Raw genomic sequence first — 45,377 nt, 5'->3', positions numbered from 1 at the left:
CGACAATAGCCGCAAGGCAAAGATAGGAAGTTGCCGAACATGAAGAATCCCCCGAGAGATAAAGGAGAAATCCGATATCTTTCGGGGGATTTTCTTTTTATTGTCTCGTCGGTTTCAACCTTCGAGCGGGTCGGATACTCGATTACGGCAACTGGAAGTCAGTCTGGGCAAGCTGACGAATACGGGTCTCGTCTTGCCCAGTCATGCCGTATCTGTGCCGCAATGGGCACTTCCTGCTCATAAAAACGGTCTCTCTTGGATACCGGATTGCTGCATGGGGCGTTTGCAGAGCGTATACAACGTGTACAGCTTGTACAGTTCGATCTGCTGCAAAGCTGTGTCCAGATAAGGCCTTAGCTAATCCGGAATGGGCGCTCCACAAAGCAAACGTTTTCTCTTCGCTAAACATCAAACGGGCGGTCCCGTTCTGTATCTGCCGTTTTACATGATCCTGTTTTATGGTAGTTTCCAGGTATAGCCGCTGGGCTTCGGCATCTTCATTTTCTTCCCGTTCGCAAAGAAAACCCCTGCGGTCCGGTTATGTCCGGTCAGCAGGGGTTTGGCGTTTCTTATGGAAAATCAGGCTTCAGGGGTTACGTGTTTCTCGTTCCATGAGTTGAGAAGATCTTTCAGAGATGGAATGGTGGAGAAGGTATCGATCGAGTAAACGAAGGCACAGTCGGTGTACAGATCCGAGCCGAGAACCAGATCCAGATCGTCGTAGTAGTAACGGGGGTCGATGATGGTAATCGATGAGAAATACGGAAGGAGATACTGGATCATGCTGTTGGCATAGGAATCCTTGAACAGCAGCAAAGTCCGATCGGTCTGGGCATCGGTATCGATCCGTATGCGGGACTGGTTGGCGCCCAGGAAAACCTGATACTGATCCTTGGTTTTCAGCGCATCCTTGTTATAGATCGAAGACGACTGCGTACCGTCCGCCCAGGTCACAATGTAGCCCGGGTTGTTTTTGGATACTGCGATTTCGATACGGTCTTCCAGACCGACGGATCCGGTTTTGGACGCGAGCGTTCCTTCGAACGTATCGGAAACCGGCATGCGATCGAAATCTTCGGGATTGGGCGCGATGCCCATGGAATTCAAAAGCTGAATCGACGCAATCGCCGCACCGAGAGAAGTCCAGTGATGGTCAGTTCGATAGTAGATGTATTCGTTTTTCTGATCGCTTAAGCCGGAGCGGACATCTACGCCGGCCGGTCCGTTCAGCGACGAATAGATCAGATCGAACGATGGATTCACATCGCGCGCCTGCGCATCGAGCGGCAGTTTCTGCGGCTGAATGGTGGCGGCAGATGGTGCTGTCAGCACGTAGCAGGGAATGCCCTGCAGGGAAGAAAACTGATTGATCGCATCCACGCTGGAGCGGATAAGATCTTCATTCGCCTCTTCCGGATTCGCGAGCAGCGCTCCTTTTCCGAGAAAAACAGAATTCAGCTCACGCTGACCGGACAGCTTTCGAATCAGATAGTTCGCGTGAAAAAACGTATTTCGGCCGGGAATCTGGTCCGTGAACCAGGTGTTCATTTCCTCGCCGGTTTTTCCGGTTTGCAGCGCATTCAGCGACCAGTCTGCACCCCGGGCCAGCGAACGGTTTTCAACATCGGAAAACGAGCGGTCGGGCTCAATGAGGGAAAGGACAAGCATTCCCGCCAGAAGAACGCTCATCGAGGGAACCAGATAGGGATTGGTTCTTTTCTTTTTCTTCATTGGGAAGTCTCCTTTCTAAAACGCCGCATAGAGGAAGGTCTGCGCCGTAGCGCTCACCAGGAACGATACGCAGATCAAAAAGACAAGGCACCAGCTGACGGTAACCAGAACCGAGCTGGCTTTCGGGAACAGGCGATGAACCAGACGGCCCAGATAGACGCTCAGACCCGAAGAAAGCACAATCGCAAGGATCAGCAGGAAAATGGACTGACAGAGCACAAACAGCGCGTCTGCGTCCGCAAAAGACGATACGCCGATAAAGAAGTAACGGCCGATGACGGAAAGTCCGCCAAGCAGCGTCGGCGAGAAGAAGAAGGTCCAGCCGATCAGCTGCGTCAGCACGAGATAAATATGACGAACCCAGTGCGGCATCTTCTCCATGAACTTGTTGATCCACTGGTTTTCCGCCAGAATCAGAGCGCCCTGATACAGTCCCCACACCAGGAACGGAAGGGTTGCTCCATGATACAGGCCGGTCAGTACCCACACCGTCAGGACGTTCAGAATCCAGCGCGTATGACTGACGCGGTTGCCGCCCATCGGAATGTAGACGTACTGCCGGAACCAGCTGGTCAGTGAAATGTGCCAGCGTCTCCAGAATTCCTGAACGGAAAGCGCCATGTACGGCAGGGAGAAGTTGGGATCGATCGTAAAGCCAAAAAGCGAACCGATGCCGCGAGCCATGCGGGAATAGCCGGAAAAATCGAAATAAAGCTGGAAAAAGTAGGCAAATCCATACAGCAGGGAACCGACCCAGCTCGTATTGCCGGCCAGGGCCGCAAAGATCAGAGCAAAGTTATCCGCAAGGATGACTTTACGAAAGAGCCCCTGTAAAAACAGCGTCATGCCGTCGAACGTCTTCTGTCTGGATGTCGGATGATCTTCAAGCTGTTCCTTCATTTTGGCATAATGGGCAATCGGTCCCATGTTAATGCGGCCAAAGAACGCGGCGAAGACACCGAATTCCACAAAGGAAGCCGGTGCTTCGGCTCTTCCGTAATAGACGTCAAACAGGCAGGACATGCAGGAGAACATGTAAAACGAAAGTCCCATCGGCATCAGAGACGGCAGGCGCGAAAGCGTTGGGCTTAAAAAGCCAAACCAGACGCCGATATAGCGATAGAACAGCACGATGAACAAATCCACGCCAATGGCTGTCCAGAGCATGATTTTGCTCGTGTGTTCGTCTTCGCTGGCGCCGATCGTATGGGCAGCTCCATAGTTCCAGAGCAGAATGATCAGAAGCGTAAGCAGAGACGTCAGACCGCCCCACGCGTAGAAGAGCAGGGAAACGATCAGAATGTAGAGATTGGCCAGGTGCGTACGGCTGACATAGCGATAGAGCAGCCAGACGACGGGCAGAAAGCCAAACAGAAAGGTCAGATCCGTAAATACCATAAATCCATCATCCTTCCTTTAAGGCCAGTTCAAACGTCGACTGGATCTGTTCCGGATGGTCGCCGGTATAGTAAAGTGCGTAGTTGTCCTGGACATCGACCAGGGCGTTTTCCATCAGGCCGGCCTGTTCAGGGGCATAGCCCGAATAAATGTCATGCTGGGTGGAGATGCGGGACTCGACCGCCTCTTCAAATTTCTGCGCCTGTTCCGGAGTGGAAAAACGTACGAGCACCAGTTCGCTGGCGGACATGGCGTCGTCCACACGGTACATGGCCGCATTCTCGAATTCATCCGGATTGAGATTGATGTAGCGGCGAATTTTTGACGCCGATACTTCCGGATAGACGGCGGAATCAAGCGTTTCGGTGAGTTTCGCCTGAACGGTTTCAAAAGGGACTTCGGAATGAATCTTTCCGCCAAAGAGCTGAAAACCGAACAGCGCAAGCAGCAGAACCAGAGCCGCGCCCTGTAAAAACAGATAGCGTCTGGATTTAGAGGAAGACTGAAAATGCATGGGCAGGCTCCTTTCGCTAAAACAAAAACAGGGAAAACAGTCCGTAAGGACTGAAAAAGGTCAGAATCCGCATCCAGTCCAAAGGGAAAAGGAAAGCGGAATTTCAGAAAGATCCAGAAGGTTAATTCATGCCGGCCATGATCATGTTCTGGGCCCATTCGGGGTAGAAGCTGGTCAGAAAGTGAATGCCGTCGCGTTCATAAATGTTCGCGTGCCCGCCTTCGCTGAGGGAATCGTTATCCACATACGTCCAGCCGCGGCGTTCGCACATTTCCCTGATCTGCCGGTTGTAATCATCGATCTTCGTCCAGCGCGGATTCTGTTCTGTCTGTTCTGGAGAAGCGGAAATGATCGAGTTGATAATGATCTGCGTATTGGGAGAAACCGCGAGAATCTTATCGATGTTTTCTTCATAAATTTCGGCATAGCCGTTGTCGCCGCGATCCGCGCCGACATTGAGTTCCATATCGTTTACGCCATAGGAAAAGTAAATTTTCTGCGGCTGAACCTGAGCAATCTGATCCACAAAATCGGGAATGTTCAAAATCGTATCGCCGGCATGGGCGTCGACCTGTTCGGCGGGCAGGAAGCTGTACGCTTCAAAACCGTACATGCGGGAATCCCCAAGAAGCAGAGAATTGCCAAAAAGGGAGAAGATCGAGCTCTTCCCGGACTGAACGGCTGCCAGCATCCGCTCTCTTCGCCGTTCGGAAAGCGAAGAGGAGAGGTCCTTAGTATCTTTTGTCGCCTGCGCTTCGAGATAGTCGCGGCCGGCTTTCAGATCGCTGTTGGGACGCGATAAAAAGAAGACGGCAGTCCCGATCAGAATGCAGGCAGCCAGAAAGACGGGCAGACCAATTCTGGAAAAGCGGGAGCGGCTGGATTTTTTATCGGCAGCCGGTTTCTTTTTTTTCGTGCGCGCAGAAGGCGATGCCGCATTCTTATTCTGTCTCATACACACCTCATCAAAATCTATATCGACTGGAGTTTCTTTTAAATTCCAGATTTATACAAAACCAAAAAAATGGGAAACAAAAAGATGGCTGTTCGCCATAAATTTGCCGATTCCTGAACGGAAAGAACGGAAGGCGACGGGATAAGTTTGAAAAAGGCGCGCTTCCGTTTTCGCCAGAAACTTCTGTCGAAAAAAGAAACAGTCGCCAAAAAATTCGTATTCGCGTTCCTTGCTCATTATCGCATATTTCCAGGGACTTAGCCGTCCCGATACGGCAAAAAAGAGGGAAGCGCCTTCGGTTATCAAACGAAGGAACACATTCGCCAGACCAGTGGAAACTTCGTGCGCTTCCAGGCCGGTTCCGTTTGAGTGATCGGCTTTGAAATTGCCCGGAACTGTTGATTTCCTTATCGGATCTGGACAGCATGTACGCTCATTATAGGGGATCCGTACGGGAAAAGAAGGTCAATCTCCGGTTTTCTCCAATTCCCTTTCGAAAACGGGTAAAGCGCAGAACACCGTTCTCAGTACGGTTCCTGCGCGCTCGTCTGTACGGTCAGCTTGTAGTACGTGCGGGCGGTCAGCTTATAAATCAGATAGTAGACCAGCGAGAACACGGCGAAGCAGAGAATGGAGATCGTATAAAACAGACGATCCGGAATTCTTGTCATGCCCGTAAGAATCAGCCGCAAAATCGGCAGAGCGAACAGCGTATGGATCAAGGCCACATTTAAAGGCAGAAAGAACAGAATGCGCGTCTGCCGGGTAATCAGCCTGCGCAGTTCCTTTCGCTCAAAGCCGAGGTTTTGCAGGATCGTAAAGCGTCTTCGGTCTTCACTGCCTTCGGAAAGCTGCTTGTAGTACATGATCAGAATCACCGCAAGCATGAAGAAGGCACACATGTAAATGCCGAGCAGAAACAGCGCGTTAAAAAGCTCCATGACGTCACTTCGATAGGACGTCCGAAACTGACAGTTAACACGGAAGGCATCCGAGTAAACCGCTGGATCCAGCCGTTTCGCAAATTCTTCTTCCAGGTGCTGCTGGAGGACGGGAGCGTCCGCGCCGGGAAAATCGATCAGAACCTGCCAGCGCTGATTTTGCGAATCCATCGTTTCCGGAATATGTCCGGCGTAAAGATAGCGGGACATCAGATAGGCAGGGATAGTTCCTTCCAGCGTTTCGATCAGGCTGTCGTCTTCCACAATTTCATACATTGCCGCCATCGAATCGGATCCGGAAGCTTCTGTCGCGGCGCTGCTCAGCGGAATATACAGCTTCAGCGGGTCCGGCTGGACGGCTGTTTCGGTCAGCGCCAGCAGCTGACCGTCCTTAAGGGAAAGATGCGTTCCATTCATGCGATTCAGATCGTCAAGGTCGAGTATGGCCACATACTGGTCGGAAACATCGGCACAGAGCATCCATGCAGTGTGCAGGACGTGCACGGAAGACGCATCGATCGAAAGGTCCTGAAGAATGTCTTTGGAGTCCTGTTCAAGCTGCGTGCTGTCAAAAGCCAGCGGTTCTTCACTGAGCAGATCGATATCCACTTCGACAGGCGCAGGCATGACGGCCTGCACATTCATTTCCATGCCCGTCACCAGCGACAGTGTGGAGGACATGGTCACAATGAGCATGGTCGACAAAATAGCGATATTGGCCAGCGCCCATGCGTTTTTGCGCAGACGAAATTTCTGTATGGACAGCGAGACAAAATGGTCCGGCGTGTAATAAAACCGTTTCCACTTCTGAAGCAGGCTCAGAAACGCCTGAGCGCCATACAGAAAGGTGAGCCAGGTGCCGATAATGACGAGAAAGACCGCCGCAAAAAACAGGAAAAGCGCCGCACTTGGAGACTCGGTCAAAAGCGCAATGAGATAGCCGCTCACCAGACAGGCGAGCCCCGCCAGAGCGGCGATCCAGTGGGTCCGGCGGCCGCTTTGCGAGACGTGAGAGGCCTGCATGGATGCCAGCGGATCGCTGCTCCACAGCTGCAGAAACGACCACAGAAAAAGCGCCCCGTAACAGAAGGCGGTCCAGCAGCACAGACCGCGCAGGCCGAGCGGGGAAATGTGCAAAGACGTCAGAGGCAGCACTTCAATCATGCGGCAGATGAACAAATACAGAATCTGATCAAAGCTGACGCCAACGAGCAGAGAAGCCGGTACGGTCACCAGAGCAAACAGACCCAGCTGATAAAACAGAATGCGGTAGAGGTGGCGCTTCTCCATGCCAAGCACCATCATCAGGCCGTTCTGTTTCTGGTTGGCCGAAATCCAGGCGGAATTGAGATAGAAGAAAAGAATCAGAGTAAAAAAGATCAGAAGCGGCAGTTCGAGGAGGAGCATTTCCCGATACCAGGAAATGCCGTAAATCGGTGAGGCTGAAAACATCGGGTTTTCGATCATCGACAGGACGGAATACACCATGGCGCCCATAAGAATGCCGCCGCCCGCAAACGGGACGGAAAGCCTGTAGTTTTTCTGAATGAAGTGCAGGGCGAGATGGAGATAGAGACGTTTTTTCATAAACCGTGCTCCTGACGGTTCATTAAAAGCAGTGCGTCCGTAATTTTCTGGGCAAACTCGCTCTGGCTTTGCCCCCCGCGGTAAATCTGATGGAAAATGCGGCCGTCGCGAATGAACAGCACCCGGTTCGCAAAACTGGCGGCCATGGCGGAATGCGTCACCATGACGATCGTCTGGCCGCGCGCATGAAGCCGCTCAAACAGCTCAAGCAGCTGATGCGAGCTCGAAGAGTCGAGCGCGCCGGTCGGCTCATCCGCTAAAAGCAGATCGGGATTACAGATGAGGGCTCTGGCCGCTGCGGCCCGCTGTTTCTGTCCCCCGGAAATTTCAAAGGGGTATTTATTGAGGATGGACTGAATGCCAAGTTCATTGGCGATGGAGCGCATTTTTTCTTCCATTTGCGCCGGAGCTGTGCGGTTTAAAACAAGCGGAAGCAAAATGTTGTCGCGAAGGGTAAAGGTATCGAGCAGCGCGTAGTCCTGAAAGACAAAGCCGAGATGATTGCGGCGAAACGCGCTGCGCTTTTTGCGGAAAGGGAATAGAGATCTTCGCCATCGATCAAAACGCTTCCGCTCGTCGGAGCGTCGAGCCCGGCGAGAATATGGAGCAGCGTAGATTTTCCAGATCCGCTTTCGCCCATGATGGCGGTAAATTCGCCGCGCTCAATGGAAAAGCTGACATCCTGCAGCGCCAGCGTACTCAAAGAGGAAAAAGACGAACGATAAATTTTCTGAACATTGCGTACATCCAGTAAAGCCATGTCTTTCTCCTTTCTCTTCTGGACACCGGGCTGCCGCTTTCAGGCAGCTTTGGCTTTTTCCAGAGTCTTTCCTGCATGCAGACAGGCAAATAAGCAAATGCAATTATGCAAAAATGATTTTTCATTTAGGGGATCAGTCGCTGATCCAGGAGCTGACCGGGAAAGTCAGCCGCACATCCAGACCGCAGGGCCCCGGCAAAGGCGGTGCTGGTGAGCAAGCCGGTGCATTCGGATCCTGCCGACGGACAGTGCTGTCCACCCCTTCATCCAGATCTTCTTCCCCTTCGACATCGCTGTCGTCTTCGGGTGCATCGAGATAGACCAGCGGACAGCTGCGGTTTTCGAGTTCAATGGAAATGGAGAGCTGATCGCAGACTCCTTTGACCAGAAACAGGCCCAGACCGCTCGAAGCGGACATGTGCGTTCGGCCGTTTTCGCCGGTAAAGCCTTTTTCAAAGACGCGGGGCAGATCCGATTCTGGAATGCCCGGTCCTTCATCCCGGAGGATGCACGTTGCCCCCTCGGAAACGATCTGAATGACGGAAAAGTCCGGGGCGTATTTCAGGGCGTTGGACAGAAGCTGCTCAAAAATAAAGGTCGCCCACTTCTGATCGGTACACACTTTTTCGCCGCGCAGATCGGTTTCCAGACGGATGTGCCGCCGAATGAACATTACGGCGTTTTCCCGCAGAACGGGACGGATGATGGATTCGAGAGAATACCAGCCGATCTGAAAATCGCTGCCTTCCATGCGTACGTACGCCATGGCCAGCGAAATACAGGAATCGATGCGCTGGCATTCGTGGTCGAGCGCGTCCGCATGCAGCTCGGGCAGTTCGAGCTGCAGATGCAGAGCGGAAAGCGGCAGCTTGATCTGATGCGCCCACAAAGAAAAGTAGTCCTGCATTTCGGTACGCATCTTCTTTTCCTGCGTCGACTGCTTCTGCATTTTTTCTTTCTGGTCCGCCATCTTTTTCACGCAGGCGTCCACTTCGACTGGATAGAGCGAAGGGTCAAAATCTTCGGCCTGAAGCAGATGCCGGATGCGGTGCAGACGGCCTAAATAAAACCCGCACCAGATGATCAGAGCGATCGCACTGAGCATGAGATACAGAATGGCGGGTTCAACCGGCAGCTGATACAGCCACAGTAAAGCGGCCATTAAAAGGCCGCTGACCAGCCACGCGGCAAAGAGCAGACGGTTTTCGCGCAGCATGATTTTTAAGTAGTCCCAGTACTTGTGTTCCATAAATGCGCCTTTCTTCCTTTCTGCTCCATTTCCGTTTTGGCTTTTACTTTACGGCTTCCAGAACCCAGAAGCCTTTTTCGCGCAGCGGGCGTTCGACTTCAAAGCCGAGCGACTCCAGATAGTCCACAGCGCTCTGGGCGCCATGCTGCTTGCGGATGACAATATACAGCGTGCCGCCTTCCTTTAAGTGGTCATACGCCTGCGCAAACAGGGAATAGATGACGGTTTTGCCCGTACGAATCGGCGGATTGAGCACGATCGAGTCATACAGCGCGTCGTTGATGTGATCGGCTTCCATGATTGTTCCGTCAACGTGATTGGCTGCATAGTTTTCTCTGGCCAGATGGCAGGCCTGCGCGTTCGGATCGATCCCGGTAATTTTGCACGGGTGAAAGCGGGAAAGAATCACGCCGATCACGCCGATGCCGCAGCCCAGATCGAGGACGTTTTCCCCCAGATCGGCCGCACGGTGCTCAACAATGTACTCGCAGAGAATGCGCGTTCCGGTATCGAGCCTGTCCTTGGAAAAGACGCCGTCGGAAGAGAGAACGCGAAAGGACTGTCCATTCAGCTCAAAGGTAAACGGTGTTTCGGTGCGATCCAGATTCGGATCGTTTTCATAATAGTGAGACATAAAAATCTCCTTTCCATACGCCCTGTTCCTGGAAGAAGAGGGCTGAATTCAGCCGACTGAGAAGAAGATCGGACTTTGTTTTCAGTTTGGCGTCTTTTCGGGTAATTCTCAAAAATATCTGCCTGAGCAATACGGACTTTCCGCACGCCATGAGAAATGGAGAGGATCTTTTCGCATCCCGTACGTCCAGTATGACCAGAGAAACGAAAGAAAAGCGCCATTCTCTCAAAAAAGAAAGGATAGCCCGCAAAGCGCGGACTATCCTTGAAATTTCTTAACGACAGATGAACTAGTCCTGCGGACGGGTTACCTTGAAAATCTGGGCGCCCAGAGCCGGAAGCTGGACGTTGATGCGCCAGGGCTGGCCTTCGAGCGGGAGATGGAACGCGCGCAGAACCTGCGGCTGTTCGTTTTCAATGCGTCCGCCAAAGCGGGACCACTGCGTATTGATGACTTCCTGATACATGCCCTGGAACGGAACGCCGAACTGGAGCGTGTACGGGTTGGTGGAGAAGTTGATGATGAAGACGAAGACATCCTTCGAACCCTTGCGCATGAAGGAGAAGGTGTTGTGATCGGAATCATCGGCGTTGATCCACTGGAAGTTGGTCGGATCGTAGCCGTAGAAGAAGGCGTCGTTTTCGGTGCATACGCCGGTCATTTCCGCGAAGAAGCGTTCGAACGAAGAATGCATCGGGTACTTGCGCAGGAACCAGTCGCAACCTTTCTGCTCATCCCATTCGCGCAGCATGCCGAGCTCGTTGCCCATGAAGTTCAGCTTCTTGCCAGGATGTCCGAACATGTACGTGTACAGCGCGCGGGCCTGTGCGAACTTGTCTTCGTAGCTGCCCCACATCTTGTCGACGATGGTCGCTTTTCCGTGAACGACTTCATCGTGGCTGAGCGGCAGAATGAAGTGTTCGGAATAGAAGTATGCCATCGAGAAGGTGATGTCGTTGTGGTGCCATTTGCGGTAGATCGGGTCGAGCTTGAGATACTTGAGGGTATCGTTCATCCAGCCCAGGTCCCACTTGTAGTCAAAGCCAAGACCGCCGTCGAGAGTGGACTTACAGACGTTGGGGAAGTCGGTGGAGTCTTCCGCAATCAGCATGATCTTGCCCTGGTATTCGGAGTTCAGCATGTAGTTCATGCGCTTGATGAAGTCGGTCGCGCCTTTGTTTTCCCCCATCATCTTGTTGCCTTTCCAGAAAATGGCATTGGAGATGGCGTCCATGCGCAGACCGTCAAAATGGTATTCCTTCAGCCAGTAGTTGGCTGCGGACATGAGGAAGGAACGTACGGTTTCTTTCCAGAGGTCGAAGTTGGCGGTGCCCCATTCGGAGTTGGCGTCTTCGGGCTTGGAGTATTCATACAGCGGCGTGCCGTCAAAGCTGGCAAGCGCGTAGGCGTCTTTTACAAAGTGAACCGGTACGAAGTCCATGATGACGCCGATGCCGGCTTCGTGCAGACGGTTGACGAACTCTTTCAGTTCGATCGGGGTGCCGTAGCGGCTCGTTACCGCAAAGAACGCGGAAACCTGATAGCCCCAGGAACCGTCAAAGGGGAATTCGGAAAGCGGCATGACTTCCACATGAGAGAAATGGTACTTCTTGCAGTGCAGAATCAGCTCATCGACGATGTCGCCGTAATGAACGAAGAGCCCTTCTTCGTTCTGGCCCGGATCGTTTTCGAGTTCTTCGACACGAATGTTCTTGTCGCGCCAGCTGCCGACGTTCATTTCATAAATGGAGACGGGAGAATTAAACCCTTTGTTCCGGTTTTTCATCCATTCCTGGTCCGTCCAGCCGTCAAAGGCAAGGTCGGTGATAATCGAATCATGATCGGGACGCAGCTTGGCCTGGAAGGCAAACGGATCGATCTTGTTATTGATCTGACCGTTCTTGGACGTGATCTGATAGAGATAGGCTTCTCCCGGCTTCGCGTTTTTTACGGTAGCCGTCCAGACGCCGTTCTCATCCTTTTTCATTACATCTTCTGTTTCGTCCCAGCTGTTGAAGTCGCCGATGACCGAAACGGCTTTGGCATTGGGGGCATATACGCGAAAAGCGATCCCGTCGTCCGCGGCATGCGCACCGAAATATTCGTAGGCGTTCAGTTCCCGCCCCTGAAAAAAAGCGGTGAGATCCATGGTTTTCATAAATGTCCTTTCTCAATCGGCTATCGGACAGCCAAGGGCAGGCTGCCCGACCGATTTTGTATCTTTTCCTGATCATATTAATGAACGAAAAAGCCAAAATTCGGGAATTTGGCTTTTTATTAAGCGTTCTCTTTTTTGAATATTCTCTTGTTTATTGTAGCGGAAAATGAAGGAATGTGAAAAGAGACAACAAAAGGGATCTGCCGGTCTCAATGCGCCATAAAACATTTTTTAAGGGCTTTCAGACGGTTCGGGCCAGAGAGGTCAGGGGTTATCGGGCGTTCGAATTGACAGGATCTTTCTTCAGAGCATCCGCACTGGATTCCTGGCTGGAAAAACCGTTTTCTGCAGGGGATTCCAGAGACGGTCCCGGCATATTGTGGAGGCGCAAATCGGGATGATCGCTGGCGGCATCTTCGCGCAGAACCTGCTCGTATTCCGTAAGAATTTCATCGAGTTGGGCATACGTCGTGATTTTGGAAAGGCGATCCTTGTAGGCGTGGCTGCGCGGCAGCCCCTTGAGATACCAGCTGGCCAGACCGCGCATCTGCGACAGCGCCACCCTCTCGGGCAGATCTTCGCAAAGGTAGTGGGCATGACGCCGGCAGGCATCCATGCGCATGGACAGCGTGAACGGATGGGATGTCCCGTTAAAGTAGTCGGCGCATTCCTGAATCAGATACGGATTGCCGACCACGCCGCGGCCGATCATGACGCCGTCGCATCCGGTTTCTTCCATCATGCGGACGGCATCATCCACGCTCAGTACGTCACCGTTGCCGATGACCGGAATGGACACCGCGTCCTTGACCTTCTTAATCCAGGACCAGTCGGCTTTTCCTTCGTACATCTGGGCGCGTGTCCGGGCGTGCAGCGTAATTGCGCTGGCCCCGGCGGCTTCCATGGCTTTCGCCATTTCGACGCAGTTGATCGAGGACGAGTCAAAACCCAGACGCATTTTGACGGTGACCGGCTTCTGGACCGCATCCACGATAGCGCGCACGATCTGGCTGGCGTAATCGATGTCCTTCATTAGATAGCTGCCGGCTTTTGCCTTGATGACTTTGTTGACCGGGCACCCCATGTTGAAATCGATGATGTCGCAGTCGGTTTCCTGATCGAGAATTTTTGCCGCGTGAACGATCGTGTCGATATCGTGGCCGAAAATCTGAAAGGAAACCGGATGATCATCCGCTTCGCACGCCAACATGCGGCGGGTTCTGGCGGAATCGTAGTACAGAGCCTTGTCGGAAACCATTTCGTTGCAGACAAGCCCGGCTCCGAATTCACGCGCAATGCGCCGGAAGGCCCGCGTCGAAACGCCGGCCATCGGGGCGATGACGATTGGAGAGGGCAGCTCAATTTCCCGAATCTTCAGCGACATGGGACTCCAGTTCTTCGGTTTCTTCGAGATGCTTCTCGGTATCGTTGAGAATTTCACGCAGTTCGTGTTCGTTGAAGTGATACGTGCTGCTGCAGAAATTGCAGGTGACTTCGGCACCGTGGTCTTCTTCGATCATGGCTTTGATCTGATCGGGCGCTACAGTATGCAGCAGACCGGCGGTCTTTTCCTTCGAGCAGGTGCACTTGAAGGAAATCGGGATCGTTTCGAGCACTTCGGTATCGTCAAACAGGTCTTCGGCCAGAAGCGCCAGAGAGGCGTCATCGTAATCCTGAATGATGGCCGTCATCGGTTTAAGGCCGCTTAAAACGTGCTCGCAAATGCGGATATTGGTATCGTCCGCATCCGGCATCATCTGCAAAACGAGCGCGCCGGCAGCGAGCACTTTGCCTTCTTCGTTCATGCGAACGCCGACGCTGACCGCAGTCGGGGTCTGTTCACTCAGAGTGAAGTAGTAGGCGAAGTCCTGACCGATTTCTCCGTTCTGGAGTTCTACGGTGCCGGACCAGTTTTCCGACATCGAAAGGTCCTTGGTTACGGTCAGCGTACCTGGCAGACCGATCAGGCTGCCGGCGGTTACGTTGGGATCGCCGTCCAGGCCGGCTTCCGGGTTGTCGACAAAGCCGCGGACGGTACCGTCGGCCTGCGCATCAACGACGATGCTGCCCAGTTCGCCCTGGCCCTGGATGTTGATCGTTAACATTTCTTTTTCGCTTTTCAGCATGCTTCCCATGATGGAAGCGACAGAGAGCACACGACCAAGAACATCTGCGCTTGGCGTGCTCATGCGGAAGCGGTCCATCGCTTCCTGAACCAGATCGGTCGTCCGGTTAATATACAGGCGGACATGGCCGTCGAGAGCCATGGCTTTGACAAGAGAATCTTTCATGTCTGTACCTCTTTTCTATGCATTTTGTATCCGATTTTAAAACTTCGACTAAACGCGCCGGGCACGACGCGTTTTCGATTTCATGAAGCCTGTACGCATAAAATCGTATGTAAACCATACGGATTCAGACAGGCTTTTATATTTCTTTATTATAGTCAGTTTCTGCTAACACTCCGTTTGGAAAGCCTGATCGAGCCGCTAGGCGATACAGGGCATTTTTCAAACTGCAGGAAAGAAAAAGCACTCGCTTTCTCAGTCGAAAGGGAGTGCGATTTTTATAAAGAATGGAAAGCCCGAAGCTGCGGAACTAGTGCTTTTTGGTCAGCTCGTTGAGCGCTTCGTCCATGTCTTCCTGCGAAAGACCGCGATGCGCTTCCGGTTCGGAAGACGTCTGACCGCCGTCTTCTTTTGGAAGAGCGGGCAGCGCAGCATCAGAAGACGAATCGGAATGGCTTTCGTTCGCATCCGAAGAAGCCGCCGGTGCTGTTTCGGCCGGTGCCGGCTTTTCCGGCGCGTTTGGATCGGTAAGCGTTCCGTAGTTCATCAGGTTGTTGATTTCTTCGCTGGTGAGCGTTTCGTGATCGTACAGGTTGTGAGCGATCAGATCGAGCAGTTCCCGGTTTTCTGTCAGGATCGCCTTGCACTTTTCATGGCACGAATCGACAATCGAACGGACTTCGCGGTCGATTTCGGTCGCAACACCGGCGGAGTAGTCGGAGCCTTTCGTGTAGTCGCGGCCCAGAAAGACGTTGCCTTCCGGATCGGCGTACTGAATCGGGCCGAGCGAGGACATGCCGTAAACGCGGACCATGTTTTTCGCGATGGACGTCAGACGTTCGATATCGTTGACCGCTCCGGCGGAAATTTCGCCAAAGACGATTTCTTCCGCCGTACGGCCGCCAAGCAGACCGGTAATTGTCGCTAACATTTCCGATTTGCGGTGGAAGTATTTTTCCTCACGCGGCGTCATCAGGTTGTAGCCGCCGGCTTCACCGCGCGGAATGATGGTGACTTTCTGCACGATGTCGGCATCTTCGAGCTTCAGACCGATAACCGCGTGACCGGCTTCATGATAGGAAACCAGCCATTTGTCTTTTTCGGTGTATTTCTTCGATTTTTTCGCCGGGCCCATCATGACGCGGTCAATCGCCTCGTCCAGATCGGTCTGGGTAATTTTCGCTTCGTGGTTGCGCACCGCGAGGATGGCACTTTCGTTAAGCACGTTGGCCAGATCCGCACCGGAGAAGCCCGGGGTACGCTGAGCGAGATTTTTCAGGGAAACGCCAGGTTCGAGTTTCTTGTCCCGGGCGTGTACTTCCAGAATGGCTTCACGGCCGCGCACATCCGGCAGAGAGACCGTGATGTTGCGGTCGAAACGTCCCGAACGGCGCAGGGCCGGGTCGAGAACGTCCGGACGGTTGGTCGCCGCGATGACGACGATGCCGTTGTTGTTGGACATGCCGTCCATTTCGACGAGCAGCTGGTTGAGCGTCTGTTCGCGTTCATCGTTGCCGCCGCCCATGCCGGCGCCGCGCTGGCGGCCGACCGCATCAATTTCATCGATGAACAGGATGCACGGAGCGTTTTTCTGCGCGTTCTTGAACATGTCGCGGACGCGGCTTGCACCGGTTCCGACGAACATTTCCACGAAGTCCGAACCGGAAATCGAGAAGAACGGAACGTTGGCTTCGCCGGCAACGGCTTTGGCCAGGAGCGTTTTACCGGTTCCCGGAGGACCGACCATCAGGATGCCCTTTGGAATGTGGGCGCCCATGTCGGTAAACTTTTTCGGCGAGCGCAGGTAGTCGATGATTTCCTTGACTTCCTCTTTTTCCTCATCGCAGCCGGCGACATCCTTGAAGCGGACTTTGACGTCGTTTTCAATGCGGGCGCGGGATTTGGAAAATTCAAACGCCTTGTTGGCGCTCCCTCCACCGCTCATTTTCGAAAGCATGAAGTAAAACAGGACGCCGATCAGCAGCAGCGGAATGATCTGCGCAAGCAGGCTGACCCAGAGGCTGTTGGCGGAAGGATCGCTGACGGTAATCGTACCGCCGTTTTTTTCGAGAGTGGTCGTGAGCCATTCCATGTTTTCTTCCGTGTTCGGAACGATGGTGGAAAAGGCTCGCTTGTTGGCGCCGCTGGTGTAGACGCCTTCGACTTTGATAATGGAGCTTGAGATGTTGAGGGTGGATTCGTCAAAATGCGCGGTATCCGCGATTTTCTGAAAATCCGTATAGTTCATTCGGTTGACGGATCCCCGCGTGGAGAACCCGATAATCGAAATGAGGATGATAATCACAAAAAGCGTGGGCAGATAATTCAGCCATTTTTTCATGGAAGCTCCCCTTTCTTTTTTCTATTTCCTGGTTTGCGTAGTTACGTGCCGTTCGCTTTTTTCAAAGCGTCGCTTTGCCCGTTCAGACGCGCATAAGCATGCCGTCTTAGCGGTAGGCTTCTTCTTTCAGTACGCCGATGTAGGGCAGGTTGCGATAGCACTGGTTGAAGTCGAGTCCGTAGCCGACAACGAATTCGTTGGGCACTGTAAAACCGACATAATCCGCTTCAATATCGACAACGCGGCGGTCCGGCTTGTCGAGCAGAGACACGATGCGCACATCGTTTGCGCCCTTGTTTTCGAGCAGACGGCGCACTTCACGAATGGTGCGGCCGGTATCGACGATATCTTCCACGATCAGAACGTTTTTTCCTTTGACAGACAGGTCGGTGTCCTTGTTGATTTTGACATCGCCGATCGATTCGGATCCGGAATAGCTGGAAACGGACATGAAGTCGATTTCAATAGGGTGACGGAAATACTTGATGAGTTCCGCCATGAAAGGAACGCTGCCTTTGAGCAGACCGATCACGATCGGGACGATCCGCTTTTCCTCATAGTCGGCTTCAATCTGGCCGGCGAGTTCCTTGCAGCGAGCTTCGATTTCGTCTTCGCTGATCAGAACGCGTTCAATATCTTCACTGATCACTTTTGACATGATGAAATGTACCTATCCTTTTCTGTTGTATATTTGAAGTTTCTTCTTGTTCTGGAAGTTTCTTCAATGCAAAAACGGCCCGTCTGATCCAGAGAGCTTCTGTTCAAAGCTCTTCTCTTTGCACCTGGTCAGGCAGGCGAAAAAGCGTAAGAGATCGGGTCAACGCAATGCGAAATCCTCGGAATCTGGATGAAACACGCGCCCGCATTTTCTTTATTTTCAGCCTGCAGGGCACACGAAGAGGATTTTATTCAAACGCAATGCTTAGGGGAAATTTTACCATAAAAAATAAGGGCTTTTCCACATAATGATAAACATCACAGCCCGTATCCATCGCAAAGAGAACACCTTGATCCGAAGCGATCACCCGATAGAGATCGCGCTCGATAGCCGGGATTTTTCTGGAGATCATGCGCCGGCGAAGATGAAGTCTTCCACCGCGCATTTCAATGGTATCCCCGTTTTCCCACGGACGGATGAGCAGGGGGAAATCGTCATCCGAAACCGAGAAAGTTTCCATACGGGTGCCGTGCGTGCTCAGCTTCATGCCGTACCAGACGTAGTCCATCTCGCAAAGCTGCTGCAGCTGGGCAAGCGAGCCGACATAAAAGGGAAGCGGAGGCGCTTCCTTTTTGCGCAGACAGATTTTGCCGTCCACGTTCTGAATCCAGAAATTTTCGATTTCCTTTCGCCTGCCGCTTTGAAGCTGTTCGATCAGCTCTTCCATATGGCGTCTGGAAAAATGATGCTTCACATGCGCAAAGAGCAGCTGATCGAGAAGCAGCCAGCCATCCTCCCTGTTCAGATCGTCCATCGTTACGCCCTGTCCGCTTCGCGTTCGGGCGTTTTCCTTTCGCCTTTCCAGTTTTCGATTATCGGCTTCCATTTCGCTCAGCCACGCCTGTTTCTGGCTGGCGCTGGCGGGTTCGATTGTTGCGTGGCGGATCTGATTGCGCCGGTAGTCGTTTTGAAGATTGCTTTCGTCAATTCCGTACGGCAGACGGCGCCGGTCCATTTCCTGCTGAATTTCGGCTTTGGAATACGCCAGCAGCGGCCGATACAGCCGAAGGCCTTCGTAGTCAGTCCATTCCTGCAGACCGTAATGGCTGACGATGGCGTTTCGCTCCTTTTGCATCATCCACGTTTCGATCGAGTCGTCCATATGATGGCCGAGCGCAATCGTGTCCGCTCCCGTCATTCGACAGAGCCGGACAAAAAAGCCGTACCGGTCGGCTCTGGCCTGCGCCTGAAAATTGCCGGCTTCATGGACGGCCGGATGCAAAATCCACAGGGTTTTCTGGTGCTCGGCCGCAAACTGACGAACGATCGCCTCATCGCGCGAAGCACTGGGGCGATGGTGATAGTTCACGTGGGCAATAAAGTAGGGGACATGGCGGGATTCGAGAAACCAGAGCAGGGCCATGGAATCCGGACCGCCGCTGACGGCTGCACAGATCATGGCTTTATTGTAGCGAGTGCCCAAAACAATTCACGCAAAAACGGACCTTCGCTCCGACCAAAAAGCCGGTGCCAAAGACACAAAGGTCCGAAAGGGAAAACTGCTTAAAAATAAGTCCCGTACATTAAGGAGAAAACGGCCTGTGTACTCAGCCACGCCAGGCCAAGCGAGCAGAGAAAGAGCAGAACGATCGGTCGAGAGCCGCTGTTCTTTCGGGCATCCCTGGAAAAATCCAGACTTTGCAGGCCGTAAAAGGCGAGGCAGAAAAACGCCGCAAAGACGATCATGTACAAAATGCGGCTGCTGTTCATCGAATCGGTCCTATGTACGCGGGATAGACAAAGGGATAAATTTCCGCGAGATTTTCGCAGGCTTCTTCCATGACGTCGTCATCGACGCAAAAGCCCATCAGACACGAACCGGAGCCGGTCATCAGAACGCGGACCAGGCCGTTGTCCTGCATCTGTTCCTTCTGTTCGACCAGTTCGTCGAGCGCTTCAAACGCCTGCGGCTCAAACGCGTTGACCATCGTCTGATACAGCAGACCGATGTCCTTTTTGCGGACCGCATCCGAAACGATATCGATATCTAAAGCCGAAGACGGGGCGCTTTCAAAGCGTGCGAACGCCTCGGGCGTCGAGATGCCCTTTACGCCCTGTACGAGCAGAACCGGAATGTGCCAGTCGCTCGCAATTTCCTTTACCTGTTCGCCGGCACCGCCTATGCGAGTAAAGGCGTTGTGCAGGCAGCAGGGAACGTCGGCTCCGACCAGAAAGCCGAGCCGGTCCATGTCTTCCATGGATAGACCAAGCTGTTCCATGTCGTTGAGCGCCTGAATCAGCGCGGCGGCATCGGCGGAGCCGCCGCCCAGACCGGCTTTGTCGGGAATGGACTTGGTCAGGGTAATGACATAGTGATTTTTCAGACCGGCATGCTCGCGAAGAACGGCCAGCGCTTTATGCAGGGTGCTGCTGCCTGGCAGCTTGAAGCCGACGGCAGAAATGATATCTTCTTCCGTATTGGACGGTTCGATATCGAGTTCATCGTAAAGAGAGACCGGCGCGTTGACCATATCCATGATGTGGTAGCCGTCCGTGTCCCGTACGCCGAGAATATCGAGAGCCAGATTGACTTTGGCATAGGCTTTAACTTTCATAATTCACCTTAAACAGGCGGATGAAATCATCCACGCTCAGCTGCTGGGCCCTGGTCTGCAGGGGAATGCCGGCTTTTTCCAGCATGGCCTGCGCTTTGGCTTTGTCTTCGGTCCAGCCTTGAAGATTGTTATAGATGGTTTTGCGGCGCTGCGTAAAGCAGGCTTTGACCATCGAAAAGAAGCACGCTTCATCTTCTACGGGATGTTCGTTTCGAAACCGAAACTGCAGCACCGTACTGCCGACATTGGGGGACGGCCAGAAGACGTTGCGGTTGACGTCCATGACTTTGCGGATCGTGCAGCGATACTGCGTGATGACGGAAAGCGCGTTGTAGGACGCCGATCCGGCGGTAGCCGCAAAGCGGTCGGCGACTTCCTTTTGCATCATGACGGTAATGGCGGCGATCGGCTCGGTCGCTTCAAACAGCTTGAAGAGAATCGGTGTTGTTACGTAGTACGGAAGATTGGAAGCAAAGCGGACGGGCAGTCCTTCTTTGGCAAACGGCGCCAGAAGCACATTGACATCCACATTCAGAAAATCTTCCTGAATGATTTCGAGATGATCGCTGCCGATTTCTTCTTTTAAAATGGGCGGAAAGCGCGGATCGATTTCAAACGCGATGACTTTTTCGTTGTCTTCGCAAAGATACTGGGTCAGGGCGCCAATGCCCGGACCGATTTCGATCATGACGCCTTTTCCGTCGCCCGAAGCTTCCCGGGCGATTTTTTCAACGACGCCAGGTTCGACGATGAAGTTCTGGCCAAAGCTCTTTTTCGTCTGCGCGTTCCACTTTTCCTGGATTTCGCGCGTCCGGCTTTTGGTAGCAATTGGACGATCGATCATAAAACCTCCTCAATCTGCGTACGGGTGACGCCCATCGCGTTCAGCCGCTTGAAGCACGTTTTCGCGTTGCAGGGGCCGATGCGGAAACGATCGCAGACTTGTTTTCGAAAGGCGGCGTCGCCTGTCAGGCCCAGATCGAGAAAATCGTTCCAGGAAAGGGTGGACAGACGCTCGTCGTACGAAATGAGATGCGAAAGGCTTTCGGCGAGATCTTCGTATTCGGCATGCTCGACGCCGACTTTCTTGTCGGTTTTGGCTTTGTCGCGATCGATATAGGCGTGTTTCACGCCGGGAATTTTGCGGGAAATGATGCTGCGGATGTGTTCGCCCGAGCGGTCGGGGTCGGTAAAGACGATGACGCCGCGGCTTTTCTGCGCCGCCGCGATCCGATCGAGAATCTGACCGGTGACATGACTGCCGCACGTTTCGATCGTGTCGCAGTCAAAGAAGGTTTTCAGCCTTCGCGTATCACTGCGTCCTTCCACGACAATGACTTCATGAATGTGCATGGACACACTCCTTTCCAGGAAAGAAAAAGATTCGAAAAAGAAATACGTAAAAGCGATTCGTTCCAATGAACCGAAAAGCGATTCCGAACGAAACGTCCTCCCGTATAAAAAGCATAAAAGATAAAAACGCGTAAAAGAATCAGGAGGCAGGAAGAGACAAAAAGCCAGGGAGAGATCCCCTGGAATTGTCTTCTGGAGTACAGACTCAGGCTTTTGGCTTGGCGGAACTGGCCTTGGCGAGTTCAGCGGCCGTTCCGGACTGCGTTGTACCTTCCGGCTTTTTCTGATGATGGAGCAGTCCGGGATTTTTCTGGGGATTGTCGCTCCACGTAAAGCCTTCGCCGCGGACTTCGTGAACGGAGTTGGCGATCACAAAGGCGTGCGGATCGATGTCCGCGATTTCCCGCAGCAGCTGGCCGTATTCACGGTTGCGTACGCAGCACATCAGAACCGGGCGCTCCTGTTCGGACCAAGCCCCCTTGGCGGAAAGAATGGTTACGCCGCGGCTGAGGGTATTGAGCAGGAACGTCTGGATTTCTTTATGCTTATCGGAAATGATCATGACATTCTGCGCGTTTTCACCGCCGAACGTCGAAATCCAGTTGATCGCAAAGGAAGACGCAAAGACAGCGGCCAGACCAATGAGGATGGAATTCAGACCGAAAATCCAGAGACCGGAAAGAATGGTCAGCGTATCAACGATCATGACGCACTGGCCGGTCGGCAGACCGGCGTACTTGTGGATTAAAAGCGCGGGAATGTCCATGCCGCCCGTACTGGCATTGACACGAAAGACCAGACCGAGGCCGGCACCGGTCAGCAGACCGGCATAGACGGCGGAAAGGACGGGGTCCACTTTTTCAAAGGGCGTCACATCCAGCATGGAAAAAAGCGAGACGAGCGTCGGGTAAAGAAATGTGGAAATGAGCGAACTTGCCGCGAATTTTCTGCCCAGACAAAGATAGCCCAGAACGAACAGGGAAATGTTCAGAATGGCAATCATGGGCACGCGTCCAATCGGCAGAAAAGAAGAGAGAACCATGGACGCGGTCGTTACGCCGCCGCACAAAATGTTCTGCGGCAGAATAAAAAAGACCGAAGCAAAGGCCACCAGCAGGTTGCCGGCGATGATCAGAAGCAGGCGGCGCATATTGGAAGCATTAAAATTAAAAAAATAGGAACGAAACGTTTTCATAGATCACACCTTCTGTTTAGTATATCATGCACGCCTGCGCCACAATCTGTGCGCGCGACGCGCACAGAAAATAAAATCCGGCTTTGCATGGCGAAAAGAAATCCCGTGCGCGTCCGGTACCATAAGACTGTATTCCAAGGAAAAACGGTGACAGGAAGCCGCAGAGTCTTCAGAATAAATGCGCAAAATGGGCGCATGAATAAATTTGTATTGCGTAAAAATAGATTTTAGTATAAAAGAAAAACAGCCGACCCATTCGGTTCGGCAGAAAGCGAGGGTCATAAGATGAACTTTGAACCCAGCACGACATGGATTGCCCCTTCGGCGCTCCATCTCAGCCTCTATCGAAAAATCATTGAAGAAAACGGAAGCTGCCTCAATCAGAACGTCATGACGCTCGACACCTGGCTTGCCCAGTCGCTGTCCCGTCCCCGCACGCCTCTGATCCGGCTTCTTTACGAATACAGCGCAAGGCTGGACGATCTGTCGCCCGACAACCTGTTTTATGCCTCCCGCAGAGATTATGACTTTCTTCGCGAATGCGAAAACTTCATGCTTCTCTGTCAGCTTTACGATCTCAAGGACTTTCCCGTCCGAACGCGCCGCGAAAAGGATCTGAAGGAAATTATCGACCGGCTCATGCCCGTAAAACTGTGGGTAGACCAGGCGAAAACCCAGGCGTTTGAAGGCGCTTCAAGTCTGCGCATTCTCCTTACGGAAAGCACGCTCATTGACCGGTACTGGATCCGGCTTCTGGTTTCCAAAGGCGCGCACGTTGAAAAAATGCGTCATCATAAGCGGTTTTACTACTGGTCGTGTTCGAATGCGCGCAAGGAAATGGAAGTGTGTGCGGATGCGATCGTCCGCAATAAACTGGATGCTTCGACGTGCATGATCGCACTGGCCGATCCCGAACAGCGCTGGGTGCTGGCCAGAGCACTCGAATCGCGCGGCATTCCGTTTACCTTTATTCAAAATGACGGTTCGCGAAAAATTGTCGATCAGTGGAAAAGCGCGCTGACCTGGGTCATGAAAAAGGATGACGAATCCCTCATGGCGCTTCTGGAGACGCTCTATCCGATGGCCGCCTGCGATCTGCGCCGCTATTTGCGCCTCTTTGGAAACGAGGGGACGACGCTGCAGAGTCTTACATGGCGTCCCAACGCGCTGATCAGCGAAGAAACGTTTCTTTCTCTGCAGGCGCTTGAAGTCAGCGCCTCCCAGTGGAAGCCAGTTCTCGAATCGCTGCAGGCGCTCGATCTGAACTCCATCGACACCATCGGCCGTCTGATCATGGACCAGTCCCCGGATCCCAGTCCGGACGATCTCAACGCCTTTGAAGGCGTCATGAATCTGATTACCGCAGTACGCAGCGAACTGCATAAGCCCGAAGATCTCGCCCTTCTCATTCGCGAACTCGATAATCTGCAGCCTTCGCAGGCCATGAGCGAACTCAACGGGGTTCTGATCGGTTCGCGCGCGCAGATTTGCGGACTGTACGAAAACGTATTTTATATCGGAGCCGACGCAGCGCATTTCCCAGGCTCGCAGGTGCGCGGCGGCATCTTTGATGAAGCGTACATGGACCAGCTGAATTTCCCTTCGCTCGAGACACGCACGCAGGAGCATTTTGAAATGCTTACGCAGGTTCTCGAAGAGCCGGAAAGCCTGTTTCTGATGACGGCGCAGTCCGATTATATGGGAAAAAGCATCGATACGAGCCATGAGCTCAATACGTGGCTCGGTCTGCTGCCCAAGTTCATGGCGCCGGCGGAGCCGATTTCCGATCCCCGGCCGTCCTTTACGTTAAAGGGCATGCACGCGTCTTCGCTGTTTGCTTCCCAGGACGGCATTTTGCAGACTAGACCGCGCTCGCTGGCCGCCTTTGAAGACTGCGCTCTCAAAAACATGCTCCAGTACGGACTCCGTCTGAAAAAACCGCCGACGGAGCGGGATCTGTTTAAGGTCAGCTCGGATCTGCTCGTACGCATGGTCGAAGAGGCCGGAAGCCGCTTTGGCGTTTCGTGCGATCAGCTGAGCCGCGAGCAGATTGAAACGCTGCTTACCGACGAATTTTCCTTTGCGCGCGAACTGTTTGCCGAGCGCCGCAAGAGTGAACTCGACGCGCTGTATGCGCAGAGTCTTCTTCGCATGGAGCGGATTTTCCATTCGCTCAAGCCGCTGAGCGCCATGAAACTGACGATGGTGCCCGGCAGTCCGGATGTGCAGATGAAGGAAGAGTATGACGGTCTGGCGATGAATATCGAAGGCCCGATTGCCTCTTCGTCCAGAAACCGGGCGGTGTTCAATCTGGTCGATACCGAGCCGTCGCCCTTTGTTTCCGATTCGCTGCCGCAGGCGACGATCAATCTGTCCATGCAGCCTTCGGCCATGCCGCAAAAAGCGTTCGCTCTGCGCTACGGCCGCGGCGCTTCGCCGGTTCTTGCCGAATCCATCGCAACGCAGGAAGCCCTGATAGACGGCCAGCGCGATCATCTGCGGCATGCGCTCGTCGCTCAGAATTTTGGCGAGGACGCTCAGGGCATGCGCGCCGAACTGGCAGGCCGCGTACCGACGTATGTGAGCACGCAGGAAAAACTGAGTTCGCAGGCCGAACAGCTGGCCGACAGCCTGCAGAAAAACGACATTCAGCCGTATCATCGTCCGGCAGCCTGTCAGCACTGCCCGTACAAAACGATCTGCCGCAACGCGGCTCAGGAAAAGGAGTAACGCCATGGAGGATTCCACAAAAAACGAAGCCGTCCAGCAGGCCCTGGAAAACGATGCGCAGCTGGATCGGTCCCAGGACAGCCAGATGCAGGAACTCCCGAAAAAGCCGCTCGTCTTTTCGCCGGCCCAGCAGAAAGTCATCGACTCGCGCAATAAGAATCTGCTGGTCAGTGCCAGCGCGGGCGCCGGTAAAACCGCCGTTCTGGTGGAACGGCTCTGCCGTCTGGTCGTGGACGATCATGTCCCCGTCTCGTCCATTCTGGCGGTGACCTTTACCGAAGACGCGGCTGCCGAAATGAAAGTCCGTCTGAAAAACCGTCTGATGGAAGCAGCGAAAACCGACCCGTCTCTGAATAAGGAAATCGGGGCGCTGGAAACTGCCATGATCTGTACGATCCATTCCTTCTGCCTGTCCATCGTGCAGCAGTATTACTTCGTCGCTGGCCTTCCGTATTCGATGGTCAATCGCATCGATAACGATCTCGCGGACAGTCAGGCGCTTGAGGAAGCGGTGGAGCAGAGCATGCAGGCACTCGATCCCGCCAGAAGCGCCGAACTGCTTCTGTACATGGAAGCGTGCGGTCAGAAGGAAGAACATCTGCGCAGCCGCCTGCTGCGCTATTTGTCGCTGGCCGAAAGCAAGGCCGATCCGGACGGGTGGATGAACGCCTGCCGCCATGAGGCGGAAGACATGTCCGCCTGGTTTTTGAAATACTTTGACGTGCGCTGTGAGGCGCTGATCGATATTTTTGAGGAAATGATCGAAGAAGTGCAGGTCATGGACTTTGCCAAAGCCGCCAAGCAAAGCGAATACATCGAGCGCTTCTCCCGGAAAGTCGAAGCGCTCGAGCGCTGTCGCGAAGCGCTGGCCAAAGGGGATTATGAAGCCTTTGGCGCGCAGTTTATCGAATATGCGGAAACAACGGACAAATTCACGCCCACCATTAACAAGATTTCCTTTAAGGACATTCAGACCGACTCCCGTAAGTTTGAAAAGGAAATCGCCGATGTCCTCTTTACCAGAAAGCAGTATGAGGAGTCCGCAAAACAGATCGAGCGCGTGCGCAATACGTTTATCGATCTGGCCATCGATGTGCGCCGCCGCTTTCAGGAAATCAAAAAGAAAGCCGGCTTTATCGACTTTTCCGATATGGAACTGTACGCATGGAAAATTTTGCAGGATCCCGAAACCGCCAAAGCGCTGCGCGATCGCTTTGAAGTCATTCTGATCGACGAATACCAGGATACGAACGACTTGCAGGAGACGATCATTCAGGCCATCGCCCGCAAAAACAATGTGTTCCGCGTCGGCGATATCAAGCAGTCCATTTACGGCTTCCGTCAGGCCAGACCCCAGCTGATGAAAAATCACCTGGAGCATCCAGGCGAATACGACGAGATTGTAGCGATGCAGGAAAACTATCGTTCCAGCGACAGTCTGATCCGCTTCAACAACGACTTCTTCCGCCATCTGATGAACGTCGACGGTCTTCCTTCCCAGTTTTCGGCCATCGATACGGCGGTAACCGGCAGTGCGCGCCAGAAGGAACAGGCGCAGAAGCCGGTGCGCTTTCTGTATACCGAGTTTGGAAAGGATGCGCGCCTTGGCGAAAGCCTTAGTGCCGCGGGAGCCCAGAAGGAACACCGGGAAAACCGGTTCGATCTGATCGCGCAGGATATCGAAAACCACGTGAAAAAAGAAGGCATCGCCCTGCGCGACATCGCAATTCTTACCCGCTCGTCCACGTCCCACGACAAGATCAAGAAGGCGCTGGAAGCCTGGGGCATCCGTTCCGTGCATCATGTGCGCCATGGCTTTTATACGAACAAGGCGGTGCAGGTCGTTCTTTCCGCCATGCGCGTCATTGAAGACGAACGAAACGACATCGCGCTGATGTCCGTGCTCGCTTCGCCGCTGACCGGCTTTACGCAGCAGGATATTTTGCCGATGCTGAGCGGCAGCGAAGACGGTCAGTCGCTGTACACCCGGCTTCGTCAGAGCGAAAAAGGCTACGAACTGTTAAAAATCGTGCGCGACCTCAAAACGCTGAAGGATCTGAGTCTGCCCGAAATGATTGTCGGCATTTATCAGATCCGCGGCTTTTACGACTATTCCACTTCGGCGCAGGACAAGACGAACCTCGATCTGCTTCTGGAAAAGGCGGTTTCGGCTCAGGGCCTGCTCGATCTGGAAGGCTTTCTGTCTTCAGCCGCGCTCGAAGAAGATCTCGATAAGACCAGTGAAGCGATGCCTTTTGGCAAGGAAGAAGACGCGGTGCATATTTCCACCATTCACGCCTCCAAAGGCCTGCAGTACAAGCTCGTCTATATTCTTTGCGAACAGCGGCAGAGCGACATCGAAGGCATGAGTCCGATTCTGCTCGATGCGGATCTGGGCGTCGCCTTCAAGGCGCTCGATCCGAATACGATGCTCAGTCACAAAAGCGCCGCAACGATCGCCTTCGATACGAAGCGCTTCTTTGAAGAGCAGCAGGAAAAGATGCGTCTGCTTTATGTGGCGTGCACCCGTGCGGAAGAAGAATTAGTCTTTGTCGATACGCTCAAAAACGAAAATCTGTACGACGGCACGCTGAACCTGTATCGAATTCTGGCCAACAACGGCTTTACAAGCTGGTTTTTCTCCCTGTATCATCGAAACCCGATTGATCTGGTGGACTTTGAAGACGTGCCGGAGCTGCTTCAGCGTCCCGATCGCGGCGTCAGCCATCATAAGAAAATTTCCATTCGCCGCTATCAGGGACCCAGACAGATCGTCTATTCGCAGACCGCCTCCAAAACCAAGGCCCACGCCTCCTGGCCCAAAGGCGGCTATGGCAAAGGCGTCGAAAGCGGACTGGCCAAAGAGCGCGGCACCCTCTTTCATGAAATGGCCGCCACATTGCCCTGGCCGTATACGCGCGAGGACGTAGAAGAGCGCCTTCGCCAGTCCGGACTCGGTCTGTCGTCTGGCGATGCGGACTTGCTGCTGCGGCTGAACGACAACGCGACGTACGCGAAGTGGATGGAACTGCCCCATGAATTTGAATGCCCCTACTGTGTCATGGAAAAGGGTACGATCATTCACGGCTACATGGACCTGGTGGTTTTTGACGGCGACACGATCGACATTCTCGACTTCAAGACGGACGCGGCCTTTGATGAACAGTCGCTTGCGGACCGCTACCGCGGCCAGCTCGAAACGTATCGAAAAGCCATGCAGAGCATTCATCCCGACCGGAAAGTGCGCGCCTGGATTTACTCCTTTGAACTGGCGTCTCTGTTCGAAATCTGATCAAAACCGGCCAAAATCCGGATAAAATGTGGGAAAGAAATCCAGATCAGGAAACGATGAATAAATCCTGTACAATGCCCTAATCTTTATTGGATTGCTTTACAGACCGCTTACAGGATGCGAAAAATCATACAGTTTTAAGCAGAACGTAAGACTTGTTTTGAAAGCCTTTCGTTCTGTTATTTTACTTTTCAGGATTGGAAACGAGGACAATGACCGGTAAAAACTAGCGGTTTCTGTAGATATTATTTTCCAATCGTCCTTTACTTTTCACTCGAATCCGTCCTTTTTTCAAACGGTGAACCGCAAAAGAATCCCTTTTCCGTACACCCTTACATCCATCATTGACCCATCAAATGTCAGAAATTGAAAAAATATTCTGCTCCATTATACTGTGTGTGTCCGGAAGACAAAGACCGGGATCTTTGTACAAGCGGACAAATGATAAAGGAGGATTCTTCAACCTTATGGAAAAGCTTTTCCATCTTAAAGAAAAAGGAACGAACGTAAAAACCGAGATCATTGCCGGTATTACCACGTTCCTGGCCATGGCGTACATTCTGGCTGTAAACCCGATGATTCTTGGGGATGCTGGCATGAAACCAGAAGCTGTATTCATGGCAACTGCACTTTCTTCCGCTGCTGCCTGTCTTCTGATGGGTCTGCTGGCTAACTATCCGGTTGCTCTTTCCGCCGGTATGGGTGTCAACGCCCTCTTCTCCTATACGGTCGTTCTGACCATGGGCTATTCCTGGCAGGCTGCACTTGCCGCTGTTTTTATTTCCGGTCTTGTATTTGTTCTGATTTCCGTTACCGGAATCCGTAAGAAGATCATCGATTCCATCCCTGTTCAGCTCAAGCTGGCCATCGGTGCCGGTATTGGTTTCTTCATCGCGTTTGTCGGCCTGAAAAACGCCGGCATCATCGTGGCGAACGAATCGACGTTCGTAGGTCTTGGCTCCTTCGTAGATCCGCAGGTTCTGCTGGCTCTGCTGGGCATCATCATCACAATCGTCTGCGTTGTCCGCAAAATTCCAGCCGGCGTATTTGTCGGCCTGATCATCACCGCGGTGATCGGCGTTATCCTCGGCCTTTGCGGCGTAGACGGCATGCCGGCCATCAACGGTGTTCTCACCACAAACTTTGACATGAGCGCTGCCGGTGCGTTCGCAAGCGGATTTGGCGAACTCTTCTCCCATCCGATGAATGCGCTGGTAGTTATCTTCTCCTTCCTGTTCGTAGACTTCTTCGATACCGCCGGAACTCTGGTTGCGATCGGAAACGAAATCGGTCTCGTTAAGGAAAACGGCGAACTCGAAAATGCTGAACAGGCTCTGCTGGCTGACTCCATCGGTACCTGCATCGGTGCTGCTCTGGGTACTTCCACAGTAACCAGCTTTGTTGAATCGTCTTCTGGTGTAGGCGTAGGCGGACGTACTGGTCTGACTGCCGTAACTACAGGCGTTCTCTTCATTCTGTCCATCTTCATCAGCCCGCTGATTCTCGGCATGATTACCAACGCGGTAACTGCTCCGGCTCTGGTTGTTGTCGGCGTCATGATGGCGCAGCAGCTCAAGGGCATCCAGTGGGATGATCTGACGATCGCAATTCCGGCGTTCATCACCATCATTTCCATGATCCTGATGTACTCCATTTCCAACGGTATTGCGTTTGGCTTCATCGCCTACGCAGTGTGCATGGTCGCTGCCGGCAAGATCCGTGAAATCCATCCGACCGTATGGATCCTGATGGTAATCTTCGTGATCTACTTCGCTTCGCCTTACCTGATGGCTTAGTCCATACTAAAAAAAACAATCGATCGAATATCCGCCTCAGACGGAATCCATACAAAAAAGAAGCAGGGAAATCCCTGCTTCTTTTATATCTGTATCGTAGTGTTTTTTTTAATGGATCGCAGGTCGTATGCCGGCCTGCTTTCTGTTTTTCCCGTTCTGGAAAAGGGTTTAGACGGACTGGCTTTTCGACTGGCCATTCTGTGTTGCGCCGGACTGCGCGTCCCAGTCGCCGTACGTGTCTGTATCCGGTCGTCTGGACGGACGGTTTGGACGGCCGCCGTTCTGGCCATTGGAATTTCCGCTTTCTCCATCCGGACGTTCTGGGGGCATCATGCCTTCAAAATCGTCGGGCATGTCTTCCGGATCAAAGTCATCCGGCATGTTTTCGGGGTCAAAATCGTCCGGCAGATCTTCCGGATCAAACTCCTCCCGCATCTGGCCGCGGCCTGGACCGCCTTGCATGCCGCCCGGGCCCATAACGGAAATGTTTCCGACTGTGGTCAGGCCTTCTTCCACAGTAAAGAATTCGCTCTTTGTGCCGTCCAGCCAGAGTTCGGCGTCCTTTCCAGCTGTGAGGTCCTTGCAGGAAAGAGTCAGCGTGATCGAAGCGGCATTGCCTGTCTGGGTATTGTTCCAGGTGATCAGCGTTTTTCCGTTCTGCTTCAGTTCGAGTTTCTTGAAGGAAGAGGCTGCAATCATGACGGTGTTCTGGGCGGCATCAGTCGGTTTGGTCGCCGTCGCGGAAAGACCGACTACCGTTCCGCCGCTGATTTTAAAGGTGCCGCGATCCGTATCGAAGGCGCCTTCCGGATTCTGAAGAGCGGCCGCGTAAATTTCGGCGCCCGAGATGAGCAGATCGCCGTTCGAATCGACGCCGTCATTCGTTTTGGAAACGAGGGTGAGCTTGCCGCCCTGAATGCTCAGGCTGTTGGCGGCATTGAGGCAGTCATCGGTACTGTTGATGGTATACGTTCCTTTTTCGATGGTCAGCGTGTCCTTGGATTCGATGCCTTCGCTTTCGGACTGGATCGTGTATGTGCCGTCTTTCAAGGTAACGGCGCCTTCGGCGCGCAGACTGTCGCCCTGGCTGGTGATCGTAAAGGTGCCTTTTTCGATGGTCAGCGTATCGTTGACATCTATGCCTTCATCTTCGGACTGAATGGTCAGATCGCCGTTTTGAATGGTCAGCGCGTCGCTGGCGTGAATGCCGTCTTCTTCAGCACTCAGCGCATACGTTCCGTTTTGGACAACGAGATCTTCTTTGGCTTTGACGGCGGAGCCGGCGGCATCGGAAATCGTCAGTTTCGCGCTGCCCGAAAGGGTCAGCGGCGCACGGGAATAAATCGCCGCGTCAAGAACGGCAATTGTACTGTCTTTGGCATGCGAGTTCGAAGAAACGGTGCTGGCTGCACTCGCTTCGATCGCCACGTCTTTCGCGTTGCGAACAAAGATTGCCGGGCCGTCGGTTACCGAAAGGTTGGCGCCGTCCAGCTTTAAAGTCACGCTCTGGTCTTTGGCGTCCACGACAACCGGATACTTGCCGGTTCTGGTCAGCGTGTACGTGCCACCGTTTACGATTTTCAGACCGGAAGACGCGGAAGACAGATCGATAGTACTGGAAGATACGCTTTGAAGGTCGGCGATTTCAATATCGTCGTCAACTTTTTCGGACGTGTCTTCCGTTTTCTCTTCGTTCTGTTTTTTATTGAACCGATCCTTTTCGTTCTGGATCGCGGAAGAATCGGTTTCCGGCGTGTTTTTTGAAGGTACACATCCCGCCAGCATGGATGCGGCCAGCGCCGCGCCAAGCAGGGCGCGAACGCCATATTTTCGATGGGTTTTAGGCATGGTCTAATGTATCCTGTGTTGGATAGATTTCGAAGAAAAATCCGGATCCGTCCGGATTTTTCTGATTTCAGGCAGAGGGAAATCCGCCTTACCCTTCGGGTTTTTGATCCAAAGTTCAAAAAGCAGATGAAAGGATAAAAATGGAATTGTGGGAAAACAACAAGCAAATAAGGTTTTAATATTGTCTTTTATGGACAATATGGATTGGCTTTGCCTGCAGGAAGATTTTCCTGCCTGACTTTTTAGAGCTGTTCGCCGCCGTCGTGCAGATCGAGCAGGGTGACGGAAAGGTTTCCGTTTTCCGCGCGGATTTCGTTGAGCAGGCGCGTACTCTCAAAATGGCTGTTGGGAAGGAACGTATAGGAAAGTTCGTACAGCGTGCCCATGCCGGCGGTTTTCATCTTTTCAAGGTGCACCTTTTTTCCAAAGCGCGAAAGAATGTCCGTATAGACTGCTTCGTTTGGCATGGATTCGGGCACAACGATCTGAATCTGCATGAGGCTGCGGCGCGAAAAAATCCAGGCGGCCAGAAGCATGCAAAGGTCCATGCCAATGCAGAGAGCAAGCGCCGCAAGGCACGCCCCGCAGGCACAGAGCAGACCGGTGACCATCGAGTAAATGATGCAGATCATGTCCGTTCCTTTGGCCGGCAGAGAGCGGAAGCGGACCAGGCCAAAGACGCCGAGGACCGCGATGGACGTGCCGACTGAGCCGTTGACGGCAAGCAGGCACGAACAGACGAGCGGCGGCAAAAAGGCGCAGGTCAGAAGCATGGAGCGGGTCGGCCGAAACGCGGCCAGACAAAGCAGAGCGCCGACAATGCCGATTCCAAACGCGGCAAGAGTCGGAAGAAACAGATTGGTAAAAACGAGTTCAGTCATCGTATGGGTTCCTTTCTAGTGAATTTTTTCTGAAAAAGTCTTTTGAAAGCGGACTGTCTGGGGGAGGACAGTCCGAGACGAATCGGCTGGATCGGGAAAATCGTTTTCTTTCGATTCAAACCGCCGGAAGGCGGCCGGTTTTCTGAATCTGGCGGGCATACGCCGCCCCGGCTTTGGAAAAGGAGCCGGGCACAATGCCGGGACGCGCAAGCAGGCGGCAAAGTTCTAAGGGCAGCGGACGGGAACACTTGATCTCAAAAATGTTCCATCCTTTTTCGAGCAGCGGGACATCGTCAGGATCGCGATACAGACCCGGGCGAACATCGCGATAAAACAGCTGGTCATCAAACGTCAGCCGCAGCGTGGGATCTTCCTTCCACACGTAGCAGAAGCGATGGGCGTACAGCGTGAAGCGCGGCCGTACCGGCCAGGTGTTTAAAAACGAAGCGATTTCTCTAGTGACGGAATTTTCGCCGGCATGTTCTGGATGGTCATAAAAGTTCTGAAGCGAAGCTTTCGTAAACGGGTGCCTTCGCTTAAACGAGCAGCCGCGAATTTTCTTTTTCAGCTCGAAAAAGAAAGCATCCTCCTCGCTATATACGGGCTTGTAGGCGCGCAGTCTGGCTTTGCACTTGTAGTCGGGCTTGCCTTCGCAAAGGCGCATGAGATCGAAGTGTTCGGTATCGAGGTAAATCGTGTAAATATCGCATTCAAAGTAAGTGTCCGGAATGAGGTGCTCTCCGGCTTCTTTTAAAAACGCCGCCTTGGCGTCTTCCTCGATTCGGTATTTCAGTTCTTTTCGAATAAACGTTTCCATGGCCTCATCTTGCCGGGAGCGTTTCAAAGGATTGTTACAATTCTTAAGAAAATCCAAAGAAGCGAAAAAAAGCCCGTCCTTTTCAAAAAAAGGCAGGCAGACAAATCGATATACTGCAAAAGAGGAACAAAACCGGCAAAACGGCATACAAATGCGAATAAAAAAAGCGCCTGTCGTTCAGGCGCATTAAATCTGGTGAAGAGCGGCTAGTCGGCCTGGGCTTCTTCCCACGTCCGTCTTTCCGGAGAAAGATTATCGACGTAGTAGCGTACCGTCAGCTTGCCGGCAATTCTGGATTTGACTTTGGGTTCTACCACAAAGCAGTCGCCTTCCAGCATCTGCGCCAGCATGGCCTTGCAGGCGCAGGAAAGGTTTTTCGATCCCGGCTCGCATTCGTCCTGCATCTCTTTTGCATTCACTTCAATGTACAAATTCAATGCGTCATGAGCATTCTGTTTTCTGGTTTTCAGATACTGCTCATACTGCTCCTGAGTCCATTTTTCCATCGTTTTGCATCTCCTTTCGCTTCGGCAGCTCTTCGCTAGGAAGAAATGCCTTAGCTATCATAGATTGTTTGAAAGTGATGTCAAATATTGCATGGAAAGGACACAAAATGAAAGCGGCTACGAAAATTCAGGATGGCTGGACATGCGTCCAAACGAGAACGAAAGACGAGGAAAAAGAGTGCTTTTTTGGCGTTAGGGCTTAATGACGGCGTCGGCTTCCATCATGCATTCCGTCATGTCCTTTAAGGATGTCGGCTCGCCGCATTCGAGATTTGCGGCCAGAGAATAGAAGACCAGACTTTCCTCGTTGACCAGAACTTTGCAGCCAAGATCCGCCAGCGCCTTGAGAGGCTTGAGAAGTTTCGAATCCTTGCAGGCGAGAACGACCGCCGAGTTATAGAGCAGGATGGCCTGCGGGACATTTACGCTTTTGGCGAGCGTATCGAGAAAGTCTTCCATCAGCGATTCGCCCAGACGCGGATTGCCCTGACCAAAACGGCTGGAGTTAAGAACGACAATGCGTGCGTTTGATTCTGACATGTAAATCCTCCTTGGATCCGAATCCCGGCGACAGGCCGTATTCGAATTTCTGTTTCCTTGAGTATTATACGTAAAACGAAAGAACCCATTCCAAAACTTCTGCTTTTTGGGCGGTCCGCCTTTTTTGCCCACACGGATCCGGAGAGATTTTTGAATGTCTGTTTTTACAGGCATTCGTTTTTTTATGCACATTGATTTTTACAGGGGCTCTCCGTACAATTTTGAAAGATTTAAAGAAAAGAGTGTTTTCAGGCGCCACAACGCCTGAAAGGAAAAGGGAAAAAGCGGGTATGAAGAGAGTGTGCGGAAAGATCGCTTTGTGTTTGATGGCGGCTGTTCTGGCTGTCGGGCTGTCCGGTACAGGATGCAGTGAACGGCTGATGGCGCAGGAAAACAGGACGGAAATCGATGGAAATGCATCGGTTAAAGCTCTGACATCTTCGCAGGCTTTGCGGGAAATGATGAGCCGCATTCAGGATGGCGTCGATCTGCGGCTGGCCAACGCCATTTCGCCCGGCAGACCGTCCGCAAAAGGCAATGCACAGGCGCTGCAGGAAGCGCTGAATGAGGAGATGGACAAAATTATGGAAGAATACGCCATCGATGAAGATTCAACGGGCATCGCCATCCATTCGCTGGACGGTTCCATTTCCTGGACGCTCAATGAAGATGAGCTGTATACCGGAGCGAGTCTGTACAAGCTGCCGCTGGCGATGATCTGGTATGACCGCCTGGAGAAAGATCCGTCCCTGCTCAAAAAGCCCCTGCTGTACCGGGCCGACATGTACGAAGATGTCTCTGTTATTGCCTCACGTTATGCGGCCGGTTCGTATATCGATCTTGAAGAACTTCTCGAACAGGTTATTCTGACTTCGGACAATACCGCCAGCCACATTTTGTTTGAACATCTTGGCGGCTGGGAAAAGTTCAAATCGATCATGAAAGAACGCTGGCCGAACCATACAGAAGACAAAGACTTTGTTTCCATGGACAATCTGATGAGTCCGGGCGTTATGGTGGATGTTCTTCTGGAAATCGCAGCTTCGCCTGAGCGGTATGAAGAGCTGATTGAAGATATGGAAAACGCACAGCCGGCCAACTATCTCAACCGTTTCCTCGATCGGCCGATTGCCCAGAAATACGGAGCCTATGGCTCACAGGTCAACGGGGCCGGGCTCGATCTCGAAGCATCCTGTCCGTATGTCCTCTGTGTAATGACCGACGATATTCAGGCGGAAAAATTTGTCGGCGATCTGGCGCTGCGCGTGCAGAGTCTTCTGGATACCGAAGAGAAGCAGGGGGAGTAGTTGAGGAGCGTTTCGGTGTTCCTGTTTCCATTCCCGTTTAAAAAGAATACGATAGGACTAATGGCCTGCGGATGGATCATCGGCAGGCTTTCTTTGACGGTACTCGCACGCGTTCCGGCAGGAAAGCCGCTAAGACACCGAAAATACAAATACGTAAAAAGCAAAAAAACGGAAAAGCAGAACGCGCAAAACGAGGCACATTGGATCGGCGCGCAGAGGGAAAACCAAAGCAGATCCCGAAGCACATGCCAAAGCGAATGCCGAAGCCCAGCGGAAAATAAAAAAAGCTGAAGGCGTGCCGCATGGCTTCCTTCAGCGTTAAGTTCTCGTGGCGGAGACGGTGGGATTCGAACCCACGAGCCCTTTCAGACTACCTGATTTCGAGTCAGGCCCGTTATGACCACTTCGATACGTCTCCGTGTTGCGTTCAATATTCTACCATATATTTTCAGAAAAGAAAGAAGGCAAAATTATGGTTACCTGGCTGGTCAACCGAATTCTCCGTAAGGAAAAAACAGACGATATGACGAAACTGCGTTATATCATCAGCCGGCTCTTAGGCTGGGTGGGCATTGCCCTCAACTTTACACTGTTCCTTTCGAAATACATTATCGGCGTTCTCGTCGGCAGCGTTTCGATCTGCGGCGACGCCATCAACAACTTAACGGACTCGCTGAGCAATGTGGTTTCGATCATTTCGTTCAAGATTGCTGAAAAGCCGGCGGATAAGGAACATCCGTACGGGCATGAGCGGACGGAAACGATCGCCGCGATGTTCATGGGCATGGTCATTGTCTATCTGGGCATCGACATGGTGACGCAGTCTTTCCAGAAAATTATTCATCCGACGCCGGTTCATTTTGAGTGGGCCGCCGTCATCATTCTGGTGCTTTCCATTTCGGTCAAGCTGTACATGTACGCTTATAACCATAAGTACGCGAAGCTGTATAAAAGCGAACTGCTGGAAGCCAACGCCATCGATTCGCGAAACGATGTGATCGGTACGGCGATGGTTCTTCTTTCTACGCTCATTTCCCGCTTTACCGGATTCGATCTGGACGGTTACATGGGTGTCGTTGTATCGGGCATTATTTTCTATTCGGCCTGGGGTCTGCTGCGCGAAGACAGCAACATCCTTTTAGGTGAAGCGCCGACGCCGCAGGAAATGAATCAGATGATCGATCTGATCATGATCAATCCGATGGTCATCGACGTCCACGATATCGCCATCCATAAATACGGTCCCCGCTACAAATACGCGACCGCCCACGTAGAAGTGGACGGCACCCTCAATCTGATGGACGTCCATCAGGAAGTGGACCGAATTGAACGCGAAGTCATGAAAGTCATGGGCATCGAGCTCGTCACACACGTCGATCCGGTTCTTCTGCACGATGAACAGACGACCCGCGCGGAAGAAAAGCTTACGGAAGCCGTGCGCAAAACGAATCCGAACTGGATGATTCAGGACTTCCGCATTGAAGAGACGCCGGAAAATCAGATGGTTCTCTATTTCGATCTGATCGTCCCCTATGACGAAAAGCGTTCCAAAAAGGAAATCGAAGACGTACTGAAATCCCGTCTGAACGACGACAAAATCGCCTGGATGGAAATGCGCATCGTCCATCCGTACTCCTGATTGAATTCTCAGCCCCCATGGCTGGCTTATCGTTTACATTTATTCACACGAAAAGCGCCGGCTCGTTCTTGCAGCGAGCCGGCGCTTTGATATGTCTGGGAAATGGAAATCCTGAAATCGCAAATGAAATTCGGAACAGAGAAAGCGGATTTCTGTCTATTCCGAGAGCCATCCGGCCGCGAACCATCCGGCGGCAGCGGCGACAAGACCGATCAGAAGCTGTCCGATGGAGAAGGACGCCCAGCTGGTCTTGAGCAGAATGGCGATCGGGCTGGCGCAGATCAGGCCGATGATGGCCCACATTGTCTGCAGATGCCATTTGTTCATAATCCACTCGATCAGCTTGGCGATCGCAAAGATGCCAAGAACGACGCCGATCGCAAAGGGGACGCCAAGAATGACGCAGTGACCGATCATGCCCCAGTCGAGCTTGAGCAGAGCGGTGATGCCGTCGGACACCAGGTTGATGACGGGCTGATAGTATCCCATCAGCATGAGCATCATCGAACCGGAAACGCCTGGGATAACCATAGTCGCCGCCGCGATGACGCCGACGATGAATAACATGAACAGGCCGAAAAAGTTCGTATGCAGAACGACATCATTTCCTGAGCTTTCGTTAACGACGGCCAGCACGACGATCAGCACGAAGAAAGCCGCAAAGCAAAGGCCGTAGGAAAGCTTGAATCCCTTATGCTTCACGTGCTTGAAAATCGAAGGCAGAGAGCCGAGGATCAGACCGCAGAAGCCCAGGTTGGTCGCGATCGGCCAGCGCGCCAGCAGAAACGAAAACAGCTTGGCTAAAAGTGCGAGCGCCAGAACGATACCGATCAGAATAGGAAGCAGGAAACGGAAGGACTTTTTGAAGTCCGAAAACAGATGCGTTACCGAATGAATCAGTTTGTCATAGATGCCCATGGAGACCATCATGGTGCCGCCGGAAACGCCGGGGATGATATTGGCTACGCCAATGACCATGCCGCGCAGGACATCCATCCAGAAACTGGAAATTTTCATAATTACCTCTCTTTAAAGCCGGTTCGCAAACCGGCGCTGAAACCCAAGTATTATATAACATCCGCTTAACACCCGCCGGGCCGACCTGCCACGGGTCTTCCTTACAGTTTTGTCTGACAGCGTCTGCAAAACGCATCCTCAAAAGAAAACTGTTGTCCAATAATCAGAAAAAAGCCGGCAAAAACAAAGCCGCAGGCGATGCCCATCGGCATAAAAAGAACGCTTTCAGACCCTCATCGCAGAAGGCGGTTTTTCCTCGATTTACGAAAACGGGGTGCGAATGTAAAAAAATTCGATTATTTGACGTTAGAAATTGCAATGAAACGCATCGCGCATATAATGGGCTTTGCGTTTATATAAGTTATATTCTTTGTTTAGTATTGCTAAACAGCGACTGAGCCCGCAAGGGCTTGGCGGTATGGACGCCCCGGAAAGGAGAGGACAATGGATTTGAAAATCGGAGCGCGGATTCGCAGCCTCAGGCAGGCGAATTCCCTGACGCTTGAAGAGCTCGCCAGCCGATGCGAGCTGACCAAGGGATTCCTCTCCCAGCTCGAGAGGGATCTGACTTCGCCTTCCATTTCTACGCTGGCCGATATTCTGGAAGCCCTGGGCACCAGCCTTCCGGAATTTTTCAGCGAAGAGCCGGAAAGCCAGATCGTGTTTCGACAGGATGATTTCTTTGTCGATGAAAGAGACGATCATACGATTACCTGGATCGTTCCCAACGCGCAGAAAAACGAAATGGAACCGATCCTGGTCCGCATTGAACCGTTTAAATCCTCGATGACGACAGCCAATCATCAGGGGGAAGAATTCGGCTATATCCTTCGCGGAACCGTCTGTCTGACGTTTGAAGACGGACGGCGCATGACGGTACGCACCGGCGAAACGTTTTATACCGACGGCAGCGTCCGCCACTGGCTGGAGAACCCCTATAAAACGCCCGCACTCGTTCTGTGGGTTTCGACACCTCCGGTGTTCTAGAAAGGAAAGAGATGGAAAAAGACAATACCCTGATTCAGTTCAGGAACATCCAGAAGAGTTTTGATGACCAGATTATTCTCAAGGGCATCAATCTCGACATTAACAAAAACGAGTTTGTCACTCTGCTTGGCCCTTCGGGATGCGGCAAGACGACCCTTCTGCGAATTCTTGGAGGCTTCCTTTCTCAGGATGAAGGAGAAGTCTACATCGAGGGAAAAGAAATTTCTTCGCTGCCCCCGTACAAGCGGGAGCTGAATACGGTCTTCCAGAAATACGCGCTCTTTCCGAATATGAATGTTTACGAAAACATCGCGTTCGGTCTGCGCATCAAAAAAGTATCGGACGACATTATCGAACAGAAAGTCATGCGTATGCTTCGTCTGATCGGACTGGAAGGCTATGAAAAACGGGAAATTACCCAGCTTTCCGGCGGCCAGCAGCAGCGTGTGGCCATCGCCAGAGCGCTGGTCAATGAACCGAACGTGCTTCTGCTCGACGAACCGCTCGGCGCGCTGGACTTAAAGCTGCGCAAGGAAATGCAGTACGAGCTCAAGCGCATTCAGCAGGAAGTCGGCATTACCTTTATTTTTGTTACCCACGACCAGGAAGAAGCCCTGACGATGTCCGACAAGATCGTCATCATGAAGGAGGGCGAAATCCAGCAGGTCGGCTCGCCGGTTGAAATTTACAACGAACCGGTCAACGGCTATGTCGCCAACTTTATCGGCGAAAGCAACATTTTGCCCGGCACGATGGTCCAGGACGAACTCGTCCGCTTTGACGAACAGGATTTTGAATGCGTCGACAAGGGCTTCAAGCCCGGCGAAGCGGTCGATGTCGTCATCCGTCCCGAAGACATTGATATCGTTCCCGTCGGTCAGGGAAAACTGACCGGTACCGTGGAATCGGTTCTGTTCAAGGGCATGCTTTACGAAATGATGGTCGAAACCGTACCAGGCACCCACGTAACTGTGAACATGCACATCACGACCGAAGATGCCAACCAGAAAGACGACGGCCACATCCACATTTCCGGAAACAGCTTCTATCTGGACGTGGAAGATATGGAAGGCATCGAAGAAAAGGATCTGATCGCCCGTGCCGACGCGCAGGCCTGGAATGACGAAACCGATGAACAGCTGTCCATCGAACACGTCGAAACCGACCTGGAAAACAAGATCGGTACGTATTCGATTACCTTCACGACGCAGGGCGGCCTGTCGATTACCAAGACCATTCAGGTCATCGACCAGCAGATCGTCCGCGATGAAAAACGAAACGAGGGCGTTTCCGCCTTTAACTTCTTTAAATCCAAGGATGAAATCAAGGAATCCGTGGCGCTTGATACCGACCTGAAAACGTGGGCGAACGCGCAGGGCTGGCGTCTGAACAACGAAGACCAGTCCATTCCGCTCGATGTCACCTACGATTTCGATCCGGAAAAAATTGAACCGGGCGTTTACCCGGTAACGTTCTGGACCAAAGGCCGCGAGTTCAAGATTCATACGACGGACTTTTATAAGGAAGGTTCCCGTGTCGGTCTGACGTTTGGTCCGGAAGACATTCACGTCATGGAGAAGGAAGGCTATACCTCATGAAGACCTGGCGCAGACTCGCAATCCCGTATCTGATCTGGGGAACCGGGATGCTGCTGCTCCCGATGCTCCTGATCGTGTTTTATTCCATTGTCCAGCCGGGAAACGAAGTCACGACTTTCCGCTTTTCTCTGGACAGCTACATCCGTTTCTTTACGGATCCCAACTTTCTGATCATTCTCGGCCGCTCGCTGAGCGTTGCGATCAAGACGACCGTTCTCTGCCTGCTGATCGGCTATCCGGTGGCGTACTGGATCAGCCGCTGCAAGCAGAAGACGCAAAATCTGATCGTTCTGTTCATTACGCTGCCGATGTGGATCAACATGCTGGTAAGAACGTATGCCTGGATCGGCATCCTTTCCAAAGGCGGACCGGTTTCGATTGTCCTGAGCTGGTTTGGCATTAAGGACGCGGAAATTCTGTATACCGAAACCGCCGTTCTGATCGGCATGGTCTACAACTATCTGCCGTACATGGTGCTGCAGATTCACGCGTCGCTGACCAAAATGGATCCCTCGCTGGTCGAGGCGGCCAGCGATCTGGGCGCTTCGCCGTTCCAGACGTTCTGGCGGGTTATTTTCCCGCTGTCGATTCCGGGTGTCATTTCCGGAATTACCCTCGTCTTTCTGCCGGCGATTTCCGCCTTCTTCATTCCGAAACTGCTCGGCGGAGGCGGCTGGTTCCTGATTGGAAACGTCATTGAAAACCAGTTCATCACCGTCGGCGAATGGAACTTCGGTTCGGCGATTTCCGTCATTATGGCGATGATGATGATGATTCTGATGTCCCTTGTCCGCAAGGCGGACCGTAAGGCGGCCAAGGAGGGCAAAGCATGAAAAAAAGACGCCCCGTCGGCGCGCTGCTGACGACGCTTATGATGATCTTCTTTTATGTGCCGATCCTCTTCATGATCATCTTCTCGTTCAACAGCTCCAAATCGCTGACAAGCTTTACCGGCTTCTCGCTGCGGTGGTATGAGCAGATGTTTGCCTCGCATGACATGATGAATTCGCTTTATGTCACCATCGTCATTGCGGTTCTGGCCACCGTCATTTCGACGATCGTCGGAACGATCACCGCGATCGGCCTGCGCTATTCGAAAAAGCTGGTGCGCTCCTACGTCACGCAGATCAACGATCTGCCGATGATGAACCCGGATATCGTGACCGCGATCGGTCTGATGCTGCTGTTCATCACCTTCCATATCGAACGCGGCTTTGTCACTTTGCTTCTGGCGCACATCGCGTTCTGTACGCCGTATGTCATTCTTTCGGTTACCCCGAAACTGCGGCAGCTTGACCCGAACCTGGCGGATGCGGCCATGGACCTTGGCGCCACGCCGTTTCAGACGCTGACTAAAGTCATCGTTCCGGAAATCATGCCGGGCATTGTCTCGGGCGCACTGATCGCCTTCACGATGAGTTTTGACGACTTCATCATTTCCTACTTTGCGACGGGAAAAGGCGTCAAGAACCTGTCGATCATGGTGTACACGATGGCCAAGCGCGTCAATCCGTCCATCAACGCGATTTCCACGCTGCTTGTCGCTCTGATCACGATCATCTTGCTGGCGGTCAACATCATCCCGGTCGTTCGCAAGCGCATGGAAGAAAAGCGCATGAAAGACCCCAATTACGTGCCTTCGGCACACAAGCACACCGCGCGCAATTCGCTGATCGGTGCGGTCATTGTCGCGCTGGCGTGCTGCCTGTTCTTCTTCCGCCCGGATCGCGGTACGCAGGCGTTTGCGGGCCAGACGCTGCATCTGTATTTGCCTGGCGAATACATTTCGGATGAAATGCTTTCGAACTTTGAGCAGCAGACCGGCGCTCAGGTTGTCGTGGACAACTTTGACTCCAACGAACAGATGTACATCAAGGTGGCGAACGGCGAATCCTTCGATGTGCTGATTCCTTCAGACTATATGATTCAGCGTCTGATCGACGAAGACCTGCTGATGAAGCTCGATCCGGAAAAAGTCGATGAAGCGATCGTTCAGCTCGACGATCAGGTATGCGATCTCGCCTACGATCCCGGAAACCAGTATTCCGTTCCGTATTTCTGGGGTACGGTCGGCATTGTGTACGACAAGGAAAAAGTGTCCCAGGAAGATCTCGAAAAAGACGGCTGGAACATTTTCCGCAATCCGAAGTACAAAGGCGATGTATACCTGTACGATTCGGAGCGCGACCAGTTCATGTCCGCTCTGAAAAATCTGGGCTATTCGATGAACACGTCGGATTCCCAGGAGCTCAAGGACGCCTTTGACTGGCTGAGCGATGTGGTCCGCACGATGGAACCGGAAATCGTAACGGATGAAATCATCGACAACATGGCCAACGGCCGCAAGGCGCTGGGCATGGTCTATTCCGGCGATGCGACGTACATCCTTCAGGAAAACGACCAGATGGGCTACTATCTGCCCAAAGAAGGCACCAACCTCTGGGTCGATGCCATGTGTATCCCGAAGAGCGCGGCCAATCCGGAACTCGCCTACGCCTTCATCAACTACGCAGCGTCCTACGAAGCGCAGATGATCAACTCGTCCTACGTCGGCTATACCGCGACCAACAAGGAAGCGGAAGACGAACTGGCAGCCACGGAGTTTGACGGCACCAACGCCTACATTCCGCGTACCGGCTATGCGAAGGACGAAGTCTTTGAATACAATCCGGACAGCCGCAAGACGATTGCGCAGTACTGGAGTCAGGTCAAGATCATCGCATCCAACAGCCGCTAGCCAGCGTGTCCTGAAGCGGAAAAACCGATGGATCGAAAATCGATTTGATCCGGAACATCCATTTGCAAAACGAATAAAGTCCCGAATGCGAAGCGGCAGAAACCGGTTCGATTCGGGACTTTTTACATGTGCAGTGCAGAGTGCAGAAACCGGATGGATCTTTGAAAAAGAAAGCCGGATTCAGATCGCGTAAATCGAAATGAGAATCAGTGAAGAGAAAAACGCGCAGGCAAAAGGAATCCAGAGAACAGCCGCAGGCGGCTGTTTCGGTTCGCTTTGCGACGTGTCGATCAGAACGCGGATGCGCGATTCAAGAGCACGGGTCGACGTGCTGCGGGAAAAGGCGGAGAGCCGCACAAAGTTGGTATGCGGAAACGTGCGGGAAGACGGAGCCGCAAAGCGAAGCACCGTCCGGGAGTAATTGAGACGATTTAGCGGCGTGCGCTGTTCGGTGATCTGTCGATCGACGCGGATTTCGCTGAACAGTTCCAGCACGGGACGAATCCGCGTGAGGCCCGGCAGCCACCAGTAGACAATCGTCAGCGTCAGATACAGCTTTTTCAAGAGCGCGTCCTCGTTGCACAGATGACACACCTCATGCAAAATGATGAACTCATATTCGTCTGGATGCATCGGCACGTCCGGCAGGATGATAGCCGGATGATGATCGAGGCGTACAAAGGAAAACGGAACGGACGGAGAAATATAAAGATCAAAGTCCGGACCGCAGTAGTCCGGGATGAAATCGGTAATCGCGTACTGTTTTGCGGTATCGAGAACCATATCCATCAGAACCTGTTCTTTCTCATATCGTCGCCGGTATCGCACAAACGCAATAGCCGCGCCGGCCAGCCAGATCCAGCTCAGCCAGCCAAAGCCGTTCGTACCAAGAAACGACACGGTTTCCAGGTGGTGATCGATCAGAGGAAAGAGGCCATTCCAGGGCAGCTCGACCCCGAGCTGAAAGCTGCAGGGAAGAAACATGCGAAAGAAATAGGTGCACAATACCGCCATAAAAAGGCAGGGATGAATGCGGCTGGCCAGAGAAGAATTATGAAGAAGTACAGCCAGCACAGCCATCAGACATATACAAAACAGAAGCGCCATGAATACCGAATAGACAGACAGCAGCATAATGTACCTTCTTTCCATATTCGGAGTTGCAATTCAGAGGCTTAAAAAATGGAAGGGACGGATCGCATGCAGCATTGTGCGGGGAAAACCGCATGCAAATCCAAGTGGTTCTATTTTAGCAATGCTGTTCACTTAAGCTTCACAAGCTCACTTACAAATCAGGTTAGTTCC

34 protein-coding genes, 1 tRNA gene and 1 pseudogene are annotated in these 45,377 nt (G+C 52.7%); 9 read left to right on the top strand and 27 right to left on the bottom strand.

The genetic code is table 11. The features are described 5' to 3' along the window. Nucleotides 1–579: 579 nt before the first annotated feature. The 19 genes and pseudogenes from Q2J39_RS02730 to Q2J39_RS02640 all read right to left on the bottom strand — a co-directional run bounded on the left by Q2J39_RS02730 (nucleotide 580) and on the right by Q2J39_RS02640 (nucleotide 22,377). Nucleotides 580–1,731 carry a DHHW family protein gene (locus Q2J39_RS02730; RefSeq protein ID WP_230267284.1) on the bottom strand — a complete coding sequence of 384 codons (1,152 nt, stop codon included), beginning with the start codon at nucleotides 1,729–1,731 and terminating at the stop codon, nucleotides 580–582. Nucleotides 1,732–1,746: 15 nt separating this feature from the next. Continuing rightward, complete coding sequence (locus tag Q2J39_RS02725) at nucleotides 1,747–3,129, bottom strand: MBOAT family protein (RefSeq protein ID WP_288339066.1); 1,383 nt, start codon at nucleotides 3,127–3,129, stop codon at nucleotides 1,747–1,749. A 7-nt stretch (nucleotides 3,130–3,136) separates the two neighbouring features. Next, nucleotides 3,137–3,643, bottom strand: a complete 507-nt coding sequence (locus Q2J39_RS02720; protein ID WP_230267286.1) for a DUF4358 domain-containing protein — start codon at nucleotides 3,641–3,643, stop codon at nucleotides 3,137–3,139. Nucleotides 3,644–3,764: 121 nt separating this feature from the next. Further along, the gene (locus Q2J39_RS02715; protein ID WP_230267287.1) at nucleotides 3,765–4,598 is read right to left on the bottom strand and encodes a GDSL-type esterase/lipase family protein; all 834 of its coding nucleotides are present in this window, start codon (nucleotides 4,596–4,598) and stop codon (nucleotides 3,765–3,767) included. Nucleotides 4,599–5,122: 524 nt separating this feature from the next. Continuing rightward, on the bottom strand, nucleotides 5,123–7,126 hold the full coding sequence (locus Q2J39_RS02710; RefSeq protein ID WP_288339067.1) for an FtsX-like permease family protein: 2,004 nt from the start codon (nucleotides 7,124–7,126) through the stop codon (nucleotides 5,123–5,125). Beyond that, nucleotides 7,123–7,886, bottom strand: a pseudogene (locus Q2J39_RS02705) (ABC transporter ATP-binding protein). The gene Q2J39_RS02710 and the pseudogene Q2J39_RS02705 overlap by 4 nt, the downstream one beginning before the upstream one ends. A gap of 133 nt (nucleotides 7,887–8,019) precedes the next feature. Next, complete coding sequence (locus Q2J39_RS02700) at nucleotides 8,020–9,135, bottom strand: HAMP domain-containing sensor histidine kinase (protein WP_230267290.1); 1,116 nt, start codon at nucleotides 9,133–9,135, stop codon at nucleotides 8,020–8,022. 43 nt (nucleotides 9,136–9,178) lie between these two features. Further along, nucleotides 9,179–9,769: a class I SAM-dependent methyltransferase gene (locus Q2J39_RS02695; RefSeq protein ID WP_230267291.1), complete on the bottom strand. Its 591-nt coding sequence runs from the start codon at nucleotides 9,767–9,769 to the stop codon at nucleotides 9,179–9,181. A gap of 289 nt (nucleotides 9,770–10,058) precedes the next feature. Beyond that, nucleotides 10,059–11,927 carry a 1,4-alpha-glucan branching protein GlgB gene (gene glgB, locus Q2J39_RS02690; protein WP_288339068.1) on the bottom strand — a complete coding sequence of 623 codons (1,869 nt, stop codon included), beginning with the start codon at nucleotides 11,925–11,927 and terminating at the stop codon, nucleotides 10,059–10,061. A gap of 271 nt (nucleotides 11,928–12,198) precedes the next feature. Then, nucleotides 12,199–13,311, bottom strand: a complete 1,113-nt coding sequence (gene dusB, locus Q2J39_RS02685; RefSeq protein ID WP_230267293.1) for a tRNA dihydrouridine synthase DusB — start codon at nucleotides 13,309–13,311, stop codon at nucleotides 12,199–12,201. Next, on the bottom strand, nucleotides 13,286–14,218 hold the full coding sequence (gene hslO / locus Q2J39_RS02680) for an Hsp33 family molecular chaperone HslO (RefSeq protein WP_230267294.1): 933 nt from the start codon (nucleotides 14,216–14,218) through the stop codon (nucleotides 13,286–13,288). Before hslO ends, dusB begins: the two co-directional genes overlap by 26 nt. 307 nt (nucleotides 14,219–14,525) lie before the next feature. After that, nucleotides 14,526–16,556, bottom strand: coding sequence for an ATP-dependent zinc metalloprotease FtsH (ftsH, locus tag Q2J39_RS02675; protein WP_230267295.1), 2,031 nt, complete (start codon nucleotides 16,554–16,556; stop codon nucleotides 14,526–14,528). A 106-nt stretch (nucleotides 16,557–16,662) separates the two neighbouring features. Continuing rightward, nucleotides 16,663–17,202, bottom strand: coding sequence for a hypoxanthine phosphoribosyltransferase (hpt, locus tag Q2J39_RS02670; RefSeq protein ID WP_230267323.1), 540 nt, complete (start codon nucleotides 17,200–17,202; stop codon nucleotides 16,663–16,665). A gap of 259 nt (nucleotides 17,203–17,461) precedes the next feature. After that, complete coding sequence (tilS, locus tag Q2J39_RS02665) at nucleotides 17,462–18,673, bottom strand: tRNA lysidine(34) synthetase TilS (protein ID WP_288339069.1); 1,212 nt, start codon at nucleotides 18,671–18,673, stop codon at nucleotides 17,462–17,464. A gap of 104 nt (nucleotides 18,674–18,777) precedes the next feature. Continuing rightward, complete coding sequence (locus Q2J39_RS02660; protein WP_230267297.1) at nucleotides 18,778–18,984, bottom strand: DUF1146 domain-containing protein; 207 nt, start codon at nucleotides 18,982–18,984, stop codon at nucleotides 18,778–18,780. After that, nucleotides 18,981–19,829: a 4-(cytidine 5'-diphospho)-2-C-methyl-D-erythritol kinase gene (gene ispE, locus Q2J39_RS02655; RefSeq protein WP_230267298.1), complete on the bottom strand. Its 849-nt coding sequence runs from the start codon at nucleotides 19,827–19,829 to the stop codon at nucleotides 18,981–18,983. Before ispE ends, Q2J39_RS02660 begins: the two co-directional genes overlap by 4 nt. Continuing rightward, complete coding sequence (gene rsmA / locus Q2J39_RS02650; protein WP_230267324.1) at nucleotides 19,819–20,670, bottom strand: 16S rRNA (adenine(1518)-N(6)/adenine(1519)-N(6))-dimethyltransferase RsmA; 852 nt, start codon at nucleotides 20,668–20,670, stop codon at nucleotides 19,819–19,821. Before rsmA ends, ispE begins: the two co-directional genes overlap by 11 nt. Next, the gene (gene rnmV / locus Q2J39_RS02645; RefSeq protein WP_230267299.1) at nucleotides 20,670–21,182 is read right to left on the bottom strand and encodes a ribonuclease M5; all 513 of its coding nucleotides are present in this window, start codon (nucleotides 21,180–21,182) and stop codon (nucleotides 20,670–20,672) included. Before rnmV ends, rsmA begins: the two co-directional genes overlap by 1 nt. A 205-nt stretch (nucleotides 21,183–21,387) precedes the next feature. Beyond that, the gene (locus tag Q2J39_RS02640) at nucleotides 21,388–22,377 is read right to left on the bottom strand and encodes a YitT family protein (protein ID WP_288339070.1); all 990 of its coding nucleotides are present in this window, start codon (nucleotides 22,375–22,377) and stop codon (nucleotides 21,388–21,390) included. Nucleotides 22,378–22,662: 285 nt separating this feature from the next. Here Q2J39_RS02640 and Q2J39_RS02635 point away from each other — a divergent pair, with 285 nt between their 5' ends. The 3 genes from Q2J39_RS02635 (at nucleotide 22,663) to Q2J39_RS02625 (ending at nucleotide 30,195) form a co-directional block, all read left to right on the top strand. After that, entirely contained in the window at nucleotides 22,663–25,107 is a 2,445-nt protein-coding gene (locus tag Q2J39_RS02635) for a hypothetical protein (RefSeq protein ID WP_288339071.1), read from the top strand. A 4-nt stretch (nucleotides 25,108–25,111) separates the two neighbouring features. Further along, the gene (locus Q2J39_RS02630) at nucleotides 25,112–28,399 is read left to right on the top strand and encodes an exodeoxyribonuclease V subunit beta (protein WP_230267302.1); all 3,288 of its coding nucleotides are present in this window, start codon (nucleotides 25,112–25,114) and stop codon (nucleotides 28,397–28,399) included. Nucleotides 28,400–28,866: 467 nt separating this feature from the next. Continuing rightward, the gene (locus tag Q2J39_RS02625; RefSeq protein WP_288339072.1) at nucleotides 28,867–30,195 is read left to right on the top strand and encodes an NCS2 family permease; all 1,329 of its coding nucleotides are present in this window, start codon (nucleotides 28,867–28,869) and stop codon (nucleotides 30,193–30,195) included. A 168-nt stretch (nucleotides 30,196–30,363) separates the two neighbouring features. Here the strand turns inward: Q2J39_RS02625 and Q2J39_RS02620 are convergent, their stop codons facing one another. The 5 genes from Q2J39_RS02620 to Q2J39_RS02600 all read right to left on the bottom strand — a co-directional run bounded on the left by Q2J39_RS02620 (nucleotide 30,364) and on the right by Q2J39_RS02600 (nucleotide 34,787). Next, entirely contained in the window at nucleotides 30,364–32,043 is a 1,680-nt protein-coding gene (locus Q2J39_RS02620; RefSeq protein WP_288339073.1) for a carbohydrate-binding domain-containing protein, read from the bottom strand. A 242-nt stretch (nucleotides 32,044–32,285) separates the two neighbouring features. Further along, a complete protein-coding gene (locus Q2J39_RS02615) occupies nucleotides 32,286–32,924 on the bottom strand; it encodes a DUF4956 domain-containing protein (RefSeq protein ID WP_288339074.1) in 639 nt (212 codons plus the stop codon). A 115-nt stretch (nucleotides 32,925–33,039) separates the two neighbouring features. After that, nucleotides 33,040–33,741: a VTC domain-containing protein gene (locus Q2J39_RS02610; RefSeq protein ID WP_288339075.1), complete on the bottom strand. Its 702-nt coding sequence runs from the start codon at nucleotides 33,739–33,741 to the stop codon at nucleotides 33,040–33,042. 206 nt (nucleotides 33,742–33,947) lie between these two features. Next, complete coding sequence (locus Q2J39_RS02605; protein WP_230267307.1) at nucleotides 33,948–34,247, bottom strand: hypothetical protein; 300 nt, start codon at nucleotides 34,245–34,247, stop codon at nucleotides 33,948–33,950. Between the two features lie 192 nt (nucleotides 34,248–34,439). Beyond that, on the bottom strand, nucleotides 34,440–34,787 hold the full coding sequence (locus tag Q2J39_RS02600) for a hypothetical protein (RefSeq protein WP_230267308.1): 348 nt from the start codon (nucleotides 34,785–34,787) through the stop codon (nucleotides 34,440–34,442). Nucleotides 34,788–35,077: 290 nt separating this feature from the next. Here Q2J39_RS02600 and Q2J39_RS02595 point away from each other — a divergent pair, with 290 nt between their 5' ends. Continuing rightward, nucleotides 35,078–36,094, top strand: a complete 1,017-nt coding sequence (locus Q2J39_RS02595; RefSeq protein WP_288339076.1) for a serine hydrolase — start codon at nucleotides 35,078–35,080, stop codon at nucleotides 36,092–36,094. A 329-nt stretch (nucleotides 36,095–36,423) separates the two neighbouring features. Here Q2J39_RS02595 and Q2J39_RS02590 read toward each other — a convergent pair. Continuing rightward, nucleotides 36,424–36,512 (bottom strand) — tRNA-Ser (locus tag Q2J39_RS02590). A gap of 54 nt (nucleotides 36,513–36,566) precedes the next feature. Between Q2J39_RS02590 and Q2J39_RS02585 the strand changes: the two genes are divergently transcribed. Further along, nucleotides 36,567–37,733, top strand: coding sequence for a cation diffusion facilitator family transporter (locus Q2J39_RS02585; RefSeq protein WP_230267310.1), 1,167 nt, complete (start codon nucleotides 36,567–36,569; stop codon nucleotides 37,731–37,733). Nucleotides 37,734–37,889: 156 nt separating this feature from the next. Here Q2J39_RS02585 and Q2J39_RS02580 read toward each other — a convergent pair whose 3' ends face one another. After that, the gene (locus Q2J39_RS02580) at nucleotides 37,890–38,750 is read right to left on the bottom strand and encodes a DUF368 domain-containing protein (protein ID WP_288339077.1); all 861 of its coding nucleotides are present in this window, start codon (nucleotides 38,748–38,750) and stop codon (nucleotides 37,890–37,892) included. Between the two features lie 450 nt (nucleotides 38,751–39,200). Between Q2J39_RS02580 and Q2J39_RS02575 the strand changes: the two genes are divergently transcribed. From Q2J39_RS02575 to Q2J39_RS02560, 4 genes are read left to right on the top strand one after another with little or no spacing between them, the layout of a single operon-like run. Then, the gene (locus Q2J39_RS02575; protein WP_230267325.1) at nucleotides 39,201–39,737 is read left to right on the top strand and encodes a helix-turn-helix domain-containing protein; all 537 of its coding nucleotides are present in this window, start codon (nucleotides 39,201–39,203) and stop codon (nucleotides 39,735–39,737) included. A gap of 11 nt (nucleotides 39,738–39,748) precedes the next feature. After that, the gene (locus Q2J39_RS02570; protein ID WP_288339078.1) at nucleotides 39,749–41,335 is read left to right on the top strand and encodes an ABC transporter ATP-binding protein; all 1,587 of its coding nucleotides are present in this window, start codon (nucleotides 39,749–39,751) and stop codon (nucleotides 41,333–41,335) included. After that, complete coding sequence (locus tag Q2J39_RS02565) at nucleotides 41,332–42,168, top strand: ABC transporter permease (RefSeq protein WP_230267313.1); 837 nt, start codon at nucleotides 41,332–41,334, stop codon at nucleotides 42,166–42,168. The genes Q2J39_RS02570 and Q2J39_RS02565 overlap by 4 nt, the downstream gene beginning before the upstream one ends. Further along, complete coding sequence (locus tag Q2J39_RS02560; RefSeq protein WP_230267314.1) at nucleotides 42,165–44,072, top strand: extracellular solute-binding protein; 1,908 nt, start codon at nucleotides 42,165–42,167, stop codon at nucleotides 44,070–44,072. The genes Q2J39_RS02565 and Q2J39_RS02560 overlap by 4 nt, the downstream gene beginning before the upstream one ends. Before the next feature lie 180 nt (nucleotides 44,073–44,252). Here the strand turns inward: Q2J39_RS02560 and Q2J39_RS02555 are convergent, their stop codons facing one another. Next, on the bottom strand, nucleotides 44,253–45,206 hold the full coding sequence (locus tag Q2J39_RS02555; RefSeq protein ID WP_230267315.1) for a M56 family metallopeptidase: 954 nt from the start codon (nucleotides 45,204–45,206) through the stop codon (nucleotides 44,253–44,255). Between the last annotated feature and the right edge of the window lie 171 nt (nucleotides 45,207–45,377).

The organism is uncultured Allobaculum sp., assembly GCF_948576815.1.
Classification (GTDB): Bacteria; Bacillota_I; Bacilli_A; order Erysipelotrichales; family Erysipelotrichaceae; genus Allobaculum; species Allobaculum fili.
This window is presented reverse-complemented; position numbering and strand designations above follow the sequence as displayed.

What these genes read in the sequence shown, in the direction of transcription:
- Q2J39_RS02730 (WP_230267284.1), bottom strand. Translation starts at nt 1,731, where the DNA reads ATGAAGAAAAAGAAAAGAACCAATCCCTATCTGGTTCCCTCGATGAGC.
- Q2J39_RS02725 (WP_288339066.1), bottom strand. Translation starts at nt 3,129, where the DNA reads ATGGTATTTACGGATCTGACCTTTCTGTTTGGCTTTCTGCCCGTCGTC.
- Q2J39_RS02720 (WP_230267286.1), bottom strand. Translation starts at nt 3,643, where the DNA reads ATGCATTTTCAGTCTTCCTCTAAATCCAGACGCTATCTGTTTTTACAG.
- Q2J39_RS02715 (WP_230267287.1), bottom strand. Translation starts at nt 4,598, where the DNA reads ATGAGACAGAATAAGAATGCGGCATCGCCTTCTGCGCGCACGAAAAAA.
- Q2J39_RS02710 (WP_288339067.1), bottom strand. Translation starts at nt 7,126, where the DNA reads ATGAAAAAACGTCTCTATCTCCATCTCGCCCTGCACTTCATTCAGAAA.
- Q2J39_RS02700 (WP_230267290.1), bottom strand. Translation starts at nt 9,135, where the DNA reads ATGGAACACAAGTACTGGGACTACTTAAAAATCATGCTGCGCGAAAAC.
- Q2J39_RS02695 (WP_230267291.1), bottom strand. Translation starts at nt 9,769, where the DNA reads ATGTCTCACTATTATGAAAACGATCCGAATCTGGATCGCACCGAAACA.
- glgB (WP_288339068.1), bottom strand. Translation starts at nt 11,927, where the DNA reads ATGAAAACCATGGATCTCACCGCTTTTTTTCAGGGGCGGGAACTGAAC.
- dusB (WP_230267293.1), bottom strand. Translation starts at nt 13,311, where the DNA reads ATGTCGCTGAAGATTCGGGAAATTGAGCTGCCCTCTCCAATCGTCATC.
- hslO (WP_230267294.1), bottom strand. Translation starts at nt 14,218, where the DNA reads ATGAAAGATTCTCTTGTCAAAGCCATGGCTCTCGACGGCCATGTCCGC.
- ftsH (WP_230267295.1), bottom strand. Translation starts at nt 16,556, where the DNA reads ATGAAAAAATGGCTGAATTATCTGCCCACGCTTTTTGTGATTATCATC.
- tilS (WP_288339069.1), bottom strand. Translation starts at nt 18,673, where the DNA reads ATGATCTGTGCAGCCGTCAGCGGCGGTCCGGATTCCATGGCCCTGCTC.
- Q2J39_RS02660 (WP_230267297.1), bottom strand. Translation starts at nt 18,984, where the DNA reads ATGAACAGCAGCCGCATTTTGTACATGATCGTCTTTGCGGCGTTTTTC.
- ispE (WP_230267298.1), bottom strand. Translation starts at nt 19,829, where the DNA reads ATGAAAGTTAAAGCCTATGCCAAAGTCAATCTGGCTCTCGATATTCTC.
- rnmV (WP_230267299.1), bottom strand. Translation starts at nt 21,182, where the DNA reads ATGCACATTCATGAAGTCATTGTCGTGGAAGGACGCAGTGATACGCGA.
- Q2J39_RS02640 (WP_288339070.1), bottom strand. Translation starts at nt 22,377, where the DNA reads ATGAAAACGTTTCGTTCCTATTTTTTTAATTTTAATGCTTCCAATATG.
- Q2J39_RS02635 (WP_288339071.1), top strand. Translation starts at nt 22,663, where the DNA reads ATGAACTTTGAACCCAGCACGACATGGATTGCCCCTTCGGCGCTCCAT.
- Q2J39_RS02630 (WP_230267302.1), top strand. Translation starts at nt 25,112, where the DNA reads ATGGAGGATTCCACAAAAAACGAAGCCGTCCAGCAGGCCCTGGAAAAC.
- Q2J39_RS02625 (WP_288339072.1), top strand. Translation starts at nt 28,867, where the DNA reads ATGGAAAAGCTTTTCCATCTTAAAGAAAAAGGAACGAACGTAAAAACC.
- Q2J39_RS02620 (WP_288339073.1), bottom strand. Translation starts at nt 32,043, where the DNA reads ATGCCTAAAACCCATCGAAAATATGGCGTTCGCGCCCTGCTTGGCGCG.
- Q2J39_RS02615 (WP_288339074.1), bottom strand. Translation starts at nt 32,924, where the DNA reads ATGACTGAACTCGTTTTTACCAATCTGTTTCTTCCGACTCTTGCCGCG.
- Q2J39_RS02610 (WP_288339075.1), bottom strand. Translation starts at nt 33,741, where the DNA reads ATGGAAACGTTTATTCGAAAAGAACTGAAATACCGAATCGAGGAAGAC.
- Q2J39_RS02605 (WP_230267307.1), bottom strand. Translation starts at nt 34,247, where the DNA reads ATGGAAAAATGGACTCAGGAGCAGTATGAGCAGTATCTGAAAACCAGA.
- Q2J39_RS02600 (WP_230267308.1), bottom strand. Translation starts at nt 34,787, where the DNA reads ATGTCAGAATCAAACGCACGCATTGTCGTTCTTAACTCCAGCCGTTTT.
- Q2J39_RS02595 (WP_288339076.1), top strand. Translation starts at nt 35,078, where the DNA reads ATGAAGAGAGTGTGCGGAAAGATCGCTTTGTGTTTGATGGCGGCTGTT.
- Q2J39_RS02585 (WP_230267310.1), top strand. Translation starts at nt 36,567, where the DNA reads ATGGTTACCTGGCTGGTCAACCGAATTCTCCGTAAGGAAAAAACAGAC.
- Q2J39_RS02580 (WP_288339077.1), bottom strand. Translation starts at nt 38,750, where the DNA reads ATGAAAATTTCCAGTTTCTGGATGGATGTCCTGCGCGGCATGGTCATT.
- Q2J39_RS02570 (WP_288339078.1), top strand. Translation starts at nt 39,749, where the DNA reads ATGGAAAAAGACAATACCCTGATTCAGTTCAGGAACATCCAGAAGAGT.
- Q2J39_RS02565 (WP_230267313.1), top strand. Translation starts at nt 41,332, where the DNA reads ATGAAGACCTGGCGCAGACTCGCAATCCCGTATCTGATCTGGGGAACC.
- Q2J39_RS02560 (WP_230267314.1), top strand. Translation starts at nt 42,165, where the DNA reads ATGAAAAAAAGACGCCCCGTCGGCGCGCTGCTGACGACGCTTATGATG.
- Q2J39_RS02555 (WP_230267315.1), bottom strand. Translation starts at nt 45,206, where the DNA reads ATGCTGCTGTCTGTCTATTCGGTATTCATGGCGCTTCTGTTTTGTATA.